The following is a 55,556-nucleotide window of genomic DNA, read 5'->3' as shown; positions in this document are numbered from 1 at the left end:
ACAGGAACGCCGAAGCCGACGAGATCCAGCGGGCCTACCGCAAGCTCGTGCGCGCCTATCACCCTGATGTCAACAAGGATCCCGGCGCCGAGGACAAGTTCAAGGAGATCTCGGAGGCGTACTCCGTGCTCTCCGATCCCGAGACGCGCCGCCGCTACGACGCGTTCGGGCACGATTTCCGCCAGGTGCCGCCCGATGTGGACCCCGCCGAGTGGGCCCGCGCCCGTGCGGGCGCCGGCGCGCGGGCCGGCGCGGGCGGCCAGTGGCGCCAGGCCCGGCCCGGGGACTTCGGCTTCGGCGAGGGAGTCGACCTGGAGGACCTGCTCGGCGGCATGTTCGGCGGCCGGGGCAGACGGCACTGGGGCCCCGTGCCCGGTGCCGACCAGGAGGCGGAGCTGACGCTTTCCGTTGAGGAGGCCTACCACGGCGGGCGGCGCACCATCACGCTACCCGGCGGGAGGCGACTGGAGGTCAACATCCCGCCCGGGGTCACCAACGGTCAGCGGATCAGGCTGGCCGGCCAGGGCGGGCATGGAAGCGACGGAGCGCCGGCCGGCGACCTCCTCCTGATCACGCGAATCGCCCCCCATCCCCGCTACCGCGTGGAGGGCCGCGACATCCACGCCTCGCTGCCTCTCGCTCCGTGGGAGGCGGCGCTGGGCGCCACGGTCGCGGTGGACACCCCGGGCGGCGAGGCGAAGGTGAAGGTGCCGCCGGGCACGTCCTCGGGCCGCCGCCTGCGGTTGAAGGGCCGCGGTATGCCAAATCCGCGCGGAGCGCCCGGCGACTTCTTCGCCGAGGTCCGGATCATGGTGCCGGCCAGGCTCACGGACGAGGAGCGGCGCCTGTTCGAGCAGCTCGCCGCCGTCTCTCACTTCGACCCGAGGGGGCGTTCATGACGTACGCGATCGTCCGCCCGATCCGGCTCGACCTGGACTCCTACGCGCGGGCCACGGGCCTGCACCCGCAGGCCGTGCGCCGGCTGGTGACGCTCGGCCTGCTGGAGCCGACCAGGAACGCCAGGGGGGAGTTGTGCTTCGCCCCCTCCCAGGTGGCAACCGCGGCCCGGATCCAGCGGCTGCACGAGGGACTGTCCATCAACTACGCCGCGATCGGCGTGGTGATCGATCTCCTCGACCGGATCGAGGAGCTGGAGGCCGCCCTGCGCGGCCTCTCACGACGCTAGGGGGCTGGAGTGGACCCGAACAGGATGACGCAGAAGTCGCAGGAAGCCCTGCACGACGCCCAGACCAAGGCCCTGCGCTTCGGCCACACCGAGGTCGACGGCGAGCATCTCCTGATGGCCCTGCTCGACCAGCCGGAAGGTCTGGCACCCAAGCTGGTGGAGCAGGCCGGAGCCGATCCGCGGCGCCTGCACGCCGACCTGGAGGCCGAGTTGTCGCGGCGGCCCAAGGTCAGCGGGCCGGGCGCGGCGCCGGGCCAGGTGTTCGTCACCCAGCGCCTGTCGCGGCTGCTCGACGCCGCCGACCGGGAGGCGAGCCGGCTGAAGGACGAGTACATCTCTGTCGAGCACCTGCTGCTGGCCCTGATCGAGGAAGGACCCACGACCGTGTCCGGTCGGCTGCTGCACGAGCAGGGGCTGACCAGGGACCGGTTCCTGGAGGCGCTCACCTCCGTACGCGGTCACCAGCGCGTCACCTCGGCCATGCCCGAGGTCGCGTACGAGGCGCTGGAGAAGTACGGACGCGACCTGGTCGCCGACGCTCGGGCGGACAAGCTCGACCCGGTGATCGGCCGCGACACGGAGATCCGGCGGGTGATCCAGATCCTCTCCCGCAAGACCAAGAACAACCCGGTGCTGATCGGCGACCCCGGCGTCGGCAAGACGGCCGTCGTCGAAGGGCTCGCCCAGCGCATCGCCAACGGCGACGTCCCCGAGGGGCTGCACGACAAGACCGTCTTCAACCTGGACATGGGCGCGCTCGTGGCGGGCGCCAAGTACCGCGGGGAGTTCGAGGAACGCCTCAAGGCCGTGCTGAACGAGGTGAAGGCGGCGGAGGGCCGAATCCTGCTGTTCGTGGACGAGATGCACACGGTGGTGGGAGCCGGGGCGACCGAGGGAGCCATGGACGCGGGCAACATGCTCAAGCCGATGCTGGCCCGCGGCGAGCTGCACATGATCGGCGCGACCACGGTCGAGGAGTATCGCCTGCACATCGAGAAGGACGCCGCCCTGGAGCGCAGGTTCCAGCCGGTGCTGATCGACGAGCCCTCGGTCGAGGACACCATCTCGATCCTGCGCGGCCTGCGCGAGCGGCTGGAGGTCTTCCACGGCGTGAAGATCCAGGACAGCGCTCTCGTCGCCGCGGTGACGCTGAGCCACCGTTACATCTCCGACCGGTTCCTGCCCGACAAGGCGATCGACCTGGTCGACGAGGCGTGCGCGATGATCAGGACCGAGATCGACTCCATGCCGGCCGAGCTGGACGCCCTGACCAGGCGGGTGCGGCGGCTGGAGATCGAGGAGGCCGCCCTGGAGAAGGAGGAGGACCCGGCCAGCCGGGCCAGGCTCGCCGAGTTGCGCACGGAGCTCTCCGCCCTGCGTTCCGAGGCCGACGCGATGCGGGCGCAGTGGGAGGCCGAGCGCTCGGCCCTGCGCAAGGTCCAGAGCCTGCGGCAGGAGATCGAGCACGTACGGCGGGAGGCCGAGCAGGCCGAACGCGACTACGACCTCAACCGTGCCGCCGAGCTTCGCCACGGCAAGCTACCCGAGCTGGAGCGCCGGCTGCGCGCCGAGGAGGAGCGGCTGAGCAGCCGGCAGCACGGGCAGCGGCTGCTGCGCGAGGTGGTGACCGAGAACGAGATCGCGGACATCGTCTCGCGCTGGACCGGCATTCCCGTGTCCCGGCTGCAGGAGGCCGAGCGGGACAAGCTGCTCAAGCTCGACCAGATCCTGCACGAGCGGGTCGTCGGGCAGGAGGAGGCCGTGCGACTGGTGGCCGACGCCATCATCCGCGCCCGCTCCGGCATCAAGGATCCCCGTCGCCCCATCGGGTCGTTCCTCTTCCTCGGGCCGACCGGGGTCGGCAAGACCGAGCTGGCCAGGTCACTCGCGGCGGCCCTGTTCGACACCGAGGACAACATGGTCCGCATCGACATGAGCGAGTACCAGGAACGCCACACGGTCAGCCGCCTCGTCGGCGCCCCTCCCGGCTACGTCGGCTACGAGGAGGGCGGGCAGCTCACGGAGGCGGTGCGGCGCAAGCCGTACTCGGTGGTGTTGTTCGACGAGATCGAGAAGGCCCACGCGGACGTCTTCAACACGCTGCTGCAGGTCCTCGACGACGGCCGGCTGACCGACGCGCAGGGCCGCACGGTCAACTTCCGCAACACCGTGATCATCATGACCTCGAACATCGGCTCGCACCACCTGCTCGACGGGATCACCCCCGACGGCGAGATCAAGCCCGAGGCCCACGACGGGGTGATGGCGGAACTGCGCCGGCACTTCCGCCCCGAGTTCCTCAACAGGATCGACGACGTCGTGCTGTTCAAGCCGCTGACCGAGGCGGAGATCGAGCGGATCGTCGAGCTGATGTTCAACGACATCAGGGAGCGCCTGGCCGAGCGGCGGCTCACGCTGGAGGTCACCGAGGACGCGCGCAAGCTCATCGCCAACCAGGGGTACGACCCCGTCTACGGCGCCAGGCCGCTGCGCCGCTTCATCGCCCGCGAGGTCGAGACCAGGATCGGCCGCGCCCTGCTGGCCGGCGACGTCCCCGACGGCTCGACCATCACGGTCGGCGCCGACAAGGGGGAACTCAACGTCACCTTCCACTCGCCGAGGAGCTGACATGCACACCGTCGTGACCTGCGTGAACTGCGGGAGGCAGAACAGGGTTCCGGCCGCGGCCGAGGGCCGGCCCCGCTGCGGGAACTGTCACCGGCCGCTGCCGTGGATCGCCGACGCCGGCGACGACACCTTCGCGGAGGTCGCGGAACGGGTGCACCTCCCCGTACTCGTCGACTTCTGGGCGCAGTGGTGCGCGCCGTGCCGGGCGGTCACGCCCGCGCTCGAACAACTCGCCCACGAGATGGCCGGACGGGTGAAGCTCGTCAAGGTCGATGTGGACCGGGCCCCGGCCCTCTCGCAGCGCTTCACGATCACGGCCGTCCCGACGCTCATGATGCTCAACGAAGGCCGCGTCGTGGCACAACGCGCGGGCGGGGCCCCGCCGGCCCAGCTCCGCGAATGGGTCGAGGGGACGTTGAGGACACCGTCATGATGGAGTCCGCGGCCTCCCTGTCCGAGACACCGGACCTGCATGGGGCCTATCCCCGTCTGGACGAGCGGCGCGTCGCCGAGCTGTCGAAATGCGGCGAGCGCAGAACCGTGTCGCCCGGCGACGTGCTCTACCGGGAGGGTGAGCCGGCCCGGGAGTTCATCGTTATCCTGCGGGGCAAGGTGGCCACGGTCGAGGGGTACGGCGGCGAGGAGGAGCGGACGATCGCCGTCCACGGCCCCGGACGCTTTCTCGGCGAGCTCGGCCTCCTCACCGGCCAGGCCGGATTCCTGACCGCCGTCGTGCGGGAGCCCGGCGAGATCCTGGCTGTTCCGGCCGACCAGGTGCGCACGATGGTGGCCGGTGACCCGGCGTTCGGAGACCTCGTCCTGCGGGCCTACCTGACCCGCCGCACCCTGCTGATCGGCATGGACGCCGGGTTCCGCATCATCGGCTCCCGCTACTCGCCCGACGCCCGCCGGCTGCGCGAGTTCGCCGCCCGCAACAGGCTCCCGCACCGGTGGATCGACCTGGAGGAGGACGAGGAGGCGGAGGCGCTGCTGCGCCAGCTCGGCATCTCCCCGCAGGACACGCCGATCGTGATCTGGCGCGGAGACCAGGTGCTGCGCAACCCGACCGCCGCCACGCTGGCCAAGACCATCGGCCTGCCCGCCCCGCGGCCCGGCGACGGCGTGTGCGACCTGATCGTCGTGGGCGCGGGCCCCGCCGGCCTGGCCGCGAGCGTGTACGGAGCCTCGGAGGGCCTGACCACGGTCGTGCTCGACGCGGTCGCCGCGGGCGGCCAGGCGAGCACCTCCTCCCGCATCGACAACTACCTCGGCTTCCCGTCGGGCATCTCGGGCGCCGAGCTCGCCGAACGCGCCGTCATCCAGGCGGCCAAGTTCGGAGCCCGGCTGACCGTACCGGCCGAGGCGAGCGGGCTGGAGGCCGACGACGGCCACTACAGCGTGCTCGTCGAGGGCGGGCCCGCCGTGCAGGGCCACGCCGTGCTCATCGCCACCGGCGCCCGCTACCGCAAACTCGACGTTCCCGACCTGGAGAAGTACGAAGGGTGCGGCGTCTACTACGCGGCGACGCCGTTCGAGCTGCGCATGTGCCGGCAGGCGCCGGTGGTCATCGTCGGCGGCGGCAACTCCGCGGGCCAGGCGGCACTGTACCTGTCCAGGAACGCCTCGTCGGTGCGCATGCTCGTCCGCGGCGGCGACCTCAGCGAGAGCATGTCCCGCTACCTCACCGACGCGATCGGCCGGACGCCTGGCATCGAAATCATGTTCCGTACCGAGGTACGCGAACTCCTCGGCGACGGCTCCCTGCGGGCCGTCCGCGCCCAGAACAACCAGACGGGGCAGTTCATCGAGATCGAGACCAACGCGATGTTCGTGTTCATCGGCGCGGATCCGCACACCGGCTGGCTGGCGGGCGCCGTCCCGCTGGACGACCGGGGCTTCGTCATCACGGGAAACGGCTCGTCGCACTGGGAGGCCCTTCCGCTGGAGGCCGGGCGGCCGGGCGTGTTCGCCGTAGGGGACGTTCGCAGCGGGTCGGTCAAACGGGTCGCGTCCGCGGTGGGGGAGGGTGCGATGGCCGTACGCCTGCTGCACGAAAGGTTCACCATGACAGGGCATCGACAGCAAGGACGGTGATCCAGATGCCAGTGATCGCGGTTTCCAGGTTCGAGCACTTCTTCCGCGCCGCCGCGGGACTAGACGTGGACAAATCCGATCTCAAGCGCTACAGCGACTTCATCAACCGGAAGCTGTACGACATGCTCGTCGTCGCCGAGGCCGCGGCGAAGTCGAACAGGCGCGACATCATCGAGTTCTGGGATCTGCCCATCACCAAGGGACTGCAGGAGAGCATGCACGACTTCCGGGACCTGGACGAGGAACTGGACCTGGCATCGATCCTGGCGGACCTCGCGGCGCTGCCTCCGCTGGATCTGTCGCTCAGCGAAGAAGCCGAGGCCCGGCTACCGGCTGTGGCGGGTGGGCTCTCCGTGGCCCTCGCCAGGGCGATCAGAACCATAGAGCCTGACCGCAAGAACCCGGCGAGCAAGGAGTGGACACGCACAATCCGTGTCTTCGACCTACTGCTATGACGAGATTCGGCGCGTTGCTGGTGCCTCTGCTCGCAGGGAGGATGAACGAACGCGAGCTGCGCGCGGTCCTCGGGCACGAACTGTCGCACGTCTACAACCGCGACATTCTGATCTCCTCCGTGGCGGGGCCCTGGCCACGATGGTCACACCTGGCCGGGTTCTTCGGCGGGGGAGACGATGACGAGGGTCCCGGCTTCCTCGGGGCCCTCCTGATGATGATCCTCGGGCCGGTGGCGGCCGCGATGACCGGCCGGCTCTCCTCGACCTCGCACCTCGTGATCGCCAACCCGTTCCGTGGCGGGGGCATCGGGAGGCTCTTCTCCACCCACCCACCCATCGCCGGCCGGATCGCACGGCTGGAGGCCATGGCCGGTTACCGCCGCTGATCTGGGGTCGGGGCCGGCGGGTAATTCCTCAGGGTGAGGACAAGGTCGGCGACAGCGAGCGTGCGCTGGACCCGTACGTCGAGGGGGCGGGTTTCGCCGGGCTGGCCGCAGTGCGAACGCTGGCCAAGGCGGGCGCGCTGGTCACGCTGATCGACCACAACCCGTACTCGACCTTTCAACCCCTGCTCTACCAGGTGGCTACGGCCGGGATGAGCAAAGACCTACGCCGCTAAGTAGGGGGTGCTGCCCCAACGGGCACAACGTGCCGGGCGCGCCGAAGAACGCACAGCCGCTTTATTCGCTCGACGACGCGGCAGCGTTGCGGCGGCGGCCGCTGTGTCGTCGAAGGGCCTGCTTAGGGCAAAATGCTGCTCGAGAACGGAGCGCCCGCTACCCAACGCGGGCAGCTTCACGGTAAGAGGTGAAAGACGACCGGAAGCCGCCAGGCGGGGCACCACGTCTGGGGGTGCGGTGATGGCATTGCCCGCCGCGAGGCGATGGCTGGACAGGTGGGGTGACCGAGTCCCCGGCTCAGGTCAATGGGGGCGGCGTGGGCTACGCCGCTGGGTGCGGCGTGAGAGGCAGTTGCTGATGCCGACGGTGACGGTCATCGTCGGGTGCCTGGTGGCATGGTGGATCTCCACCGAACTGATCGGCTCATCTCAGCCGGTGCTCGCTCCCACCGGCGTGCTGCTTTCGGTGACGGCGACCGCCTACAGCACCGTGGTTCATGCCATCCAGCAGACCGTCGCGGTGCTGGTCGGACTGGCGGCTGCTATCGGCTTCGTACAGGTGTTCGGCACCAGCGCCGCCACCATGGCCGTCCTGGTCACGGTCGCGCTGGTGGTCAGCAGAACAGTCGGCATACCGTGGCAGAACACACAGGCGCCCATCACCGCTCTACTCGTGTTCGCCCTGGGCCGCGAGTACGGCATGGCGCGGCTGCTCGACATCGTCATCGGCGCGTTCGTCGGAGCCACGCTCACACTGATGATCCCGCCCCGTCACGTGGGCCGGGCCGCCAAGGACCTGGCCGACCTCGCCGATGATCTCGCCGACCTTTGCTCCGACCTGGCGGAAGGCGTCAGGCAGTCCTGGACCGCGCACCAGGCGCAGAAATGGCTGGCCCGCGCCAGACGTATGTCCGTCAGGCTGCGTTCGGCCCACGAGAGCGCTGAACGAGCCACCGAGTCCCTGCGTTTCACCCTGCGTCGGGCGCGAACCCGCCAGCGCCTACGCCGCATCATGCAGGCTGTCCTATGCCTGGAGCACGCCTGTCTTCAACTGCGCGGCGTCGCCCGTGCCCTCGCCGACCTGGCTGCCGGGGTTCGCGGCCTGCCAGGACAGCGCGAGACCGGCAGCTTTCCCCGGGTCTTCGCCGACCTGCTGGATGCGATCGGGAAGGCCTACGCCTGTTTCGAGCACCTGCTGGTCGCCCCTGGCAGCGGCGAGGACCTGATCCGCCTGCGCGCCGCCGTAGCGGAAGGCGAGCGCCTCGAACGCGCCGCCCGCAAGCAGATGGCGAAGATCGATCCGCATTCACCCCTCTGGACGTTGTACGGCGCGCTGCTCGACGACTGCGTCCAACTGCGACATGAGGTCGATCCCGACGACGGGCCACATCGCAAGGCCATCCCCCCACGCGCCCGTGACCAAGCGGCCCGGCTCTCGTCACGTCGGCGACACTGACCTTCCGCAGTCCAGCAGGTTCACCGGGGGTGTTGTCGGTCTGTACGCCGCGGCGCTTGACCTGAGGAATGGATCAAGTGTGACACCTTGGCATGCGCAGCGCGGCCTCGCGTGACTGCTGCCACGACCAAACCTCTTCCGGTTCGGTCTCCACGCTAAGAGGGGAAGCCCAAGGTGTAGCGAGCCGGGCTGAGGGCACATGATGCCTGACAGCGCTTTGACTGCGTGTTTGTCGATCCGGGTCGGATGGTGACGCCCAGAAGGGGAATTCCCGTCCCGGGAGTGTGTTGCCGATGTTGCACCGTCGCCGACCTGACTCGACCCGCGCTACGCGATTTCGGCCCCTCCGGCCCCTGCCACCGATCCCGGCATGCCCGCGGCAGCCCGTAGGCGGCGCGGTGATGACGTTGAGAAGCGGCCATTTCCCGGGAGCCACGCTGATCACGGTGATCGGCGAGGTGGATGCGAGCAACTCCATCGAGCTGAACGCCTACCTCGATCACGAGCGCCGGCGCCTGGACGAGCACCTGATCATCGACGTCAGCGGGCTGTCGTTCCTGGGTTGTTCCGGCCTGGCCGCTCTGATCAACGCCTCCGTCCTCGCGCGCGCCCACAACGCGGAGCTGCACCTGGCCGGAATACAGCCCTCGGTGGCCCGGCTGCTGACCATGACCGACACTTGGCAGGCGGTCACCGTCCATGACCATATCGAGCAGGCGATCGCCGCCATGCGGGCACGCGGGTCTAACGAGCCCCCCGAGACGGCATAGTCAGGGTCGCCCTGGTCGGGGGCCAGGACGACCTATCGTGGACGGAGTGGCTGGGCGCGCCCTGCTCCCACCGCTCGCGGTGTGGCCGGTTAGCTCCTCAACAGCGGCTTGATCGCGGTCGGATGCATCTTCGGGCCAACGCTCGAGCACCTGCGCATCACCCGCAAGACCCTGCTTCAGTAGAGAACGTCCCGCCAACTTCCGCGCGCCCCGGCCAGCCATCGCGCCTACTAGCATATTCTGGACACCGTCGCCGACCTCGACTGCTCTCCTTACGGGCTCGGGATGGGAGCGAGGTGCTGGGTCTGCTCATCGTTTCGAGAAGCACCGAGAGGCTCTCCGTCAAGCTCGAACGCCTGGTCGGCCAGGGCGTCCTCGCGCGGGCCGAACCGGCCACGAGAGTCCGGCAGGCAGGGGCCGACCCGGCGCTTTGTCGTTCGAGGTGGACGACAGCTGGGTGACGCTCCGGTCCGTGCGGTATCGCTGGTGTCCGTCCGTGATGCGTCGAGCGTCACTGGGGTGGGGCAGGAACGGGATGGCGGCCGGCGCTTCTGCGACCGCGACCAGATGACCTACCCACGTCGGCGCGGCGACGATGAGGATCTGTGACTCCAGCAGGCTGCGGTGGATCCGGGGCCAACCGTCCCCCTCCCCATGTCGGACTGGACGCCCGAGTGGGTGTGATTGTGATGATCGGGCTCGATCATGCGCTTCATCGGTCGCCCGCCATGGGCGGCGTATCGAGGCTGTGAGACGAATCGGCGCTCAGGAGGCGAAGCAGACACCCGACGGGATGAGGTGCGCGGACATGTTGAGTTCCATCATCCGTAGGGCTGCTTGACCGAGGTCCTCGTGAATGGTGGCAACGCAGTCCGGCGGCACGGTCAGCTTGTAGTGCCGCACGTACGCGTCCAACGCGCTGTACAGCACGCACTGTTCCGTCACTTGCCCGGCCAGCACGACCGTTTCCACCTGCTGGTGAGCCAACAGGTATTCCAAGGAGGTGCCGAAGAACGCGCTGTGGCGCACCTTCGGCAGGAACGCGCACCCGGGCGGCGGCAGGATCGGCTCTACCAGGTCCGCCCGCTTGCCGTTCAGCGCCTTCGCCACGATCCCGCGCCGGTCGGCGGCGAAGTCACCGTAATTGTCGTTGACATACACCAGTTCGACATCGTCACGCTCATTGGCGCGCGCTACCAGATCCGCCAGCGGTTCGATGATCGTCGCGACCTGCCGGGCAAGCTGCGCGGCGTCCTGGTGTTCGTACGGGTTGAGCATGTCGATGACGACCAGCGCTGACCTTGCCATAGCTCCTGTCATCTCCAGCCGCTACCGGTTCATCCCAGCACAGCCGCACCATGGCCCTATTGGAGGGCCAACGAGGCCAATCGCAGGGCAGATCATGACGTCCGCTCGATCTATCACCTGGCCCGAGGCGGTTTCGCCGCTACTTCCCTTTCCGATGGGCCCTCTATGACTAGGCTCCCGATATCAGGGCACGGGTGAGTCTTCTTGCGATCACCGAAAAGAGGCGTTCTCTCATGGCAGGTCAGGCCAACTCCAGAGACGTGGTGCAACGCCCTGATGGCAGCTGGGCGGTCACGAAGCCGGGCGGTCAGCGCGCATTGTTCACGGCGGACACCCAGGCGGCGGCAGTGCAGCGGGCCGGCGAACTGCTCCGGCGCGACGGCGGCGGCGAGTTGCGCATCCACGGTATTGACGGGCAGGTACGCGACCAGCGCACCATCGAGCCCGGTAACGATCCCCATCCGCCGACGGGCTGACCCGACAACTCATGCAACGGGCATGCCGCCTGCCCTGGGGACGTCTGGCCTTTCGATGATCTCGCCAGAGCGGTCAGCGGCCGCTGACAGGCGCCGTTTGTTGACGTGCCAGTGAGCATGCCGCATGCCCGAACGCAGCCCATCAGGGGAAAGGGGGCGCCATCCGCAGCGCGGTCGCCCCGCCGCTGCCAGCTGCATTCGTACGAAGCGCCGGGTCGTTTCGTCGGTTTCGTCGGGGTAGTGGACGAGGGATTCCGATGCTTCTCCTGAGGAGGAAGACGTATGCCTCGCGGATCGAGCCGTAAGCGGGAACGGCAGTACCAACACATCAAGGACAGTGCCAAGCGGCGGGGCGAAAGCACCAAGCGCGCGACCGAGATCGCCGCCCGCACCGTGAACAAGGAACGGGCCAGGGCGGGCGAGTCGAAGACCGCGAGCCGTACCTCCACCGAGGACATCTCCTCGAGCCGGCGGGGCGGGCTGCGCTCGAACTCCGGCGCGGGCGGCCGTACCAGGGATCAGCTGTACGCCGAGGCCAAGCGCCGCAACGTCAAGGGCCGCTCGAAGATGAGCAAGGCACAGCTGGAAAAGGCCCTCGGCTGAGCCGGGGCTCCGGAAGGATCAAGGCCCGGGGGTCGCCGGGCTGCCCCTTCTTCCCCGATATCGCCGTAACGCGCGGGACTGTCCCGTCTCGCTCACCCCAGAATATGCCGGCCATGCAAGGGCGATCATTCGCTCGGGAAGGATCGTGGACATGTCTGATCGCGTCGCCCATCCCTGGGGTCCCCGGATGCCGTACGGCCCGGGAGAGGAGTGGCCGGTCCGCGTGGACACCCAGCTCGAAGGCGATCTGGCGGAGGCGGAGGTCGAGTCGTGGGCGCAGTCGGCCTCCATCCTGCACTCCAACGGCGACGCGATGGACATCGCTGTCAAAGGCGGCCGCATCGTGGGTGTGCGCGGGCGCGCCGGTGATCGGGTCAATCGCGGGCGGCTCGACCCGAAGGATCTGTACGGCTGGCAGGCCAACAACAGCATCGACCGGCTGACCCGTCCCCTGGTGCGCGACGGGGGCCGGCTGGTTGAGTCGGACTGGGACTCCGCGATGGGCCGCATCGTGGCCCGCTCGCGCGAGTTGCTCGAAGGGCCGGGCGGGTGGGGCCGGGTCGGCTTCTACACCAGTGGCCAGCTGTTCCTGGAGGAGTACTACACGCTGGCGGTGATCGGGAAGGCGGGCATCGGCACTCCGCACATGGATGGCAACACCCGCCTGTGCACGGCGACGGCCGCCGCGTCGCTGAAGGCGAGCTTCGGTACGGACGGGCAGCCGGGTTCGTACGCCGATGTCGACCACTGCGACACGATCGCGCTGTGGGGGCACAACGTGGCCGAGACCCAGGTGGTCCTGTGGGAGCGGATGCTGGATCGCCGCCGAGGGCCGCGCGCGCCCGCGCTGATCGCCGTCGATCCGCGTGAGACGCCGGTGGCGCGCGAGGCCGACGTGCACCTGGCCGTCCGCTCCGGCACCAACCTGGCACTGATGAACGCGCTGATCCACCGGATCGTCGAGCGCGGCTGGCACGACCCTCGGTACGTGTCCGAGCACACCGTCGGATTCGAGGAGCTGTGCCGTGTCGTCTCCGGCTGCCCTCCGGAGCGGGCCGCGCGGATCTGCGACGTGCCGGTCGCCAGGATCGAGCAGGCAGCGGAGCTCCTCGGCGGGTGCGAGCGGCTGCTGTCGACCGTGTTGCAGGGCTTCTACCAGTCCAATCAGGCCACCGCCGCCGCCTGCCAGGTCAACAACCTCCATCTGCTGCGTGGCATGCTGGGCCGGCCGGGAGCGGGCGTGCTGCAGATGAACGGGCAGCCCACCGCGCAGAACACCCGCGAGACCGGCGCCGACGGAGACCTACCGGGGTTTCGCAACTGGGACAACCCCGCGCACATCAACGAGCTCGCCGAGTTGTGGAACGTCGAGCCGTCCGTCATCCCGCACTGGGCGCCGCCGACGCACGCCATGCAGATCTTCCGCTACGCCGAGCAAGGCTCGATCCGGCTGCTGTGGATCTCGGCTACCAATCCGGCGGTGTCGCTGCCCGATCTGGCGCGGATCCGGCGCATCTTGTCCCGCGAGGAGTTGTTCGTGGTGGTGCAGGACCTCTACCTCACTGAGACGGCCGAGCTGGCGGATGTGGTGTTGCCGGCGGCGACCTGGGGCGAGAAGCTGGGGACGTTCACCAACGCCGACCGTACCGTGCACCTGTCGGAGAAGGCCGTAGAGCCGCCGGGACAAGCCCGGCCCGATCTGGACATCTTCCTGGACTACGCGCGGCGCATGCACTTCCGCGACCGCGACGGCAAACCGCTCATCACCTGGCACGATCCAGAGTCGGCGTTCGAGGCGTGGAAGGCCTGCTCGGCCGGCCGTCCCTGCGACTACACCGGCCTGTCCTACGACCGGTTGCGCGGCGGCAGCGGCATTCAATGGCCGTGCACGCCGTCGGCTCCCGGCGGGACCGAGCGGCTCTACACCGATGGACGGTTCCCTACCGACCCTGGCTACTGCGAGACCTACGGCCAGGACCTGACGACCGGAGCGGAATACGGCCGCGAACACTATGTGGGCCGGCAGCCGGGCGGTCGTGCCTTCCTGCACGCCGAGCCGTACCATGCCTCGCCCGAGGCGCCCACGAACGCGTACCCGATGCTGCTGACCACCGGGCGGACCGTGCACCATTTCCACACCCGCACCAAGACCGGCCGAGCCCCGCAGCTCGAAGGCGCCGCTCCCGACTCGTGGGTGGAGATCAACCCGCAGGACGCCGACGAAATGGGCATTGCCGAAGGTGGCATGATCCGCATCGAGTCGCCGCGCGGCACCCTACAGGCCCGTGCACGACTGCGCGCGGTACGGCGGGGCGTGGTGTTCGTCCCATTCCACTACGGCTACTGGGACTTGGCCGAGGGCGCACCACCGCGCGCCGCCAACGAGGTCACGGCCACCGGCTGGGACCCGGTCTCCAAACAACCCCTCTACAAGGTCACCGCGGTCCGGCTGACCAGGATCGGAGGCTGAGCGTGTTCCTCGCCCACTACCTCGGGCTCCTGCACCGATCGGAGCGGGAACTGGCCGGCGCCCTTCGCGACGTGGCGGACGGGCACCAGGACGAGGCGGACGTCTTCCGCCTGTGCCATCGCCTGGCCGAACAGTGCGACGACCATGAGACCGAGCTGGCGCCGTTCGTCGAACGTTACGCCGAGCACGCCCCCGACGAACCTCAGCGGCTGCACTCGGCCCTGTTCACCGGCACCCGTGAGGGCGGCCTCGGCCTGCTGCGCGACCTGCACGACCTGTACCTGATGGCGGCCGAATGCGACGTGGCGTGGACCCTGATCGGGCAGGCGGCGCAAGGGGCGCGCGACGAGCAGCTGGTACGGGCCGTCGCGCGATGTGAGGCCGAGACCGCCACCCAGCTCCTGTGGTTGCGCACCCGCATGAAACAGGCCGCACCCCAGGCCCTCGTCGTGGCCGGCTAGGTCACAGCTTCGACGCGACGGTAGCGGGACCGCGTTGTGGGCAGGTGAGGCGGATGAGGGAAGTGGTGACCGTGACTCCGTGCGCGGACGGCCCGCTGCTGCTACGAGGTCCGTTCGAGCTGGTCACGCAGGACGGCGAGCACATCGACGCCGGCCGGGCGACGGTCGCGCTGTGCCCGATGCCTTCCTGCACTGAGCCCCGGGCGTGTCTGGCATAGGTGGGCGTTGGCCCGTCAGCTAGCCCTTCGGGTCTGCTCCTCCACTGCAGCACGGAACGCCGCACCGAACTGGTCCGGTGCCTCCAGCCACGGATGGTGCCCCGCATCCGGGACGATGATGACCTCGCAGTTGAGGCGTGTCCCGAGGCGTCGTAGGGCATCAGCGGGGCGGCTGTCGCCAGCTCCGCCGATGATCAACGCGCCGGACGGCAGGCGCTCGCGAAGTTCGTCCACGTGTGATTCGAGAGGATCAGCCTTCTTGGCCGCGTTGAGCTGGGCGTTCATCGCGTAGTTGATAGGCCGTAGCGTGCGGGCTGATGCCAGCGCCCATTCCCAGGCCCGAGTTCGGTCGGCGTGGTCAGTAGACCACGCCAGCGTGAGGTATTCGATCTCCTCGGCTTCTGTGCGCGATTGGCGCGCATCCAGTTCATCGAGCCTGATCTGCTGGTCATCAGTGCGTCGTGCTCGCTGTGCTGCTCGGTCGGCTTCCCGCCAAGGATCCAGAAACGGCCCGGCAATCTGAATCAGTCCGGCCACGCGCTCGGGATGGGCCAGCAAGAAATAGCCGACCAGATTGGTTCCGAACGAATGCCCCGTAGCTGCGTACCCTCACCCAATTCGATCAAGGCCACGGTCATGGACGTGAGTGTAAGGCAGCCGAGATCCAAGTACTGGCGTCAAAACTCATCGACACTTTCAGGCCGCTGATCTTCAAATGGCGCCCAAACTCGCCGACATCTGGCTCCCTTGCTCATCGACAGAATCACACGAGCACGACGAGCAGCGGCAGCGGCAGCGCGATCTTCCTGGTCAGCGCGGCTGCGGCGAACAGCAGGCCCGCTCCGGCGGCGGCGCGCACGGATAGCTGGGGCGACCACATCAGCCTGGCCACGACCAGGGAGATGAATGGCGTGCCGGACAGGACAGCCTGCTCCAGGCGATAACGATCGGCAGCAGGATGTCCGGCCGAGAGCGTGGTGGTGGCGTCGGGGCCCGGCCGGCCTCCGGCAGGCCCTGGGACCTAACCGAAGCAGTAGTTGGTGGTGCCTTGCTTGAGATCGTCGGTGTCCGACGCTCATGAGGGGACACCGTTTGGCTTTAGAAGACGAAGTTGCCGTCGTCTTGGATGCTCGCGTGCCCGCCGGAGGCTGGCTTGAGCTTGCCGATGGTGCACACGTCGTTGCCGGCGGCGTTCTTGAGCCGGATGAACCCGGTGTTGGTCCACACCAGCCGGACCACGCCCCGGTCTCGGGTGCCTGACGCCCACAGCGCTTTCCCGGTGCTCCGATGGACCAGGACGAGGTTCCCGTTCTGCTGGAAGGCCAGCGCGACGGTGGCGGAGCGGGTGCTCTGCCCGGGCCGCCAGTCCGGCTGCGCCGTGGTGAACCGGGCGGCGACGCTGTCGGCGGACGCGGGCCAGACCAGCGCGGGTAAGCCCGCCAGCAGGCAGCCAGACAGAAGCGCCCCGGCGACCGCGGCGCCGGCGCGGATTCCTTTCCTGGTCGCCATCGCCGAACGGGATGCGAAGATCTCGATGCTCGCTCTAAGTATTGCTTTATTTACTAAATGTGCAATGGAGGTGATGTGGCAGCAGGGCCCTCTCGGCGACCGACCTGGGCGCAAGACGTCAAGCAGCGGGCCCACTGCCGGGTTCAAATGCCCCGAAGGTCGACAGGCCAGGTGGCTGTCACCATGCCGCCAGTGATGCAGTCACGACTCAGCATGATTACTTAGCGCGAGTGATCGCTTACTTAGAGCGATTGATCGATACTGGAGGATCACGCTCGTGGCTGGACGCCCCATTTTGGCAACAACCGGCAGCGCGATCTTGGCAGTGGCCGCGGCCATCGCTGCCGGTTCGGCTCCGGCCGCTGCTGGGTCACATGTCGAACACGCCGGGCCACCACTGCTCCGGAACGCCGTCGCCGAACTGCCGGTCGCCGCCGAAAGCCCGGAAGGCTACACGAGGACCTCGTTCAAGCATCGGGCCGACGTCGATGCCGACGGTTACAGCGCCCGCTTCGAGGTGCTTCCGCAGAAGGCGATCGAGGCGCCGCGGATGGGCCCGAGCCGCACACTGTCCGGCTGCCGCCGGCCCTCCCCTGACGACGACACCTTCGTGCACCAGGCTGCGGCGCTCCCCAGCGTGAACATGGAAGCCACTGTCAAGGCAGCCCAGATCGACCCGCGGCGACCTGACGACACGCTGACCCCAGGCGCGAAGGCCGGCGTGCTCCTCGTCGAGCGGGCGCTGCGTGACCGGCAACTGCTCGACGCGAAATGGGTGGACGGCTACTTCGGCACCGCGACAGTCGCCGCCTACGCGAAGTTCCAGAAGTCGCTCGGCTACACCGGTCTCGATGCCAACGGCCTGCCGGGTAAGGCGTCGCTCCCCAGGCTCGGAGCCGGCCGCTTCACACTCACCCACATCGTCGACCCCGGCGGCCGGGTGTCCAGCGGCCGTTTCGTCCTCAACACCCGCACGCGGAGCATGCTGGGCGAGGCGAAGCGGCTGCTCGGCCGCGAACTCGTGCTCGAGCAGGGGTCGTACAACCCTGGCGGCGACCCCACGTCCGCGGGCACCCACGACGGCGGCGGCGTCGTGGACATCTCGGTCAAACAAATGAGCTCCGCCACCCGCACCGCGATCGTCCGCGCGCTGCGTCAGGTCGGCTTCGCGGCATGGGTGCGCAGCCCCGATCAAGGCAACTGGCCGTGGCACATCCATGCAGCCGCCATCAGCGACACCGACCTTTCCAGCCAGGCGCAGCACCAGATCGGTGACTACTACCTCGGCCTGAACGGGCTCGCCAACCGCGGCCCCGACGACGGCCCGAAGGTCACCATCCGCACCTGGGAGGAGTACCAGCGCCGCTGACTCCCCTGCACAACCCGCGATCCGCAAGCAGAAAGAGAAACCATGAGAACGCTCAGCAGGACCCTCACCACCGCGACCGTCACGATGGCGCTCGGCGGCACAGTCCTCGCCACCGCGCCGCCCCTCGCGGCCGCCGGCCGTGACGGCGTGTGCGACAGCGGCGAATTCTGCTACTACTTCAACAGCGGCAACCAAGGATCCATCTCGGACTTCACCGGATCCGTCGCCGACTACGGCACCAAGCAGCCGTCCTGTTACGACTTCAAGGGACCTGGCAACGGCCAAGGCCAATGCGTCAAGAATGCCGCTGCCTCCGCCTGGAACCGCACCGGCACCACCGTCCGCGTCTACTACAACAGCAACCACGCTGGCGAATATCAGGACTTCCCGCCAGGCGCCAAAGGCAACCTCAACTCCACTCTCAAGAATCAGAACGCCTCACACCAGTTCAGCCCGTCGACCCCAGCCCGCGTGGACATGTCGTACGCGCTGTATCAGGCCAGAGGCCGGCTCGTCGTCGGCTTCGACGGCTACAAACACATCTCCGGCCGGCACGAGGGCATCGACTTCGCTCGCGGCCTGGGCGCGCAAGTCCACTCCCTGGTGAGCGGCAAGGTCATCAATGTCGTGCGCGGGACGACCGGCGGCCGGGGGCTTTCCACGATCGCCATTTACAACGCCGCGCTGGACAAGACGGTGATCTACCTGCACACCGCTCCGTCGTCCTCCTTGAGCCAGGGCCAGCAGATCAGCCGTGGCCAGGTCATCGCCACCGAATCGTGGCGCGGGGTGTCGTCCGGTTCGAACGCCCACACACACGTCGAGATGCGCCTTGGTCAGCGGACGCTCGCGGCCAAGAGCGTCAACGACCCGAGGCTGGAAAACCCGAACCCGACCTCGTTCTGGACTTCCCAGGGCTACAACATCCGATAGCGCACTGCAGTCTCTCGAATGTCAGGATGTCCGCCAGAACTGCACGACTGCACGCGCGGCTCACCATCGCGATTGCGCTCGGCAGCATAGCCCTCGCCACCGCACTGCCCGTCGCGGCCACCGGCCGCGACGGTTGGCCGTCATGATGGCCCCGACGAGTTTCTGCGGTCATGAGAATCGGCAGTGTGTCGCGGACAGTTGCTCGACGGCCGCTCCGAGGCGGGCCGGTTGGGGTAGCCGGATTGATGGCATCGGTCAACAGATGCACCCCGGGGGGCCCGAGCGCCAGGGTTATCAGTGGTGGCTCGAAGTCAGCATCCAGCCCGCCGGGTGTCAGCGACACGATTGCCCGCAATGGCTGTCCGGTCAGCTGGGTGTCGATGGCCTGCATCATCACCGCGAGCCTCGGTCGTCGCCCAGGCCCGGGCCGATCGCCGAGGCCATCGATCCCTTCGCCGTTGAACCGGTGTAACCGTCGGCGCACCGTTTCCGGGTGACAGCCCAGTCTGGCCGCGATTGTCGGCACTCGCAGCCCGTTCCAGCTGGCCAACCGTGATCAAAAACGAGATCAGAGGCCGATGGGAACCGAGAAACCCCAGGTCGGACGCGGTATTGAAGAGTAGGGCGAGTGGGGCTTGAACCCATGACCCACGGATTATGAGTCGGCTCGATTGGTGCCGCTCAGTGCCGCCGAGGGTTGTTTTGTATTGCTGTGGCCGGGATTCTTTCCGGTGTTGTGTCGGCCTGTGCTCATGCGTGCCGGGCCGTATTGCGTACACGCGAGCAACCACCGAGCAACCATGCGTTCTTGACTAACGGCATCATGTGTCGATTGATCCCTTTCCACGGCGCGGCTGCGTCGATCCGGCTTCGGTGGAGAGGCTCGAGGTTCACAGCCGATCGAACCCATACGAGCAGCCGTCGAGCAGCCGTTGTGCACAGCGAGGTTACGTTCACGAAGCGGTATGTGCGGTGCTGATGATTCGCTTGCAGATGGCGTTCATGCCTGGAGCATCCGAATCGGCGCGCAGATTGCCCGCCTATGGGTGTGGGCCTGCTCCAGGTCGCCGCGTACTTGGAGCAGGCCATGCCATGGGAGCAACCTCCGACGACAGTGCTCATATGGCGCTATATCCGAGGTCGGCATGCTCTCTGGGTGCTACAGCAGTCGTTCGCTTCGGGCCGCTGCTTCTTCTCGGGTCGCGGTGAGGAATGTTTGGCGGAGTTGTTGGTTGCCGTGAATTGTCGACGTTTGCGGGGGCGGGGCGTTGGGGGTCGGTGTGGTGCTGGTAGAGGCGCCAGCAGGTGTGGATGCCGTGGAGCAGGTTGTCGAGGAGGTCGGGGGCGGGCCGGGCGGGGTCGAGCGAGGTGAGGGGCAGGTGGATGGTGTCGGGGCTGAGGTCGAGTTCGGGGTGGTCGGCCTGGGCCTTGCTGATGAGGTGCTGGGCGGCGGTGATGCGGTGTTGGACTTCGAGGATGCCGCGCAGGTGGCCGTCGGCGATGTGGAGGGCGTTGCGGATGAGGGGCATGGCCACGTGCCGGGTTCGGGTGCCGGCGTTCATGGCTGTGGTGATGTCGGTGAGGCTTTCGAGGGCGAGGGGTTTGTCGTGCTGCTCGGCGCTGGCGACCACCTGGATCGGGTGCATGCCGGTGTGCTGGGCGGTGATGGTGACGGCGGCGTAGAACCAGTGGGCGGCGGCGATGGCGGCCGCGGTGGGATCTACCTGCGTGAACAGGTCCTGGCTGCCGAAGGGGTTGTCGTGCAGCAGGCGGTCGGCTTGGGAGATCTGCAGGGGTGAGGCGTCTTCGCGGCTGAGGGCGACGGCTTGCTGGGCGCGGTCGGACAGGTCGCCGCGTTCGGCTTGTTCGATGGCGGCCAGTTCGGCGGCGATGTCGGTGGTGACGTGCGTGGTGAGCTGAGAGGTGCCGAGCACGCGCAGGGCACGGGCGACGGCGTGAGCGGCTCGCTCGACCTTGGTGCCGATCGGCTGGTCGGTGGGTCGCGTGGTGGCGGTCAGGGTGGGGAGGATCGTGGTGAAGGCGTCCCGTTCCTGTTGCCGGTGCCAGCCGAGACTGTGAGGGCTGTGCCGGTCGGCGGAGCTGGCGGGGTGCGTGTACGAGCGCCAGCAGAGGTGCGACAGGCGGGTCAGCTCGGCGGCGAGTCGGCGGGTGTTCTGGTGGAGCTGGTCGTGGGTCAGCCGGGCCACGACGATGGCGGTGTCGCCGATGCCGGTGCTCCACTGCGCGAGAAGCGTGTTGTGGGCACGCTCGATGGCATACCGAGTCACGAAGATCTCTTCAAGGAAGGGGGAGGACCAGAGAAGGAGAGCTCTGCTCGGGGCAGTTTCTGGCCATGCCCGGGATGCTGGATCTGCCGCTCACGTGACGCCTTTTTGACGTTGTTGCGAGTGCCTGATCAGCGCTTTTGGTCCGAGACGCGGCATAATTCCTTTCCCTGTGCCGGTGACGACGGGGCGTGGCACGGCACCGTCGGCTCCTGGCACCGCGATGGCATACCGCTTCGCGAGGACGGGTGCACCCCTGCTTCGGAGGTCATCGCGGGGCGCTGGACCTGCAGGGTGTGGGGCCTGATGCGGCGGACGTGCCGACGATCCGGCGGCACGACCTATGCCACGGAGGAGTCACGAAAGCGTTGGCGTCGCGTACCGAGTTCAAGGTGGTGCAGCGCACGCTGAGGCATGCCGGCATCGTGCTGACCGCCGACACCTATGTCTCGCTGTTGCCGCACCTGTATCACGACAGTGCCCGGATGCTCGTGCGGCTGGTGCTGAAGGCGGTGCGGGCGACCAACCGGAAGGTCGGCAAGATACGGGCGGGGGCGTGAATCACCTGTGGCTCACCGTGACTCACGATCAGACGACGTGGCTACAGCCTCGTGTGATGCCGCGGGTTGGCGCGGTAGGGCAGGAGGGACGGCCGTTACCACTCCGCCGATCGGAGCGACGGCGAGTCCTATGGGCACCTGGCCACCGAGGGACTTGTGGCTGCGGGCCGTCCGGAATGTCCCTGGGCCGGCGCGGGTTGAAGCACGTGTGAAAAAGATCGGGTTTCTGAGCTTCGGGCACTGGTCGTCCTCGCCGTACTCGAAGGCGCGCAGCGCGTCCGACACCCTGCTGCAGTCGATCGAGTTGGCCGTGGCCGCCGAGGAGCTCGGTGCCGACGGCGCCTACTTCCGGGTCCACCACTTCGCCCAGCAGCTCGGGAGCCCGTTCCCCCTGCTGGCGGCAGTTGGCGCGAGAACGAGCCGGATCGAGATCGGCACGGGCGTCATTGACATGCGGTACGAGAACCCCCTCTATATGGCCGAGGACGCCGGCGCGGCCGATCTCATCGCGGGAGGCCGGCTGCAGCTCGGCATCAGCCGCGGGTCACCCGAGCAGGTGATCGACGGCTGGCGCTACTTCGGCTACGAGCCGGCCGAGGGCGAGACCGACGCGGACATGGCGCGCAGGCACGCCGAGGTCTTCCTCAAGGTGCTGGACGGCGAGGGATTCGCCAAGCCGAACCCGCGGCCGATGTTTCCCAACCCGCCCGGCCTCCTGCGCGTCGAGCCGCACTCGGAAGGGCTGCGCGAGCGGATCTGGTGGGGTTCCGGCTCGAACGCGACCGCGAAGTGGGCCGCCGGGCTGGGCATGCACCTGATGAGCTCCACCCTCAAGGACGACGAGAACGGCAAGCCGTTCCACGTCCAGCAGGCCGAGCAGATTGCGGCCTACCGGCAGGCATGGAAGGAGGCCGGTCACGAGGGTGAGCCGCGGGTCTCGGTGAGCCGCTCGATCATGCCGATCGTCACCGACACCGACCGCGCCTACTTCGGTCACGAGAGCGGCGGCTCCGACCAGGTCGGCTTCATCGACGCCACCACCAGGGCCATCTTCGGCCGCACGTACGCCGCCGAGCCCGACGTCCTTGTCAAGGAACTGGCCGCCGACGAGGCGATCGCCGCGGCCGACACGCTGCTGCTGACGGTGCCCAGCCAGCTCGGCGTGGACTACAACGCCCATCTCCTCGAATCGGTCCTGACCCACGTCGCCCCCGCGATCGGCTGGCGTTGACCTTCAGCCATTTGACGCTGACGGCGGACAACCTTCCGTGCGACACCAGCTGGGCCTTCCGTTACGTCACCGAGGAGGACGTTTTCCTAGTAGGCATGTCCGACTGGCACCGCGGCCGGGGCGTCTCCCTTGGGGTCACAACTGGATCGGCGAGGTCGAGACGAACTGGGCGGGCAGGTGCGGGGGAGCAGATGCCACCCACAGGGACGCCAGCCGGGCGAGACCGGCAAAGTCGTCGCGGCGTACGGCGCACCGCCACACGTGCAGCCACAGCCCGTTGGCACGGCCGAGCACGCCGCCAGGTCACCGGCGCCCACGGCGTGCTCGATGTCGCTCGCCGGGACGGCGCCATCCTCGAGGCCTAGTCAGTCCCTAGCCGCCAAAGTCCTGAAATAAGGGCTGATCCAGTGGTTTACGCAGAGTTTGGCTGTTCGTCAGCTCCGGGTAAATCACGATCTTTAGATTGCCCGGGTTGGGGAATCAAGCAAAGGGGACCGACATGGCGGCGATTCCCCCCGCGGTCCGGGCACGCGGGATCATCAAGACCTTCGGCGAAGTGCTGGCCCTTGACCATGTCGACCTCTTCGTGATGGGCGGGCAGATCCACGGGCTCGTCGGGCCCAACGGCGCGGGGAAGACCACGCTCCTTGGCCTGCTGCTCGGCCTGACGGTCGCCGACGGCGGCAGACTGGAGATCCTCGGTGCGCCGGTGGGGCGGACGCTGGCCGTACCCGATGGTGTTGCGGGTTTCGTCGACGGGCCTGGGCTGTATCCCTCGCTCACGGCTCGCCAGAACCTGACGGCGCTGGCCTCGCTGCGGGAGAGCGCCGTCGACGCGAGTGAGGCGCTGGAGCAGGTCGGGCTCACCGACGTCGCCGACGACCGGGTCCGTGGCTTCTCGCTGGGCATGCGTCAGCGGCTGGGGCTGGCCGCCGCGCTGCTCACCCGGCCGCGGCTGCTCGTCCTGGACGAACCGGCCAACGGCCTCGATCCCGCCGGCAAGCGGCACGTTCACCGGGTCATCAGCGCGCTGGCCGCCGACGGAACCGCGGTGGTCCTGTCCAGCCATCGGATGGACGACCTGGCCGCGCTGTGTTCGGAGGTGACCATCCTCGCCACCGGGCGGGCCGTGTTCTCCGGTCCGGTAAGCAAGTTGGCCGCGGAGAGCGGCGACCTGGACTATCGGCTGGTCACCACCGACCCCGATGCCGCCAGGGAGCACGCGGCGCAGACGCCCGGGCTCCGCCTCGTGCCGGGCCAGAACACCGACGTCGTCGTGCACGGATCGACGTCCTCCCTGGACGAGTTGATCGCCCGCCTGGTGACAGCCGGGGTCGCGCTCAGGGAGCTGGGACCGGTGGTGCCACCGCTCGAGGCCGCCTTCCTGAGGCTCACGGAAACGGACCCTTCATGACAGCGACTGTCGCAGAACCCCGAGCCGCCAGCCCCGCTCCCTTACGGAACGGTTACCGGTTCGAGCTGGTCAAGCTGCTCTCCCAATGGCGGATCCGGCTGCTGCTCCTGGTCTGCTGGCTCGGCCCCGCGGCGTTCGTGGCCGTGGTGAGCCTGCAGAGCTCACTCCCCACCGACACGGTCTTCGGCCGCTGGATGAACGCCACCGGCTGGGCGGGATCACTGGTCGTCCTGGACTTCGCCTGCACGTGGGCGCTCCCGCTGCTGACCTCGCTGGTCGCCGGCGACGTGTTCGCCGTGGAGGACCGGCTCGGCACCTGGCGCCACCTGCTGGTGGCCGTACGGTCCCCGCGCCGCATCTTCGTGGCCAAGAGCTTGGCCAGCCTCACCGTCATCCTGCTCCTGGTGATCGGGCTGACCGCCTCCGGCATCGCGGGCGGTCTGGCCGCCGTCGGCAACGGGCAGCTCGTCGGCCTGGACGGCCGCATCATCGCCCCGGGGGACGCGGCAAGCACGGTCCTGCTCGCCTGGGCCTGCGCGCTGGCGCCCACGCTCGCGTTCGCCGCGGTCGGTCTCCTCGGCTCGATCGTCCTCGGCCGCTCTCCCATGGGCCTGCTGATGCCCGCACTGCTTGCCCTGGTGCTCCAGCTCGCGCAGTTGCTCCCGCTGCCCGCGGCGGTACGGCTGGCGCTGCCGAGCGAGGGCTTCCTGGCCTGGCGCGGACTCTTCACCGCCCCTGTGCAGACCGGCCCCCTCCTCATCGGCCTGGCGGTGAGCCTGGCCTGGGCGGTTGTCGCCACCGCCCTGGCGTACCGGCTGTTCCTGCGCCGGGACTTCACCGACCTGAACTACGACGGGTCGGCCAGGAACATCCTGTCCGGGGTCCTGCCGCTGACCGCGCTGACCGTCCTGGCCTACGGCGTGATCGTCGTGGCGACCCCGGCCACCGGCTCGGGTATTGAGCAGGCCACGGTGCAGGACTCGCTCGGCACGGCCTTCGCCCACCTCTACCGGCTGCAAACCCGCGAGCTCGGCCGCCCCGACGTCACCGAGGCACAGCTCCAGGCATCTGCCTCCTGCGACAAGGGCGGCTCGCGGGTCGCGGACGAAGGGCCGGGCAACGACTGGCGGTGCGTCGTGTCCTGGCACCTGCCGGGCGCCACAGCCCTCGGCAACGCCATCTACCAGCTCGACATCACCTCGGACGGCCGCTTCATCGCAGACGGTGACGGCCCCAAAGAGGTCAACGGCTATTTCCAGGTCCGCACTCCCATCGGGGACGCTCCCAACCCCCTGTGGCAGTTCGACGTGAACATCGATCTGCTCACAAGCACCGTGAAGGGCTGATGAACCATGCACGTCACACGTCAGCGCATCACCAAGAGCCACCGCCGGCTCTTGGCGTGGCGTTCCAGCCGCCGGGCCCGCGTCGCAGTCGCGGGCTCCGTGGCCATCGCCGTCACCGGCGGCGGCATGGCCTACGCCTCCACCGAGGGGTTCGACTCCAACCTGGTCGGCACCACGTACAAGGACGGCCTGCAGCTCGCCAGTGACCAGATCGTGAAGTCGATCGGCCGCCGCCTGCTCGTGGACAACGGCAAACTGCTGGCCTCGACCATCAGTCCGGACGGCCGCTTCCTCGCCGCCCTCACCAACGACCGCTCGATCGCGCTGACCATCGTCGACCTGCGGGCGTACAAGGTGCTGCAGCAGGCGGGCACCGCCACGACCGCCGGGGTGCGCATCTCCGGCAACGACGTCGGCCAGGAAGGTCCCGCGTACTCTCCCGACGGTAAGACCCTGTGGTTGCCGCAGATCAACGGCTTCAACCGCTTCCCTGTCAACGCCGATGGAACCCTGGGCCAACCGACGTTCATCACCATCGCCGCGCAGGGCGCCATGAAGGCGCTGCCCGCACAGGCGGTCTTCTCCACCGACGGCACGACCGTGTACGTCGCCGTCAACGGCCAGAACCGCGTCGTGGCCATGGACGCGGCCACCGGCGCGATCCAGCGGAGCTGGACAGTGGGCACGGCGCCACGTGGCCTGGCCATGGTCGGCGGCAAGCTGTACGTCAGCAACGAGGGGGGCCGCCCGGCCAAGCCCGGCGAGGCGACGATGAACTCCTACGGCACCCAGCTGCCTGCCAACCTCGTCACCGGCGCGACCACCACCGGCACCGTCAGCGTGATCAACATCGCCGATCCCGCGGCCGTGGTCACCTCCATCGACGTGGGACTGCACCCGACCGCGCTGCACGCCGCCGGCGGCGCCCTGTTCGTCACCAACACCTTCGACGACACGGTCTCGGTCATCGACACCGCCCGCGACCGGGTCGTCCAGACGATCGCCACCCAGCCGTGGCCGCAGTCGCAGGTCGGCTACGCCCCCAGCGGGGTGACCCTGACCAGGGACGGTCACCTGCTCGTCACTCTCGGCCGGGCCAACGCGGTCGCCGTCTACCGCTACACTCGCCCGCAGGAGCCCGTCAGGTACGTCGGCCTGCTCCCGATGGATTACTACCCGGCGGAGGTGACCACCGTCGGCGACGAGGTGATCGTCACCAACATGCGCGGCATCGGCGAGCGCGGTCCGACCCGCACCATCGACAAGGGGCCGGGCACCGTTCCGGCGACCGGCCACAACACCCACGACTCCACCGGCACGCTGCTCCGCTTCAGGCTGCCCGACGACCGGGCGATCGCCAGGTCCACGGCCACGGTTTTCGCCCAGAACGGCTGGGGCAAGGACGATGTCAGGCAGGCCGTGGCGAACAAGCAGCATCCCGTCCCCGTCCCCAAGCGCCTGGGCGACCCCTCGACGATCAAGTACGTCTGGCTGATCGTCAAGGAGAACCGGACCTACGACCAGCTGTTCGGCGACGATCCGCGCGGCAACGGCGACCCGTCGCTGGCGCAGTTCGGCGAGAAGGTCACGCCGAACCAGCACGCCATGGTCCGCCAGTTCGGCCTCTACGACAACACCTACTCCATCGGCACCAACTCCGCCGACGGCCACAACTGGCTCATGCAGGCGGACAACCCCGAGTACACCGAGTCCAGCGCCGGGCTGTACCAGCGCAGCTACGACACCGAGGACGACGCGCTCGGCCACCAGCGGTCCGGCTTCCTATGGACCGGCGCCCAGGCCGCAGGCAAGACGGTGCGCAACTTCGGCGAGTTCACCATGTTCGAGACAGTTCCTCCGGGCGCGACGTGGCAGGGTTTCTACTGCGACGCCAAGAACATGGCGGCCACCGGCCAGGACACCACCATGAAGACCGACACCCAGTCGCCGATCCCGTCGCTCAACGCGGTCACGGTGCACGAGTATCCGAAGTACGACCTGAACATCCCCGACGTCTACCGGTACGAGATCTGGAAGCGCGACTTCCAGACCAACGGCCCCGCCAACCTCAACATGATGTGGCTGTCCAGCGACCACACCGGCGGACCGCCGAACTCGGTGGCCTCGGTCGCCGACAGCGACCTGGCCACCGGAAGGATCGTCGACACCATCTCGCACAGCCCGTACTGGCAGGAGTCCGCGATCTTCGTGATCGAGGACGACACGCAGAACGGCGTCGACCACGTCGACGGCGCTCGCGGACCCGTGCAGATCATCAGCCCCTGGGCGCAGCACGGCAAGGTGGACAGCACCTACTACACGCAGATCACCGTGATCCGCACCATCGAGCAGATCCTCGGGATCCAGCCGATGAACCAGAAGGACAGCGCCGCCACCCCGATGAGCCGGGCCTTCACCAAGAAGGCCAACTACACCCCGTTCAACGTCGTGCCCAACCAGGTGCCGCTCACCGACGGCCTGGCGACCCCACCGGCCTGCGGCAACGACAGTGGGACCCCCACCGCGGCGACTGCTGTGTCCTCCGACAAGCAGGACGCCATCGACAAGTGGACTGCCTGGCAGAAGGACCAGCACTTCACCGGGCCGAAGGCGATCCCCGACTACGCCAGTCCCGCGCTCATGGACCACTTCACCTGGTACCAGGCACACAACTGGGACACCCCCTACCCGGGCGAGACCAGAATCCTCACCCCGGTCGAGGTACCAGGCGGCTTCCTGCCATCACCCGAACGCGACGGTTGACCTACGCCGAACGGCGACAGCCTTGCCACCCGCAGCGGCGGGTACGGCTTCGGCCCCAAGGACAAGCAGGGCTGTCGCCAGGTCTCCCAGGAGCGTCAGCGTACTGATAGACGGCGGTCTTGCGGGCGAGCAGGCGGTTGCCCGCGAGGGTCGGGCAGGTCCAGCCGCGGTCGGTGGCGATGGCCGCCCATGCCAGGGAAGGCGAGCCGTGGGCGCCGGCCGGATACCTTGCCGACACCCGCTTCGCGGCCCGGCCGAAGGCGGTGCGCAGGGAACTGCCCGGCTCCTGCGGCAGTGTGTCCGTTCCGTTGGAGGGTGCCCAGGTGGCGGGCACCCTCTGCTGCGCGGTGAGCAGTCGTGAGGTGGGCACGCGGCGCAGGCAGGGCATCGTCCGCGTCGCGTCCGTGCATGCGACCGGCTCGGCGACAGGTGCGGCGACAGGTGCGGCGATGCGCTCGCCGGCCTGCCGGGACGGCCAGATCGTGTCTCCTCCGGCGGGGTCGATGCCCAGCTGGCGCATCGAGCAGCCACCGCTCTGGGTGATCGCCTTGTCGAACAACCCTGTCGCTGCGGGTGAGGTCAGCTGGGCGCAGGTGCTGAAGGCACCGGCGGACTCGCCGAACAGCGTGACGTTGTGCGGGTCACCGCCGAAGGCCGCGGCGTTGTGCCGTACCCAGCGCAGTGCGGCCTGCTGGTCGAGCAGGCCGAACGCGCCCGAGCCGGCCAGCCCCGGGTGGCCGAGGAAGCCGAAGACGCCCAGCCGGTAGTTCACGGTCACGACGACCGCGCCCGGGCGGGCCAGCCGCCGGGCGTCGTTGTCGCCGCCGGACCCCTGGGTGAAGCCGCCGCCGTGCAGCCAGACCATGACCGGCAGCCGTCTGCCGGACGCGGTCCGGGGAGCGGTGACGTTCAGGTAGAGGCAGTCCTCGGCGGTGCCGACTGGATTGGAGTCGGCGGGGTTGCCGTTCTGCGGGCAGCGCGGGGCCGCGCGGCTGCCGTCCTTGACGTCTTTCCAGGCCGACGGGGGCTGCGGCGGCTGCCGACGCAGGGCCCCGGTCGGTGGTGCGGCATAGGGAATGTACCTGACTGAAGACGAGAATAACCACGTCAAGAAGACCGCCTCCGAACAAACCCAGAATTATGAGGTGGATGAGACGGTGGCCATCGCAGTCGCCTACGCTGCTCTGGGCGCTATAGGCCTGTTCGCGACGCAGTCGATTCTTGCGGAAAGCAACGACGAGAATTGCAACGCGCTGAGACTGGCATGGGACGCCACACGGTCAGCGTAGAGGAAGTATCTCGGGTCGTGGTGGCAGTGCGTGGGATATCCCGGCCACTACGGCCGCCACTTCGCCTACAGCATAGTTGAGTGGTCTGACGGCGAGCCCGCACTGTGGCCGCCACCAGGACGGCCTGACGGCCTCACGGCGCGGTGCGCACCGGTGAAAGGGGCAGTGTCCCCTGGTCGACCCGGAACTCCAAGAGCTGCAGCGAGCCGCCACTCCTGGTGAGTTCAGTGCCCCATCAGGGCAGCGCCACGCGGTTGGATCCGCTGCTGCTCGGTGTTGATGAGCGGGCGGTCGGGCGTCCCGCAGCCAGCGCGAGCGGGCCGCGCGGCAGGTAGTGGCTCTGAGGCTGTGCGGGCCAGCTATGCCATGTTGGTGAGGTTGGGAGCCACCTCGGTGGTCGCGGTGGGAGTATCGGTGCGCCACTCCAAGCGAGGGAGCGCCGGTGACGCGGGCGATGTCCAGGGCCAAGCTCTACACGGAGATTCGCCATGCGTCCCGAGCCGGGGTTGCCGGGTCGTGAGATCGCGGCGAAGTTCAAGGTGAGCCGCAACACCGTCGCCAGACCGCTGGCGGGCCGATGGCCCGTGCAGGCGCTGCTCGTCGGTGACGTCCACCGCACGATGCCCTTTTCGTCTGTCATGGCCCCTGGGCATCGTGCTCGCGATCGACTTGGTGGTCTCCTTGAACCACCCCATCGTTCCTCGCGGTCAGCGGACGACGCGGTAGGAGAGGTGGGTCGCCGCCGGGGTCGCCATCACCTGGGTGCGTTCGAGGGTGATCGAGGAGTCGAGCGTGCCGAACAACGGCGTACCGCCGCCGACCAGGACCGGTACCACATGGACGCGGATTTCGTCGACCAGCCCGAGCGGGAGCGCCTGCTGCATGACGGTCGCGCCGTGCAGCCCGACGACCTTGTCTCCCGCCGCTTTCCTGGCCTGCTCGATCGCGCTGGCCACTCCGTCGGTGACGAAGGTGAACACAGGCGGGTACGACCTGGTCGGCTTGTGGTGAGTGACCACAAAGCACGGGACATCACCCATCGGGCCACCCGCGCCCCAGCCGCCCTCCCCCTCGTTCTTCTCAAACGACTTGCGGCCCATCACCACGGCACCCCAGTCTTCGATCACCTGCTCCAGGATGGCCCGATCCTCGTCGGTCGCCTGGGCGGACATCCACTTGTGCAGCATCCAGGCACCGTCGCCGAACGGGTTCTCACGGCTGTCGTTCGGGCCGGTGACGTACCCGTCGAGCGAGATGGACATGTCACAGATCACCCGTGCCATAAGCCACGCCCTCTCTCTGTCGCATCCGGAAACACGGTCGCGGTTGTGCATCGTGACCTCCTTGTTCGACCGTGTGCCGCCAGTCTGGCGGACGGCACGCATCTGGACATCCGTGCTGAGCACTGAGCCGCTACTGAGCCGCAACGGAACGGTCACTGACGTACGCCATTCTGGTAGGCGTGGATCCGGTGGCCGAGCTGGCGTGTCCGGGTGCCTTGCACACCTCCAGGTCCTCGGGTCGGGGAATGTGGAGCCGCGACACGGCGGCCCGCCGGGTCGCGGCCGGGCGGCGGTCGTAGCGGGCGGTTGTCGTCGGGCTCGCGTGTCCAATCGTTATCTTGGGTTCTTAGCCCTTTCTCGCAGGCCAGAGCGATATGATCTTGTCAGGCGTGTAAGGCACGGTGCTGAACCGGGCAGCCGCCGGCCGGTCAAGGCACTGATCGTGCGGAATGGCGCGGGAGAATCCGACCTGGGGGCATCGGCGGATCCAAGGCGAGTTGGCCCGCCTGGGCTACAGGATCGCGGCCTCCACGGTGTGTGTGGGAGATTCTGCACGCCGGCGGGAACAGCCCCGTCCGGGGCTGTTCCCGCGTACGATGTCTCGCCGGGGCCCGATGAGGCACGGACGTCGGCAGGGAGGCCCTGCCGGCTCAGCCGGTGCGCCAGCCGTGCTTGATCAAGAGGTTGCGCGCGTCGTCGGCGATGGCCACGTCGGCCACGACAGCGTAGCGGGCGGCTACCAGCGACTGGTTGGTCAACAGGTCGCCTCGGCCGCGCGCGGCCCAGCACGCGGTCACGCCGAAGGCGGCGCCGAGCAGCGCGCCGAAGGCCATCCCCGCCAGCAGCGCCGCCCACGGGCCCGCGACCAGTAGGACCATCAGGCTGGAAGGCAGGCCGAACCAGGCGCCGAGCGCAGCGCCCATGCCCGCCGCACGGGGAGTGGTCATCCGGCCCAGAACGTTCTCCATCAGGCGCAGGTTCTCCCCGACGATGCCCACTCGGTGCGCCGGAATACCGTTGTCGGCCAGGAAGGCGACCGCCTCACGGGCCTGTTCGCAGGTGTTGTAGGAGCCGACCACCGGCCGGTCGCCGCCCGCGGCCGCAGATGCGATCGCCGGAGCGGTCTCGATCATGGCAGGGTGCCTCCTTTCTAGGTGAGTCGTTTCAGGGCCGCACGCAGTTCGCGGACTTCCTGCTCCAGTTCGAGGATGCGGCGGATGGCGTTGAGCGTCATTCCCTGGCCGGTCATCGTGGTGACGTGCTGCAGCAGCCCGATGTCGTGGCGGGAGTAGCGGCGCTGCCCGCCGGATGAGCGGTGCGGGCTGACCACGTCGTGCTGGTCGAGCCGGCGCAGGAAGGCCTGCTGCACCTGCAGCATCTCCGCGACCTGACCCAGGGAGTACAGCGGGGCGTGCTCATCGTCGAACGGCATGCCGGCCATCCGGACCTCCTCTCGAATGGCAAGGGCGGGCCCGTCGGCACCCGCCCTTGCCATGGACGTGCGTATCAGGCCCGGATGGCCTTGGCGCCGCCCTGCTGGATCTCGACCTTGCGGGGCTTGGCCCGCTCGAGCACGGGGATGCGGACCTTCAGTACGCCGTTGGCGTACCCAGCGTCGATCTTGTCGCTGTCGAGGTACTCCGACAGGTAGACGCGGCGGGTGAAGGTGCCCATGGGGCGTTCGCGGACGAAGACCCGCTCGCCCTCGGGGATCTCCTCCTCGCGGCGAGCGCTGACGCTCAGCACTCCGCGGTCGACGGTGACCTCGATGGACTCGGGGTCGATGCCGGGCAGGTCGAACGTCAGTAGCACGTCGTCGTCGCGGCGCAGGCCGTCCATCGGCATGAGGGTGCCGGTGCCGAAGGTCCGGCGGGCCAGCTGGTCGAACTGGCGCTCGAACTCCTGGATGAACGGGTCGAGGGACGTGAGCAGCATGTCCAGCTCCCTTCGCGAGCTCTCCGAGAAGAAACCTCCAACTTGGTTTGCATGTTAACTCCACCTATGAATGGATGCAAGCTGCCGAACGACGTTGAGATGCCTCGGATGGACCGGGCGAGAAGAAGGGTTTGACACGAGCACCAGGCCCCGGCCATCGGAGAACTATCGGTCATGGAGATCAAGGATCGCCAATCCGGCGCGATCAAGCCGACGAAGATCGAGGCCGCCCAGGAGTCGCGCCCCGTCGTGGTCCTGGTCGTGCTCGCCCGTCGCCATCGCCTCACCCCCGGCTCTGCCTGCATTCACATCGATCATGTGGCATGGCGGCGGGTTCTTGCCTCAAAAGTGAAAGAAAATCTGTAGTCGCCACGGTAGACATTCGCGCTGTGGGCGGCTAGAGTTCCTGACATCGCAAGGGATGGATCCACGAGGGCAGCGCGAGCACCACGATGGGGCTGCCCGGACGGACGTGGACAGCAGTACAGAAAACAGCAGTACAGAACGAGGTAGAGGGCAGAAGGTCGGACTGCCGCGGCCAGTGTGGTTGAGCAAGAGGGCCGGGGCGGTGGACGCGCTGCCGCTTGCAGGAAGTCGGCGCCAGCGGTCGGGGTGCCGAGGTACGGATAACTGGAAGGGAGTGTTGAACGCCATCAGGATCGCCCGTCGCCGGCCGCATGTCGCCGCACGGGTACCGCAGCTCCACGAACAGGACGGTGGTCTACGGTCACGCTTACGCGATCCCCGCACCCCCGCATCGGGCGGCTGGTGCGGCATAAGTGACCCGCCCTTGCAGCACGCAGGCAGGGCCGGTCGATGGTGTTAGCCTCTGGGCCCCGGCGCATCATGGCGCCGGGGCCCCTGTTCGCATTCGGAAGGTTGAATGGATCAAACACCTCGGGCAACGGTCACCGCCTCCGGGCAGGAGCGGCCCCGCCCCACCGGCGCTCACCCAGCCGATCACCCGGTCCAGGCGGTCGAAGCGGCCGGCAGTCTCGGGCAGCGGCTCGATGACGAGGACTATCCCGCCTACAGCATGGGCCGGGCCGCCGAGATCCTCGGCGTCACCCCGGCGTTCCTGCGCAGCCTCGGCGCCGCCAAGCTGATCGAGCCGCTACGCAGCGAGGGCGGGCACCGCCGCTTCTCCCGTTACCAGCTGCGCCTGGCCGCCCGCGCCCGCGAACTCGTCGACGCCGGCACCCAGCTGGAAGCGGCCTGCCGCATCATCATCTTGGAAGACCAGCTCGCCGAGGCGCTGCGCATCAACGAAGAACTCCGCCAGCGCCACTGACCGCTTTCGGCCCCCGGCCACACCCGGGGGCATCAGGACCGGCCGCGCCCGAAGCGCCGGACAGCCCCATGACAGCGAGGCCCGCGCGGCGTCGGCCGTTGAAGCTGACCGCCCTTCTCCGAGAAAGACGTCCCGTGACCGAGGACCACGGTTCCCCCGAGCGCTTCACCGTCTCCATCGCCGTGCACGAGGACTACATCGTGGCGCGCGCGGCCGGCGAACTCGACTACCAATTCGCCGACCTGCTGCACCACCAGGTCAAAGACGCCTAGCAGTGCGTCTGCCGATAATTCCATCCGTGCGCTGGCACCGCGATCTCGTGAAACGGCGCCATGCCCGTGCCTGCGCGCCGAAACGGCGCGGGCGCCCGCCAACCGTCCGTTCCATCCGCACCCTCGTCCTGCGCCTGGTCCGGAAGAGCCCGTCCTGGGGCTACCGGCGGGTGCACCTGGCATGCGACTTCATCGAGACCGTCACCCTTGGTGGGCGGCGTCAGTACATCCTGGCCGTCATCGAGCACGCAACCAGACGCATCCGCGTACCTGGCACCACCGCGCACCCGACCGCGAACTGGGTCGCCCAGGCCGTTAAGAACCTGGTGATGGATCTGGAGGACGCCGGTTGCCGGCTCCGCTATCTGATCCGTGACCGGGACGGGAAAGTTCCCGGAGCTCATGGACGAGATCCTGGCCGAGGCCGGCATCCAGACCGTGCTCACCGGCATCCGGATGCCGCGGATGAACGCGATCATGGAGCGGTGGGTGCAATCGTGCCGCCACGAGCTTCTCGACCGCTGCCTGCTGTGGAACGAACGCCACCTGCAGCACGCCCTGCGCGAGTACGAACAGTTCTACAACCGGCACCGAGCCCACCAAGCCCTGGCCCAGGCCGCCCCGCTACGTCCCGTCCCGGATCCGATCACTGATCCAGAGCGAATCACGAGCTTGACCGTGCGCCGACGAGACAGGCTCGGCGGAGTCCTCCACGAGTACTCACATGCCGCTTGAACCGCATGGATGGAATTTTCGGCAGGCGCAGGGTCCTGTGCGGTGGCAGCTCGTTCGCGTCGCCGCTCACCGCGTACGTGGTGGTGCGCGGTGACGGTGGGCAGTGGTCGCCGCGCGTGCCGATCGCCTGGCGGTCCTGCGGACTGGTGTGATCAGAGGCGTAGGCCATCGAGCGTGATCAGCGAACACGGGTAGGCCATGGGCGGCCTCTCCTTCCGGCGGGCCGCCCAGCCGCCCTGATCCCCGCAGATCGCCCCCCCGGGGGCGGAGCGTATCGTTGACAAGTGAGACCTCCCCCCGCGAGGCCGCGGTTCTTGCCGTGCCGGAAACGAGGGGTTATGGCTCATGACACGACTCACCGGAGTCCCGCACCGACGATCGTGCGGGTCGCGGTGACCTTGACCGTAAACGGCGTCGATCATCGGCTCGACTTGGACTCCCGCGTGACCCTGCTGGACGCCTTGCGCGACGGGCTGGGGCTGACCGGCACCAAGAAGGGCTGCGACCAGGGCGCCTGCGGCGCGTGCACCGTGATGGCGGACGGCAAGCGGGTCCTGTCCTGCCTGACATTGGCCGCGCAGTGCGAGGGCCGGGCGATCACCACCGTCGAAGGCCTCGCGGCCGACGGCGTCCTGCATCCGGTGCAGGAGGCGTTCGTCCGTCACGACGCCTTCCAGTGCGGCTACTGCACCTCCGGGCAGATCATGTCGGCGGTGTGCCTGCTGGCGGAGGGGCGCGCGGGTTCGGATGCGGAGATCCGCGAGTTCATGAGCGGCAACCTGTGCCGGTGCGGCGCCTACCCCAACATCGTCAAGGCGATCCGCGAGGTCCGCGACCGGATGGGGGCGGGTGACCGCGATGCGTGAGTTCGAGTACGTCAGGGCGGGCGAGGTGGGCCAGGCCGTGGCGACGGTGACCGCCGATCCCGACGCGTCCTATCTGGCCGGCGGCACGACTCAGATCGACCTGATGAAGGACGGCGTCCTGGAGCCGGACCGGCTGGTCGACATCACCCGGTTGCCGCTCGCCGGCGTCGCGCGCGACGGCGACGTGCTGCGGGTGGGGGCGCTGACCACGATGGAGGAGCTGGCCGCCGACCCCACGGTGACCGTGCGCCTGCCGTTCCTGCGCGAGGCGCTGCTGCTGGGTGCGTCCGTCCAACTGCGGAACATGGCGACGATCGGCGGGAACCTGTTGCAGCGCACCCGCTGCCGCTACTTCCGCGACCCCACCGTCCCCGCGTGCAACAAGCGGCACCGTGGTTCCGGGTGCGCCGCGGTGCAGGGGGCCGCCAGGATGCACGCGATCCTGGGCGCGAGCGAGCACTGCATCGCGGTGCACGCCTCGGACATGACAGTGCCGCTCGTGGCGCTGCACGCGGTCGTGCACCTGCGCGGGACGGGCGGGGAGCGCTCGGTCCCGCTGACGGAGTTCTACCGCGTGCCGGGGGACACGCCCGACGTGGAGAATGTGCTCACCCACGGTGAGCTGATCACAGCTGTGGACATCCCGCTGCTCCCGCCGGACGCGCACTCCACGTACCTCAAGATCCGCGACCGGGTCTCGTACGAGTTCGCGCTCACCTCCGCCGCGGTGGCCCTGCGATTCGACGGCGGCGTGATCGGCGAGGCACACGTCGCCCTGGGCGGCGTCGGGACGATTCCCTGGCACGCGCCCGAGGCCGAGCAGGCCCTGCGGGGGCTGCCCCCGAGCCTGGAGGTCTTCACCGCGGCGGCCGAGGCCGCCGTCCGGGACCCGTTCACCGTCGAGGGCACCGCCTTCAAGGTCGAGCTGGCCAAGCGCACCCTGGTGCGCGCCCTGCGAACCGCCGCCGGAGGTGCGTCATGACGATCGTCGAGCAGATCGACCTGGTCGGTGAGGGAGTGGACAGGGTCGACGGTCCCTTGAAGGTCACCGGTGCCGCGCACTACCCCAACGACTTCAGCTTCCCCGACCTGGCGCACGCCGCGCTCGTGCGCAGCACCGTGGCCGCCGGGCGGATCAGCCGGCTCGACACGAGCGCCGCTCAGGCCTCGCCCGGCGTGCTGGCGGTCATCACCCACCAGAACGCGCCCTCGCTGGGGCGCGCGTCCGACACGGTGATCCTCTCGGCCCCGCCGCCGCCGTTGCAGGGGGACCGGATCCTGCACTACGGCCAGTACGTGGCCGTGGTCGTGGCGGGCACCGCCGAGGAGGCGACGGCCGCGGCCCGCCGGGTCGAGGCGGAGTACGAGGCGACCGAGCCGCGCCTCGACCTTCATGACCCCAGGGCGGAGGTGCTCACCGACCCGTTCGAGATGGACTCCAGTCGCGGCGACGTCGGGGCCGCCCTGGCCTCGGCCGAGGTGACGTTCGAGGCGACGTACACCACGGTCGACAACACCAACAACCCGCTGGGCCTCTTCACCACCGTGGCCGCCTGGGACGGCGAGGCCCTCACCGTCCACGACTCCACCCAGTGGCCCGACGCTCTGCGCACGGCGCTCGCGCAGGTGTTCGGCGTCCCGGAGAGCGGCGTGCGGGTGCTGGTCCCGTTCGTCGGCGGCGGCTTCGGGGCGGGGCTGCGCGTGTGGCCGCATGTCATGCTCGCGGCCCTGGCCGCGCGCACGGTGGGCCGGCCGGTCAAGCTTGTGCTGACCCGCCCGGAGATGTTCACCGGGATTGGCCACCGCACGGCCACGGAGCAGCGTATCAAGATCGGCGCCACCCGCGACGGACGGCTGGCCGCGATCGACCACGAGAGCACCATGACGCTGCAGATGGAGGGGGACAACTTCGAACCGTGCGCCTCCGGCACGGCATACGCCTACGCCTGCCCCAACGTCTCCACGCGTGACCGGCAGGTCCGGCTGAACGTCGCCTGGTGCAACTCGATGCGCGCCCCCGGCGAGGCACAGGGCAACTTCGCGCTGGAGTCGGCCATGGACGAGCTGGCCTACGAGCTCGGCATCGACCCGCTCGAGCTCCGGTTGCGCAACTACGCCGAGAGCCAACCGCAACTCGGCCTCCCGTGGTCGAGCAAGGCCCTGCGCGAGTGCTACGAGGTCGGTGCCGAACGGTTCGGCTGGTCGCGCCGCCTACCCGAGCCCCGCTCGATGCGCGACGGCGACTGGCTGATCGGGTACGGCCTGGCCGGCGTCTCGTTCTTCTGGTTCCAGAAGCCGTGCGAGGCGACCGCGACGCTGCGCAGGGACGGGACGGCTCTGGTGCGCAGCGCGGTAACCGACATCGGAACCGGCACCTACACCGTGATGGCCCAGCTGTCGGCCGAGCTGCTCGGGCTGGACCTGCCGCGCGTCACCTTCGAACTCGGCGACACCGACCTGCCGCCGGGGGCCGTGGAGGGCGGCTCGGGCCTGACGGCCAGCCTCGGCAGCGCGATCCACGCCGCCTGCCGCAATCTCGTGCAGGCCTTCCTGGACACCGTCCGCGACGATCCCACCTCTCCGCTGGCGGGGTGCGCCGTCGACGAGGTCAGCATCGGCCGCGGTCGCATCCACCGGACGGGATCGCCCGAGCGCGGCGAGACATATACCGACATCCTCGTCGCGCATGGGCTGACGGAGCTCAGCGCCCACGGCGCCAGCACCCCGGCGGACTCGCGGGAGCTGGGCCTGGCGCCCGCGGGACCCTTCGGCGCGAAGTTCGTGGAGGTGCGGGTCGACCCGGATCTCGGACTGCTGCGGGTGGCCAGGGTCGTCTCGGTGATCGACGCAGGCCGCATCCTGAACGAGAAGACAGCCACCAGCCAGATCATCGGCGGCACGGTCGGCGGCATCGGCATGGCCATGTTCGAGGAGACGGTCACCGATCCGGGATCCGGGCGCATCGCCAACGCCACCTTCGGCGACTATCTGATCCCCGTCAACGCCGACATCCCCGACATGCAGGTGAGCTTCGTCGGCCGGCCCGACAGGTTCAACCCCGTCGGGGTCAAAGGCGTCGGCGAGATCGGCCTCGTCGGTATGGGTGCCGCCATCGCCAACGCGGTCCACCACGCCACCGGTAGGCGCATCCGCTCGCTACCCATCACGATCGACAAGCTCTTCTGACAGGACGCCCTGACACTGAGCCCCTGCCGACCGGCGGCGCCCTGGCATGGTGTCCCGCTCGGAAGTGCGAGGCTGTGGCACGTCTGTTCAGGTCTCGTCTCGTGCGGCCGATCGGTGATCGAGGACGCCGATGACGGCCAGTACGACGACAATTGCGGCCATGGCGGCCCAGCCGGCGAAGGACGCCGCCAGCCCCAGCGGCACCACGCACACTGCCGCGACAAGACGGCCGGTGATCCGCCCGCTCTTCAGCAGGCCGCGGTAGATCGCGTGCCCGGCCAGGAAGATCGCCGTGCCGCTGCCCAGCCACCAGGAGTTCGTGTGTCCGCCGAAGTGGTGGATGGCGTCGGTGATGCCCGCCGCGACCAGGATGACTGCGCCTGCCGATAATTACATCCACCCAGGTCGTGGCGTGCGCGAGCTCCGACCATCAGGAGAAGAAGAACGTGCGGCATGATGATCAGTCGTGCTCCTTCGCCTGGCCTACTTGACCGTCACGAACGCCGTCGTCCTTTCTCGCCGCGCTCTTGACCTCGCTGCCCCACGATCTCCGGCGCCGGCTGCGGCTGCTCGTCCGACCAGAGACCATCCGCGCCCTCATTCTGCGCCTGGTCCGAGAGAACCCCGGCTGGGGCTACCGGCGGGTTCACGGTGAGCTCACCACGCTCGGTATCAAGATCGCACCGTCCACGGTGTGGGAGATCCTCAAGCAGGAAGGTCTTCATCCGGCGCCCGAGCGGGCGTTCACTACCTGGGCCGTCATCGAGCACGCCACCAGGCGCGTCCGCGTGCTGGGCACCACCGCTCACCCGACCGCCGACTGGGTCATTCAGGCGATGAGGAACCTGGTGATGGACCTGGACGATGCGGGATGCCGAGCGCGTTTCCTGCTCCGGGACAGGGACGGGAAGTTCCCCGCCCTCATGGACGAGATCCTCACCGAGGCTGGCATCAAGACAGTGCTCACAGGCATTCGGATGCCGCGGATGAACGCGATCGTGGAGCGGTGGGTGCAGTCATGCCGCCACGAACTCCTCGACCGCTGCCTCATATGGAACGAACGCTTCTACAACCAGCACCGAGCCCACCAAGCCCTGAACCAAGCAGCCCCGCTGCGTCCCGCTCCGGGCCCGATCACCGATCCCGGGCGAATCATCGACCTGAAGTACGCCGACGAGACCGGCTCGGCGGTGTCCTCCACGAATCCTCACATGCCGCTTGAACTGCATGGATGGAATTATCGGCAGGCGCATGAACGCGGTCATGGGGCGGTGGGTGAGGTCCTGCCGTCGTGAGCTTCTGGATCGATGCCTGCTCTGGAACGAACGCCATCCGCAGGACGCCCTGCATGAGTACGTATGCGCAAGATGAACAAGCATTTGTTATGTGGCCGAGGTGCAGCCTCAGGCCTCCAGGCCGGTGAGCACCCCGTCGGTGAGGACCTCGGCGATCTGCTCCGCGGTGAGCTCGCCGGTCGGGGAGAACCACTCCGTGGCCGAGTTGAGCATGCCGATGATGGCCAGCACCGTCACCCGCGCGCTCTTGACCGCCCTGAACTCGCCCGCCTCGATGCCCTCGTCGATGATCTGTGAGAAGAGGGCCTCGTACCGGCGGCGCAGCTTGACGACGCGGCGCCTGCCGGTGGAGGCGAGGTAGGTCCATTGGTGGAAGGCGACGCGGGTCTGTTCCAGGGATTCGGCGAGCACGCCCATGTGCGCGTTGATCGCGCCGCGCAGGCGCTCCGGCGCGGTCTGGTCCGACTCCACCACCGGCTCGATCGCGTCGAGGTAGCGCTGGATGCCGTTCTCCACGATGCGCTGGAGCAGGTCCTCCTTCTTGCTGATGTGGACGTAGAGGCTGCCCGGCAGGAGCCCGACGGCGTCACTGATGTCCCGCATGCCCACGACCGGGTAGGTCTTTTCGCTGAAGAGCTTGATCGCCGCTTCTTCGATGAGCTCCGGCGACACAGGTCCGCTTCGCTTGGCCTGTCTTTCCTTCCGCGTTGTCAACCGTCCTCCCACGTTCGGTTAACAACTGATTGTACGGCGGGTCGCGGCGCGCTCGCTCCCGCTGGTCAGCGGTTGAAACGCGCCGGCCTGCGTTCGAGGAAGGCGTCGACGCCCTCGGCCAGGTCGGGGCCGTTGTGCAGTGCCGCGACCGCCCAGTAGCTGTTGCTCATCGAGGTGGCGAGGTCGACCTGCCAGGTCGAGCGCAGGGCATGCTTCGTGGCCTCCAGAGCCCGCCACGGTTTGGCCGCGATGCGGGCTCCCAGCTCGACGGCGGCGGGGATCAGCTCCTCCGGCTCGACGACCCGGTTGACCAGGCCGATCTCCAAAGCTCGCCGCGCGTCGATGACATCGCCGGTCAGGGCCAGCTCGGCGGCCAGGCCGGAGCCGACGAGCCGGGGGAGGAACCACGACCCGCCGTTTCCCGGGGGCAGGCCCAGGTTGATGTATGTTTCGCCGAGTTTGGAGGCTGTGGAGCAGATGCGGATGTCGCAGGCGAGCGCGAAGTCCAGGCCGCCCGCGGTGGCACCCCCGTTGATGGCGGCGATGGCCGGCAGCCTGGACGCGACGAGGCGCTGAGTCACCGGGAACAGCACGCGCGCGTTGTAGGGCTCCTGAGTGATCGGGAAGGTCTCGTCGAGGTAGGCGCGCATGGCCTTGAGGTCGGCTCCCGCGGAGAACTGCCGTCCCGCTCCGGTGATCACCAGGCAGCGGACCGCGGTGTCGACTTCAAGGTCGGTGAGGGCGGTGAGCAGGTCCGCCGCCATCTCCGGGACGACCCCGTTGCCCCGGTCCGGTCGGTTCAGGGTCAGCAGTACGACCCCGTCGGCCGCCTGCTCGTAATGCAGCGTCTCCAGCTTGGTGGCCGCCATGACTCATCCTGCCTTCACGAGGATGGTCGCGACACACGCCGCGTACGCGCCCGCGAGCCAGCCGCCCGCGTTGACGGCCATGCCGACCCGGGCACCCTCGACCTGCCTGCGTCCAGCCCGGCCGGCGAGCTGATCGTAGATCTCCACCAGCTGCGCGCAGCCGGTGGCGCCGATCGGGTGGCCCCGGCTCATCAGCCCGCCGCTCACGTTGACCGGCAGCCTGCCGCCGAGCGCGGTGGCGCCCGAACGCACCAGCAGGTGTCCCTCGCCCGGAGCGCACAGCCCGACCTCGGCGTACTGGAGGATCTCGGCGGGCGCGGCCGCGTCGTGCAGTTCGAGCACGTCGATGTCGTCGATCCCCAGTCCCGCGTCCTCGAACGCGGCGGCCGCGGCCGCCGCGACCGGCTGGGACTCCTGGCCGCGCCCGGCGGCCAGGCGGGTCGCCCGGATCTCGCACCCGGCGATGCCGGAGCGGCGGGCGTAGTCCTCCGAGCACAGGACCAGCGCGGCGGCGCCGTCGGTGGTGGGTGAGCACATGGGCAGGGTCAGCGGGTCGACGACCATCCGGGCGTGCAGGACCTCCTCGATCGTCTGTGGCGTCCGGTACTGGGCGAGCGGGTTGAGCGCGGCGTGCCCGCGGTTCTTCACCGCGACGGCCGCGAAGTCCTCGATGCCGGCGTCGTACTCGGCGAGATAGCGTCTGGCCTCCTCCGCGTAGACATTCACGAACACCGAGTTCGAGGCCGGCTTGTCCGGCTCGGGGCGGTGGGACGCGTCGACGTCGGTGGCTCCCCGCAACGCGTCGAACGTTCGGGACTTGTCCTCGTGCGACAGCTTCTCGACACCGATGACGATCGCGAGGTCGCACCGTCCCGCGAGCACAGCCTCGAACGCCAGGGCCGCGGCCGAGCTGCTGGAGGCGCACGCGTTCTCCACGTTCACCAGTGGTACGCCGGCCAGACCTGTGGACTGCAACGCGACCTGGCCGCGGATCATCTCCTGCCCGGACACCAGCCCGGCCGCGGCGTTGGCCAGGAACACCCGTTGCACCTCGGCCGCGGTCACGCCGGCGTCCTTGAGCGCCAGCTCCGTGACGGCCTCGACCATCATCCGCTCGCTGCGCCGTACGTTCCGCCCGAAGGGGATCATGCCGACACCGGCGATCAGCACTTTGCTCACTGGTGCACCACCGCGAACCACGGCACCGGCCGCCGGGCGATCTCGTCCTGGGACGCCGGCCGGAAGCGCACCCGCGTGTCACAGCCGTAGGCGCTCCATCCGCCGGCCTCGTCAGGCCACAGTCGGGCCAGCAGCTGTACGCCCTCGGCGAGCTTGACGACCCCGAGCGCGTACGGGGTCTCCGACTCGAAGCCGGTCGGCGCTCCGAAGCGGGTCACCGCGAAGCTGTGCAGCACTCCCGTGCCGGATGCCCGGACCCATCCGAGATCGGCCTCATAGCAGAAGGGGCAGCGATGGCGTGGGTACATGTTGTCGCGGCCGCAGCCGTTGCAGTGCTGAATGACCAGCTCACCGCGACCGAGCGCGTCGTAGTAGGGACGGGTGAGCGGCTCCATGCCCGGGTCGCTCCCTGGAGCACTCCCTGGATCACTCCCTGGATCACTCATCGTGTCACCCCTTCCAGCAGGAGCACCTGGCTGTCCATGTAGGTCCCACCTGAGCCGCCGCAGACCGCACGCTCCGCGCCGGCGACCTGCCGCTCGGGCCCCGCTCTGCCCAGCAGCTGGCGAACGGCCTCGGCCAGCAACGCCGTGCCGCCGCCGACGCCGGTGTGGCCCGCGGAGAGCAGACCGCCGTTGGTGTTGACGGGCAGCCGGCCGCCGGGGGAGTAGTCGCCCGCGGCGAACGTCCGTGCCGCCTCGCCTGGCTTGGCCAGTCCGAGGCCCTCCAGCGCGATGGTGAGCACGGCGGGATAGGAGTCGTACACCTCGGCGAGGTCGGCGTCGTTCGGCCCCCAGCCCGCCTGCTCGTAGGCCTGCGCCGCGGCCTTCGGCCAGCCGAGTACGGCGAGGTCGCGCTCCTGACCGATGCTGTAGTGGGACACGCAGCCGCCGGATCCGGCGATCCGCACCCACCGGTCGTGCGTGCGCCGCGCCATGGCGGCGCTCGTCAGGACGAAGCCGACCGCGCCGTCGGCCAGCATCGGGCATTCCAGCGCGTGCAGCGGATCGGAGACCATCTTGGACGCGAGGACCTGCTCGACCGTCAGCGGCTTGTCCTTGTACATCGCGTTGGGGTTGAGCCTGGCCCACTCGCGCAGCACGACGCACACCGACGCCATCTGAGCGGCGGTGGAGCCGCTGGCGGCCATGTAGCGGTTGGTGATGAGCGCGCCGACCGCGTTGAACGACAGTCCGGATGGTTTCTCCCACTCGCGGGGTATGCCGTTCGCGGTCAGCATGTCGATCATCTCGTTGACCGGGGCCGAGCCCCACTTCTCGGCCTGCAGGACCAGGACGTTGCGGGCGTGCCCGCTCGCGATCAGACCGGCGGCGGTGCGCATCGTGTTGTCGCTCGTCGACCCGCCCGAGTGGATCATGTAGCTCGCCTTGGCGCGGCCGCCCAGCCCCAGCTCTTCGACCACGCGGGAGAACACCAGGTCGGCCTGGTCGGCTGGGGAGTGCAGGCAGGGGATGAGCAGGATGGTGTCGATGTCGGACATCGACATGCCCGCGTCCCGCACCGCCGCCACGGCGACGTCGACCAGCGAGCCCATGAACGGCCGCTTCGGATACCGGCCGGACGGCAGCTCGCCGACGCCGATGAACGCGGCCTCGTCAGCATCACTCACCAGGGTCTCCTTCCTGTTCGGGGCCGGGCTCTCTGCGTCGCGCGAGCAGCACCATGCGAAAGCGCATGACCTCCTCGTCCTTCTGGTTCAGGACCGTGTAGTCGAGTCGGAGCACGCCGTACCTGGGCTTGCCACCCTCGGCCCCGGCGACCTCGACCCGCACGCGGATGGTGTCGCCGGGGAACACCGGCGCCAGCGCACGCATGGTCTGGCATTCGAGGAACGCCACGATCGCGTCGCCGAGGAAACCCGACAGGGCGACCTGGCCCACGGCCAGGCTGAAGGTGAGCGGGCCGTGGGCGATCCGGCCGCCGAAGCGGGTGCCGCGGCCGTACTCCTCATCGACGTGGAGGGGGTAGTGATCCCCGGTGAGGCCGGCGAACGCGGAGATGTCCGAGATGTCGACAGTCCGGCCGGGGGAGAGCACCGTGTCGCCGACGGAGAAGTCCTCGAAGTGGTGCCGGAGCCGGTTGAAGGTGGCGGTCACAGGCTCAACGCCGCCAATGCCTCGTGCGCCAGCCCGTACCCGAGCTGGTCGTGGATGAGCCGCTTGATCTCGCGGGTGAGCACGGCGCGCGCGTACCGGCGGGCCAGGTCGGGTTTCGAGGCGATGTCGGCGGCGAGTTCGCGAGCCCGGGCGAGCGCCTGGCCTGCGGGGACGACCTCGTTCACCACGCCGTAGTCCAGAGCCTGCCGAGCGTCGAGCTCCTGGCCGGTCAGCAGGAAGTAGCGGCCGCGGGTCGAGCCGAGCACGTGCGTCCAGGCGAGGTGGGCGCCGTCGCCGGGCACGATGCCGGACGGGAAGTGCGGGCCGTCCTTGAATCTGACCGTGTCCGCAGCGACGATGATGTCGGACAGGATCGGGATCTCCGGGTGGATCAGCGCGGGCCCGTTGATCGCGGCCACGACCGGCACCTCGATGTTCATCAGGTTGGTGAGCAGCCGCTGGCCCTCGAACATGATGTGCGCCCAGTCGGCGGCGGTGCCGAGGTTGAAGCTGGAGAAGTCGATCTCCGCGCAGAACGCGTCGCCCGTGCCGGTCAGCAGCACGACCTTGTTCTCCGGGTCGCAGGCGATGTCGGTGAACGCGTACGCGAGCTCGTCGTGTGCCTGGCTGGTCCACACGAGACTGTCGCCGTCGGTGTGAACGGTTACCTGGAGAATGCCGTTCTCGCGTTCGAGACGGACGTTCTCGTACCTCTTGGAGTACTCGTCGAGCGACGGATTGATCCTGGCCATGTGGCACCCTCCGCCAAAAACAAACAGTTGTTTCAGGACACGGTAACAGCAAGGACGGCGTTCGCCAACACCGCGGGGACGAACGGCGTGAACCGCCGGACGCGCAGCCGCCAGCCCTCCGGCGTGGGCACGAACTCGTCGTCGTAGCGGCCGAAGGTCGCCAGCCGCAGGTCGGTGTCGCCCACGACAAGGGCGAGCGCGTACGCCTGCCCCAGGGCGCCTGCCTCGCTCGCCTCGACGAGGATGTTGCTGACGAGGTGCCGCATTCCAGGCGCGCGCTCGGCCGTCGCCCGGACGAGCGCGGCGAGGCCGTCCCTGCCGATGACGGGAGCGGCGCCCTCGCGCTCGAAGACGCCGTCCTCGGTGAACAGGGCCGCGAGCTCGTCGGCCCGGCCCTCGTCGAAGGCGTGGGAGTAACGCGCGTAGAGGTCGATGATCTCCTGACGCTGGTCGCAGGTGAGCCGGGGCGTCGTCGATGTCATGTCCGCACCTGCCTGGGAGCCGATCGGAGGGCGAGCCGTCCGCGGAGGAAGTCGCGTGGCGCGTTGGCGGCGAAGACCCCGGTCAGCCGGTCGCCGTCGGTGTAGTGGACGACGAACCTGCCGCTGTCGAAGTCGCCGGACACGACCGTCGCCGTCGCCGTCGGGGAAGCGGCGCCGGCGAACTGGAGCCGCAGATCCGCCTGGTCGGACCAGAAGAACCCGTCCTCGTCGAGGCCGGCGGGCGGCACGCCGAGGAGTGCCGCGGCGACCTTGGCCGCACTGTCGGACGCGGCGGTCCAGTGGCCAATCGGCCGGCACTGGCCCGCCGTGTGCCGGCAGACGACGTCCCCCGCCCCGAAGACGTCCGCGGCGGAGGTGCGCCCGGTCTCGTCGCAGACGAGGCCGTGGTGCGTTTCGAGCCCGGCGTCGGCCAGCCAGGCGGTGTCGCGGACGATTCCGACGCCGACGACCACGACGTCCGTCTCGACGACCGTGCCATCGCCGAGGAACAGGACCAGAGCGTCGGGCCGCTCCTCGCTCTCGTCGACCGTGGTGCCGCAGCGGAACTCAAGGCCGCGTTCGGAATGCCGGCGCCGTAGCCAGGCCGCCGGCCCGGCGCCGATGATCAGCGCCATCGGCTGTGCCGCGGCTTCCACGACGGTGACCCGGCAGCCCCGCATCCGTGCCGCGCAGGCCACCTCCAGGCCGACGAACCCGGCGCCGATCACGGCCACCCGCGCCCCGTCGGTGAGCGCGCCGGCCAGCCGCCGGGAGTCCGCGGCGGTCCGCAGGTAATGCACCCTGCCGGAGTCCGGCAGGGACGGCAGCCGGCGCGGCCGGGCACCGGTGGCTACGACCAGCCGGTCGTAGCCGATCTCGCCGCCGTCGGTGAGCGTCAGCGTCCGGGCACACAGGTTGAGGCCGACCGCCGCGCGGCCGAGCACGAGCCGGATGTCCTGGCGGGCGTACTCGTCCGGGGCGGCCAGGCGTATGTCGTCGGCGCCGCGCGTGCCGAGCAGGCACTCCTTGGACAGCGGCGGCCGGTCGTAGGGTTCGTCGGACTCCTCGGACACGAGGGTGACCCGGCCGCGGTGGCCAAGGTCGCGCAGGGCCTGGGCGGTCCGGACCGCGGCGAGGCCGCCCCCGGCGATGACGACGTGCGGGCCGCTCACGGGCGTGCCGCCGGGGCTCGGAGTTCGAGCACCGCGCGCTCGGCGAGCTGGAACTTCTGGACCCGTCCGGTGACCGTGGTCGGCAGTTCGTCCGCGTCGGCGAACAGGACCGAGGCCGGCACCTTGAAGCGCGCGAGCCGCTGCTTGCAGAAGGCGATGAGCTCCTCGGGATCGGGCGGTTCCGCGGTCGCCGCGACGATCCACGCGCAACCGACTTCGCCCATGCGCTCGTGAGGGATACCCACCACGTGCGCGGCGAGCACGGCAGGGTGCTCGGCGAGCACCGCCTCGACCTCTCCCGGGATGACGAGCTCGCCGCCACACCGGTAGGACTCCTTGCGGCGCCCGGTGAGCACCAGGTAGCCCTGCTCGTCGAACCGGCCGAGGTCGCCGGTGCGCAACCAGCCGTCGGCGGTGAACGCCGCGGCCGTCTCCTCCGGCATGTCGTAGTAGCCCTCGGTCACCAGCGGCCCCCGCGCCACCAGCTCACCGATCTCGCCGCGAGGCAGCTCGGCACCGGTGTCCGGGTCGATGACGCGGTAGACGCCGAGCGCGCCGCCGAGCTCCGGCTCGCCGGCCACGCCGGCCGGCTTGACGCACCCGTTCGTCCCGCGCAGCCGGTCGAGCGGGTCGCCGGGTTGCGTGCACAGGGTGGACGCGGTCGTCTCGGTCTGCCCGTAGGCGGTGAACAGCTCGTCGACGCCCAGCACGTCCAGCATCTCCTGCCACATCGCCGGGTGGTGGGCCGCGCCCGAGGAGAACATCGTGGTGAGCGAGGTCAGGTCGTAGCCGCCGGAGCGCGCCTTGTCCAGCACGACCGAGGTCATCGCGGGCACGCAGATCAGCTCGTCGATCCGGTGGGTCGGCACGTCCCGGAGCATCCGGTCGGCGTCGAACGCCGTGTGGGGGCAGATCGCGCCTCCGACGAACAACGCGGCGACGGTGGCCTCGACGTAGCCGAATACGTGGTAGATCGGCAGGGCGAACAGGATGCGTCGCCCGTCCTGGAAAGCGCGGGTGTACGCACTGGCGTAGGCGGTCCGCAGGACGGCGTCGTGCCGCAGCAGCACGCCCTTGGCCTTCCCGGTGGTGCCGGAGGTGTAGAGCAGGTCGGAGTCGGCGAACGGGTCGGCGGCTGCGGTCCGCCGCAGCACCGTCTCGTCCGGAATGGACGCGCCCAGGGTGACGAGGTCCGCCAGGGAGCTGCCGCGGGCCGGCGGCCCCTCCGTGCCCATGACGAAGACCGCCCGCAGGCGGGGCAGGGCCGCGCCGCCGCCGCCGCGTTCCCAGCCGGGCGCGATCCGGTCGAGCGCGTCGAGGTAGTCAAGGTCCCGGAACCGGTCCATCGTGATGAGCACGGTGGAGTCCGACTGGCTCAGCACGTAACGCAGCTCCTCGTGGCGGAGCAGGAAGTTGATCGAGACCGACACCGCTCCGACGCGGGCCACCGCGTACTTGAGGGCCACGACCTCCGGGAAGTTGGCCAGGTCGACGGCCACGTGGTCGCCGGGCTCCACACCGGCTGCGATCAGCCCGGCGGCCAGCCGGATCGTCCAGTCCCGCAGCTCGGCGTACGTGTAGCCGCGCTCGCCGAGGATCGCGGGCCGGTCGGGAAACGCGGCCGCGGTCACGTCGAGCTGCTGGGCGGTCGTGCGCGGCACCCACACCGGATGCCGGGCCTCGAGCGCCTCTCGCCGTGCTGCGGGGGAAACGCTGCTCATCCCTGTCGCGCCGTCCTTTCCATCACCTTTGGTGCAACGAGTCGGCCGATCTCGGCCTCGGAGAACCCCGCTTCGGCGAGGACCTCTTCGGTGTGCGCGCCCAGCGCCGGAGGCTGGCGCATCGCGCACCGAGTGTGCTCGTCGATGGGCAACCGGAGCTGCTTGAGCCCTGGTATCCGCCCGTCGAGGGCCTCCTGGACGATGCCTCGCTCGGCGGTCACGGGGTGGGCCAGCGCGGCGGCGAGGTCGTTGACCGGCCCCACCGGCACGCCCGCCGCCGTGATCCGCTCCAGCCAGTGCGCCGAATTCGCCGTACGAAGCCGGCCTTCGACGATCTCGCTCAGCGTGGACCGGTTCTCCACGCGGTCCGCCACCGTACGGAACCGGTCGTCGGTCACGAGGTGGCCGAGTTCGAGCGCGGCGCACAGTCGCGCGAACAACCGGTCGGTCGCGGCCGCGACCATGATCGAGCCGTCGGCCGTGCGGAACGCCTCGTACGGCGCGGTGCTCGGCGCGGCGGAGCCCAGCCGGCCGGGGAACGTGCCCGTGGCCAGGTAGCCCATGATCTGGTGAGACAGGAGGAAGAACCCGCTGTCCACCAGGCTCGCGCGCAGGTGCTGCGCGCGACCGTCGGCGCGCCGGGCGAGCGCGGCCTGGATCGAGATGGTGGCCCACAGCCCGGTCGAGATGTCCACGATCGAGGGCGCCGCTCTGGCCGGGCGCCCGCTCTCCTCGCCGGTCATCGCCATGATGCCGGTGAATGCCTGGATGAGTGCGTCGTAGCCGGGCCGGTCGTGACCGAGCGGACGCTCCCCGAAGGCGCTCACCGAACAGTGCACCACGTTCGGGCTCACCTGACGGAAGTGCTCGAAGCCGAGTCCCAGCCGGTCCGCCACGCCCGGGCGGAAGGACTCCATGACGACGTCGACGTCGCGGGCTATGCGCAGGACCGCCGCACGGCCCTCCGGTGTCCGGATGTCGAGGGCGACGCTGCGCTTGTTCCGGTTCATGGCGAGGAAGACGGTGCTCTCGCCATCCCACCGGGGTGGAAGGTCCCTGGTGGCCTCGCCGGTGCCCGGCCGCTCGACCTTGACCACGTCGGCACCGAGGTCGCCGAGGATCATGCAAGCCAGCGGGCCGGCGATGTTCTCGCTGAGATCCAGGACACGAAGGTCGGGGTAGGTGCGTTCCAGGCTCACGGTGCGGCTCCGGGACAGTGAGGTGACCGCCAGTGCTCGTGCCTCACCATAGACGATCGCCCGGTCAAAACAAACACTTGTTATGAGCGATGTCCGGGGCTAGCGTGGAGACCACGGCCCGCGTGCCGCGGGCATGACCGCGTGAGATGACCGAAGGGGCCGAGGATGGATTTCCGGTTCACCGAAGAACAGCAGTTGTGGAGCGATACGCTGCACACCTTCATGGAGCGCGAGGTAGGCCGGGAGTACATCCGCAAGCACGACGAGTCCCGCGAGTTCCCGGACGAGGCGTACCAGAAGATCGCCGACCGCGGCTGGCTCGGCCTGCTGATCCCCGAGCAGTACGGCGGTCTGGACGCCGACCCGGTCATGTACGCGATCTTCTGCGAGGCGATCGCGAAGTACAGTCTTGACTTCGCCGCGGCGGTGATGACCTCGATGTTCACCGCGACCAACATCGCCAACCACGGCACCGAGGAGCAGCGGGAGGCGTACCTGCCGGGGTTCCTGCAGGGCCGTACGAAGTTCAGCATCTCCATCACCGAGCCGGGCGCCGGATCGGACGCCGCGAGCCTGCAGACGAAGGCGGTCCTCGACGGCGACGCGTGGGTGCTCAACGGCAACAAGGTCTTCTGCTCCGGCGCCCACCTCCCGGACACGGTCATCACGGTGCTGGCCAGGACCGGCCCGGACAAGCACAAGGGGCTGAGCCTCATCCTGGTGCCGAACACGGCACCGGGCGTGGACATCCGGAAGCTGAACACGATCGTCCGACGCAGCCTCGGCACCACTGAGATCTTCCTGACCGACGTCCGCGTGCCGAGGGGGAACATCATCGGTGAGCCGGGCACCGGGTGGGCCTACATCGGTGAGCACCTGGAGTACGAGAGGCTGAGCCTGGCGGCGTCCTACGTCGGCAACGCGCGCACTGCGCTGGACGACACCATCCACTACACCAAGGACCGGACCCAGTTCGGCCGGCCGCTGTCCTCCTTCCAGGTGCTCAAGCATCGGATGGCGGAGAACGAGTGCGAGGTCGAGGCGGCTCGGCTGCTGGTCTACAACGCGGCGACCAAGATGGCCCGTGGCGAGCGCGCGCTCAAGGAGGTGTCGATGGCGAAGGTGTTCGCGGCCGACACCGCGTTCAAGACCTCGTTCAACGGCATGCAGGCCCTGGGGGGATACGCCCAGCTGCCCGAGTACGACATGGAGCGCTATTTCCGCGAGGCCAAGCACGCCATGGTCGGCGGCGGCGCCAACGAGATCCAGCGCAGCATCATCGCCAAGGAGATGGGCCTGTAGCCGGGGCGGGTGGACACCCGCCCGGCTATTCGACGAACGTGATGGAGTCGGTCGGGCAGTCGTAGGCTGCCCGCCGCAACCCGTCCAGCTCGCCCGGCTCGACGTCGTCGCGCTTGAGCACGACGAGCCCCTCCTCGTCGAGGTCGAAGACCGGCGCCAGCGCGAGCACGCAGTTGCCGTACCCCTGACAGGTCGAGCGGTCCACCTTGATCGTGGTCATCGTGGTGCTCCTTCTCCCAGCCGTTTCGCGATCTCCTCGTGGAAGGCCGTCAGCCTGCTCTCTGCCGTGTTGAACATGTTCCGGGTGAAGCCCAGCGAGCCGATCACGGTGGCGAAGTCGTCGATGACGACGGAGTCCTCCGCGAGCACTTCGAGGAACTGGTCCCAGTCTCGCTGGTTGTGGCGCTCCCACTTCTCCGCCGGCATGCCGTCCGGCGGCGGGCCGACCACCTCGTACGCGCAGAGCAGCGTCTCGCCGACCGAGATCGGCCACGCGCTCCACATCTGCAGGTGGGTGGGGAAGCAGCTGAAGATCGTGTTGGGAAACGCCAGGTAGTGGCACAGGTGCGAGGCACGGTGGTCGCCGTTGTGGAGCGCCTTGTCGGTGAACCCGCGAATCGGCAGGGTCATCCACGTGTGCGGTGGCGTGATCTTGAGAATGGCGTCCCGCCACATGACGAGCCCGGCGAGCGTGTCCCTGTGGGTGAAGGGCACGTGCCAGGTCTCGTTGAACGCGTCGACGACGATCTTCCAGTTGGCCTTGAGCCGCACGGATGTGCGGAATTTGGTGGTGAAGCCCTCCAGCCCGTAGCCGGCGAGTTCGTCGCCGATCTCGCCGAGGTATTCGCGCAGGGGTGGCACGTCGTCGGAGAAGCAGAGCCAGATCCACCCGCCCCACTCCTCGTTCCGGACCGCGGGCGCGCGCAGGCCGTCCAGTTCGGCCGCGTCGAAACTGCCGCGCAGCGGCACGCTGCCGACCACGCCGTCCAGTCCGTACACGAAGCCGTGCCACGGGCAGGTGAAGCGGGCGTTGCCGCAGTTGCCCGAGCCGTTCACCAGCCGGGCGCCACGGTGCTGGCACACGTTGTGCCAGGCGCTGACCGTGCCGTCGGGGAGCCTGGTGATCACGACCGACTGTCCGATCTGGTCCCAGACGACGTAGTCGCGCGGGCGGGCCACGTCCGACGAGGGATGCACGGGAAACCACGCGTGGTGGAAGATCTCGGTGAGCTCGCGCCGGTAGCGGTCAAGGTCGGTGTAGACGGACTTGTCGAGCAGGCTCGGCGGCAAGGGATACTGCTGTTCGGCTGGAGTCAGCTCGGTGCCCGATCTCGTCTGAGTCATAGGTGCCCAACTCCTCAGGCCTGATAACAAACAAGCATTTGTTTTAAGCTAGCCCTGGCCGTCCTGGGTGTCAATGAGCTCGTCGCGGAGCCGTCGCTTGAGCACCTTCCCGTAGGCGTTGCGGGGCAGCTCGTCCACCCACACGACCCGTTTGGGAACCCGATAGCCGGCCAGTCTCCTGCGGCAGTCCGCGATGATCTCCTGCTCGTCGCGCGGAGTGCCGTCGGCGACGAGTACGGCGGTCACCGCCTCACCCCAGATGCGGTGCGGCAGCCCGACGACGGCCGCCTCGCGCACGCCGGGCAGCGCGAGCAGGACCTCCTCGACCTCCCGCGCGTAGACGTTGGAGCCGCCGGTGACGATCATGTCCTTCTTGCGGTCCACCAGGAAGAGGTAGCCCTCTTCGTCCAGGTAGCCGACGTCGCCGGTGTGCAGCCAGCCGTCCCGCAGCGCCGCGGCCGTGTCCTCGGGCCGGTCCCAGTAGCCCGCCATCGTCTGCGGGGCCCGGGCCAGGATCTCCCCGGGCTCGCCGGCGGGCAGAGGCGTGCCGTCATCGTCGGTGACGCGGAGCTCGACGCCGGGCAGGACTCTGCCCGCCGAGCGCACCAGAGGCAGGCCGGGGTCGCCGAGCGCGCGGCGGTGGTCCTCCTGGTCGAGCACTGTGACGAACATGGGCGACTCCATCTGCGCGAACGACTGGACGACGCGCCCGCCGAACGCCGCGGTCGCCTCGCGCAACGTCAAGGGGTCGATGGGGGAGCCCGCGTAGTACAGGCGGCGGAAGGTCGGCGGGGCCGTGAAACCGGGGGGTACGGCGTCCAGCAGCATCCTGATCATCGACGGGACGACGAACATCCCGGTGACACCGTGACTGCCGAGCAGGACGGCGGTTCGAGCCGCGTCGAAGGAGCGGCAGAGCAGGTTGTGGCCGCCGGTCATCAGCGTCGGCAGGAAGAGGAAGCCCGCGCCGTGCGTCAGCGGCGCCACATGCAGGGTCACCTCTCCGTCGGCGAACCCGAGCACCTCGATGGCCGTGTCGGCGACGCTGCGCCAAGAGGCGTGCGTGAGTATGACCGCCTTCGGTGAGCCGGTCGTCCCCGACGTGTACATGAGGCTGGCGACCTCGCTCTCCTCGCCGGGCTCGGGCCCGGAAAGGGGGGCCGCGCCTGCCGCGAGATCGTGCGTCGAGGCGTCGGCGAGCACGACGGTGAGGTCGTGGACCTCCCCGTCGCGGGGGAGCCGCGCGCCGAACTCGGACGTGGTGACGAGCACCCGCGAGCCGGAGTCGGTCAGCATGTGCAGATAGTCCTCCCGGGTGAGCCGGACGTTGAGCGGGACGACGATCAGCCCGGCCGCGAGGGCACCCAGGAAGACGTCGACGTACGCCTGGCTGTTGTGCAGGAGGATGGCCACGCGGTCGCCGCGCCGCAGGCCGAGCGCGCGCAGCGCGCCCCCGGTGGCCGCCGCTCGGGCCGCCACGGCCTCGTAGCTGAAAGTCTCGTCGGCGTGCGCCGCGTCCAGATCGGTCACGCACGCCCGGTCCGCGAAGAGCTCGGCTCCTGCCCAGAGGATCTGCGCCGCGGTGGTCGCGCTCGCATGCTTCATTGGCGCTCACTCCCGTCCCATATTGACACCCGCGAAGTGACTATACAAACATTTGTTTGTGCACGAGATGGCGGAGCAGGAGTCCGACGGGTACGCGACGATCTTCCGGGAGGCGACGCGCCTGTTCGGCGAACGGGGCTACACCGGCACCTCCATGCGTGACATCGCCAGGGCCGTGGGGATGCTCCCGGGCAGCCTGTACGCGCACATCGTCAGCAAGGAGTCGTTGCTGTTCGCCATCATCGAGGGCGGCGTCGACCACTTCAACCAGGTGCTCGAAGAGGTGCGCGCGACCAGCGACGATCCCCGGGTCCTGCTGCGGGAGGCGATCAAGGCGCACGTCCGGGTCGTCGCGGAGAACCCCGAGCGGACGCTGATCGTGTTTCACCAGTGGCGCTTCCTGGGTGCCGAGAACCGGGCGCGACTGCTGGACAAGCGCGCCCGGTACGAGCGGTTCTTCACCGAGACGCTGCGGGCCGGTGTCCGTGCCGGGGTCTTCGCGCCCGGCCTCGACCCGCGGATGGTCGTGTTCGGGCTGCTCGGGGCCCTCAACTGGACGCCGGAGTGGTTCTCGCCCCACGGTCCCGCGACGGCGGACGAGATCGGCGAGAAGCTCGCGGACGCCCTGCTGAACGGGCCGTTGATCCGCGCCGACCCACAGGAGGATGGATGATCGACGACGGTGTCGTGGTGGACGCGGTGGTGCATCCGTACAACCTCGCGCCCGCCAACCAGGACCCGCTCGGCCGCGAGCAGTTGGAGTCGGTGTATGCCGCGCACCTGCTCGCCACCGG

General features: G+C 69.0%; 60 protein-coding genes and 1 pseudogene (2 of these 61 cut by a window edge). 34 read left to right on the top strand and 27 right to left on the bottom strand.

What is annotated here, in order from left to right:
- From ACWEPL_RS22275 to ACWEPL_RS22230, 10 genes are all read left to right on the top strand, one after another.
- Positions 1–899, top strand: partial view of a DnaJ C-terminal domain-containing protein gene (locus tag ACWEPL_RS22275; RefSeq protein ID WP_363969205.1) — the 3' portion only. Its footprint begins 40 nt before the window's first position; only the last 899 of its 939 coding nucleotides appear in the window; its start codon lies off the left edge, out of view; its stop codon occupies positions 897–899.
- Positions 896–1,186 (top strand): chaperone modulator CbpM, encoded by a 291-nt coding sequence (locus ACWEPL_RS22270; RefSeq protein ID WP_344985676.1) that lies wholly within the window; start codon positions 896–898, stop codon positions 1,184–1,186. The genes ACWEPL_RS22275 and ACWEPL_RS22270 overlap by 4 nt, the downstream gene beginning before the upstream one ends.
- Before the next feature lie 24 nt (positions 1,187–1,210).
- Positions 1,211–3,814: an ATP-dependent chaperone ClpB gene (gene clpB, locus ACWEPL_RS22265; protein ID WP_452437339.1), complete on the top strand. Its 2,604-nt coding sequence runs from the start codon at positions 1,211–1,213 to the stop codon at positions 3,812–3,814.
- 1 nt (position 3,815) lies between these two features.
- On the top strand, positions 3,816–4,247 hold the full coding sequence (gene trxA / locus ACWEPL_RS22260; protein WP_363969201.1) for a thioredoxin: 432 nt from the start codon (positions 3,816–3,818) through the stop codon (positions 4,245–4,247).
- Positions 4,244–5,908, top strand: a complete 1,665-nt coding sequence (locus tag ACWEPL_RS22255; protein WP_452437332.1) for an FAD-dependent oxidoreductase — start codon at positions 4,244–4,246, stop codon at positions 5,906–5,908. The genes trxA and ACWEPL_RS22255 overlap by 4 nt, the downstream gene beginning before the upstream one ends.
- A gap of 5 nt (positions 5,909–5,913) precedes the next feature.
- Complete coding sequence (locus ACWEPL_RS22250) at positions 5,914–6,363, top strand: DUF1931 family protein (RefSeq protein ID WP_363969197.1); 450 nt, start codon at positions 5,914–5,916, stop codon at positions 6,361–6,363.
- Positions 6,360–6,749 carry a M48 family metalloprotease gene (locus ACWEPL_RS22245; protein ID WP_452437331.1) on the top strand — a complete coding sequence of 130 codons (390 nt, stop codon included), beginning with the start codon at positions 6,360–6,362 and terminating at the stop codon, positions 6,747–6,749. Before ACWEPL_RS22250 ends, ACWEPL_RS22245 begins: the two co-directional genes overlap by 4 nt.
- Positions 6,750–6,859: 110 nt before the next feature.
- On the top strand, positions 6,860–6,982 hold the full coding sequence (locus ACWEPL_RS22240) for a hypothetical protein (protein ID WP_452437330.1): 123 nt from the start codon (positions 6,860–6,862) through the stop codon (positions 6,980–6,982).
- Positions 6,983–7,340: 358 nt separating this feature from the next.
- Positions 7,341–8,438 (top strand): FUSC family protein, encoded by a 1,098-nt coding sequence (locus ACWEPL_RS22235; RefSeq protein ID WP_363969191.1) that lies wholly within the window; start codon positions 7,341–7,343, stop codon positions 8,436–8,438.
- Positions 8,439–8,839: 401 nt separating this feature from the next.
- The gene (locus ACWEPL_RS22230; protein WP_363969189.1) at positions 8,840–9,208 is read left to right on the top strand and encodes an STAS domain-containing protein; all 369 of its coding nucleotides are present in this window, start codon (positions 8,840–8,842) and stop codon (positions 9,206–9,208) included.
- Between the two features lie 765 nt (positions 9,209–9,973).
- Here the strand turns inward: ACWEPL_RS22230 and ACWEPL_RS22225 are convergent.
- Positions 9,974–10,516: a cysteine hydrolase family protein gene (locus tag ACWEPL_RS22225; RefSeq protein ID WP_452437329.1), complete on the bottom strand. Its 543-nt coding sequence runs from the start codon at positions 10,514–10,516 to the stop codon at positions 9,974–9,976.
- 194 nt (positions 10,517–10,710) lie between these two features.
- Here ACWEPL_RS22225 and ACWEPL_RS22220 point away from each other — a divergent pair, with 194 nt between their 5' ends.
- The 5 genes from ACWEPL_RS22220 (at position 10,711) to ACWEPL_RS22200 (ending at position 14,744) form a co-directional block, all read left to right on the top strand.
- Positions 10,711–10,992 carry a DUF2188 domain-containing protein gene (locus tag ACWEPL_RS22220; RefSeq protein WP_452437328.1) on the top strand — a complete coding sequence of 94 codons (282 nt, stop codon included), beginning with the start codon at positions 10,711–10,713 and terminating at the stop codon, positions 10,990–10,992.
- Positions 10,993–11,274: 282 nt separating this feature from the next.
- Positions 11,275–11,595 carry a hypothetical protein gene (locus tag ACWEPL_RS22215; protein ID WP_452437327.1) on the top strand — a complete coding sequence of 107 codons (321 nt, stop codon included), beginning with the start codon at positions 11,275–11,277 and terminating at the stop codon, positions 11,593–11,595.
- Between the two features lie 151 nt (positions 11,596–11,746).
- Complete coding sequence (locus ACWEPL_RS22210) at positions 11,747–14,065, top strand: molybdopterin oxidoreductase family protein (protein WP_452437326.1); 2,319 nt, start codon at positions 11,747–11,749, stop codon at positions 14,063–14,065.
- Between the two features lie 2 nt (positions 14,066–14,067).
- Positions 14,068–14,526 carry a hypothetical protein gene (locus ACWEPL_RS22205; protein WP_363969179.1) on the top strand — a complete coding sequence of 153 codons (459 nt, stop codon included), beginning with the start codon at positions 14,068–14,070 and terminating at the stop codon, positions 14,524–14,526.
- 53 nt (positions 14,527–14,579) lie between these two features.
- Positions 14,580–14,744, top strand: a complete 165-nt coding sequence (locus ACWEPL_RS22200; protein WP_452437325.1) for a hypothetical protein — start codon at positions 14,580–14,582, stop codon at positions 14,742–14,744.
- 15 nt (positions 14,745–14,759) lie between these two features.
- Here ACWEPL_RS22200 and ACWEPL_RS22195 read toward each other — a convergent pair.
- The 3 genes and pseudogenes from ACWEPL_RS22195 to ACWEPL_RS22185 form a co-directional block, all read right to left on the bottom strand.
- Positions 14,760–15,329, bottom strand: a pseudogene (locus ACWEPL_RS22195) (alpha/beta fold hydrolase); the annotation flags it as partial.
- Between the two features lie 178 nt (positions 15,330–15,507).
- Positions 15,508–15,636, bottom strand: a complete 129-nt coding sequence (locus ACWEPL_RS22190; protein WP_452437324.1) for a hypothetical protein — start codon at positions 15,634–15,636, stop codon at positions 15,508–15,510.
- Positions 15,637–15,842: 206 nt separating this feature from the next.
- Positions 15,843–16,253 carry a hypothetical protein gene (locus ACWEPL_RS22185; RefSeq protein WP_452437323.1) on the bottom strand — a complete coding sequence of 137 codons (411 nt, stop codon included), beginning with the start codon at positions 16,251–16,253 and terminating at the stop codon, positions 15,843–15,845.
- Positions 16,254–16,530: 277 nt separating this feature from the next.
- On the opposite strand from ACWEPL_RS22185, the gene ACWEPL_RS22180 reads away from it, so the two are divergent.
- Entirely contained in the window at positions 16,531–17,622 is a 1,092-nt protein-coding gene (locus ACWEPL_RS22180; protein WP_452437322.1) for a peptidoglycan-binding domain-containing protein, read from the top strand.
- A 42-nt stretch (positions 17,623–17,664) separates the two neighbouring features.
- Entirely contained in the window at positions 17,665–18,555 is an 891-nt protein-coding gene (locus ACWEPL_RS22175; RefSeq protein ID WP_452437321.1) for a peptidase inhibitor family I36 protein, read from the top strand.
- On the opposite strand, the gene ACWEPL_RS22170 is transcribed toward ACWEPL_RS22175, so the two are convergent.
- Both ACWEPL_RS22170 and ACWEPL_RS22165 read right to left on the bottom strand, forming a co-directional pair.
- Positions 18,485–19,105 (bottom strand): helix-turn-helix domain-containing protein, encoded by a 621-nt coding sequence (locus ACWEPL_RS22170; RefSeq protein ID WP_452437320.1) that lies wholly within the window; start codon positions 19,103–19,105, stop codon positions 18,485–18,487. The two genes, ACWEPL_RS22175 and ACWEPL_RS22170, sit on opposite strands and share 71 nt — an antisense overlap.
- Before the next feature lie 568 nt (positions 19,106–19,673).
- Positions 19,674–20,843, bottom strand: coding sequence for a hypothetical protein (locus tag ACWEPL_RS22165; protein WP_452437319.1), 1,170 nt, complete (start codon positions 20,841–20,843; stop codon positions 19,674–19,676).
- 365 nt (positions 20,844–21,208) lie between these two features.
- On the opposite strand from ACWEPL_RS22165, the gene ACWEPL_RS22160 reads away from it, so the two are divergent.
- Both ACWEPL_RS22160 and ACWEPL_RS22155 read left to right on the top strand, forming a co-directional pair.
- Positions 21,209–21,400, top strand: a complete 192-nt coding sequence (locus tag ACWEPL_RS22160; RefSeq protein ID WP_452437318.1) for a hypothetical protein — start codon at positions 21,209–21,211, stop codon at positions 21,398–21,400.
- Between the two features lie 208 nt (positions 21,401–21,608).
- Entirely contained in the window at positions 21,609–22,631 is a 1,023-nt protein-coding gene (locus ACWEPL_RS22155; RefSeq protein WP_452437317.1) for an LLM class flavin-dependent oxidoreductase, read from the top strand.
- Between the two features lie 135 nt (positions 22,632–22,766).
- On the opposite strand, the gene ACWEPL_RS22150 is transcribed toward ACWEPL_RS22155, so the two are convergent.
- The gene (locus ACWEPL_RS22150; RefSeq protein ID WP_452437316.1) at positions 22,767–22,925 is read right to left on the bottom strand and encodes a hypothetical protein; all 159 of its coding nucleotides are present in this window, start codon (positions 22,923–22,925) and stop codon (positions 22,767–22,769) included.
- Positions 22,926–23,130: 205 nt separating this feature from the next.
- Between ACWEPL_RS22150 and ACWEPL_RS22145 the strand changes: the two genes are divergently transcribed.
- Genes ACWEPL_RS22145 through ACWEPL_RS22135 form a run of 3 tightly spaced genes read left to right on the top strand, consistent with a single transcriptional unit; the run spans position 23,131 to position 28,154 of the window.
- Positions 23,131–24,045 carry an ABC transporter ATP-binding protein gene (locus tag ACWEPL_RS22145; RefSeq protein ID WP_355208400.1) on the top strand — a complete coding sequence of 305 codons (915 nt, stop codon included), beginning with the start codon at positions 23,131–23,133 and terminating at the stop codon, positions 24,043–24,045.
- Positions 24,042–25,391, top strand: coding sequence for a hypothetical protein (locus ACWEPL_RS22140; RefSeq protein WP_452437315.1), 1,350 nt, complete (start codon positions 24,042–24,044; stop codon positions 25,389–25,391). The genes ACWEPL_RS22145 and ACWEPL_RS22140 overlap by 4 nt, the downstream gene beginning before the upstream one ends.
- A gap of 6 nt (positions 25,392–25,397) precedes the next feature.
- Positions 25,398–28,154, top strand: a complete 2,757-nt coding sequence (locus tag ACWEPL_RS22135; protein ID WP_452437314.1) for a bifunctional YncE family protein/alkaline phosphatase family protein — start codon at positions 25,398–25,400, stop codon at positions 28,152–28,154.
- A 1-nt stretch (position 28,155) separates the two neighbouring features.
- Here ACWEPL_RS22135 and ACWEPL_RS22130 read toward each other — a convergent pair whose 3' ends face one another.
- From ACWEPL_RS22130 to ACWEPL_RS22110, 5 genes are all read right to left on the bottom strand, one after another.
- Entirely contained in the window at positions 28,156–29,265 is a 1,110-nt protein-coding gene (locus ACWEPL_RS22130) for a carboxylesterase family protein (protein ID WP_452437313.1), read from the bottom strand.
- A gap of 885 nt (positions 29,266–30,150) precedes the next feature.
- The gene (locus ACWEPL_RS22125; RefSeq protein WP_452437312.1) at positions 30,151–30,777 is read right to left on the bottom strand and encodes a dihydrofolate reductase family protein; all 627 of its coding nucleotides are present in this window, start codon (positions 30,775–30,777) and stop codon (positions 30,151–30,153) included.
- 599 nt (positions 30,778–31,376) lie between these two features.
- Complete coding sequence (locus tag ACWEPL_RS22120; protein WP_452437311.1) at positions 31,377–31,859, bottom strand: general stress protein; 483 nt, start codon at positions 31,857–31,859, stop codon at positions 31,377–31,379.
- A gap of 17 nt (positions 31,860–31,876) precedes the next feature.
- Positions 31,877–32,167 carry a MerR family transcriptional regulator gene (locus ACWEPL_RS22115; protein ID WP_363969154.1) on the bottom strand — a complete coding sequence of 97 codons (291 nt, stop codon included), beginning with the start codon at positions 32,165–32,167 and terminating at the stop codon, positions 31,877–31,879.
- 65 nt (positions 32,168–32,232) lie between these two features.
- Positions 32,233–32,661: an Hsp20/alpha crystallin family protein gene (locus tag ACWEPL_RS22110; RefSeq protein ID WP_363969152.1), complete on the bottom strand. Its 429-nt coding sequence runs from the start codon at positions 32,659–32,661 to the stop codon at positions 32,233–32,235.
- 174 nt (positions 32,662–32,835) lie between these two features.
- Between ACWEPL_RS22110 and ACWEPL_RS22105 the strand changes: the two genes are divergently transcribed.
- The 8 genes from ACWEPL_RS22105 (at position 32,836) to ACWEPL_RS22070 (ending at position 39,011) form a co-directional block, all read left to right on the top strand.
- Positions 32,836–33,027: a hypothetical protein gene (locus ACWEPL_RS22105; protein WP_452437310.1), complete on the top strand. Its 192-nt coding sequence runs from the start codon at positions 32,836–32,838 to the stop codon at positions 33,025–33,027.
- 670 nt (positions 33,028–33,697) lie between these two features.
- Positions 33,698–33,952 (top strand): MerR family transcriptional regulator, encoded by a 255-nt coding sequence (locus ACWEPL_RS22100; protein ID WP_225966405.1) that lies wholly within the window; start codon positions 33,698–33,700, stop codon positions 33,950–33,952.
- Positions 33,953–34,086: 134 nt separating this feature from the next.
- Positions 34,087–34,224, top strand: a complete 138-nt coding sequence (locus tag ACWEPL_RS22095; protein ID WP_452437309.1) for a hypothetical protein — start codon at positions 34,087–34,089, stop codon at positions 34,222–34,224.
- Between the two features lie 372 nt (positions 34,225–34,596).
- Positions 34,597–34,959, top strand: coding sequence for an integrase core domain-containing protein (locus ACWEPL_RS22090; protein WP_452437308.1), 363 nt, complete (start codon positions 34,597–34,599; stop codon positions 34,957–34,959).
- A 5-nt stretch (positions 34,960–34,964) separates the two neighbouring features.
- Positions 34,965–35,111, top strand: a complete 147-nt coding sequence (locus ACWEPL_RS22085; protein ID WP_452437307.1) for a hypothetical protein — start codon at positions 34,965–34,967, stop codon at positions 35,109–35,111.
- 186 nt (positions 35,112–35,297) lie between these two features.
- A complete protein-coding gene (locus ACWEPL_RS22080; RefSeq protein ID WP_452437306.1) occupies positions 35,298–35,825 on the top strand; it encodes a (2Fe-2S)-binding protein in 528 nt (175 codons plus the stop codon).
- A complete protein-coding gene (locus ACWEPL_RS22075) occupies positions 35,818–36,807 on the top strand; it encodes an FAD binding domain-containing protein (protein WP_452437305.1) in 990 nt (329 codons plus the stop codon). Before ACWEPL_RS22080 ends, ACWEPL_RS22075 begins: the two co-directional genes overlap by 8 nt.
- Positions 36,804–39,011, top strand: a complete 2,208-nt coding sequence (locus tag ACWEPL_RS22070; protein WP_452437304.1) for a xanthine dehydrogenase family protein molybdopterin-binding subunit — start codon at positions 36,804–36,806, stop codon at positions 39,009–39,011. Before ACWEPL_RS22075 ends, ACWEPL_RS22070 begins: the two co-directional genes overlap by 4 nt.
- An 87-nt stretch (positions 39,012–39,098) precedes the next feature.
- Here the strand turns inward: ACWEPL_RS22070 and ACWEPL_RS22065 are convergent, their stop codons facing one another.
- Positions 39,099–39,224: a hypothetical protein gene (locus ACWEPL_RS22065; protein ID WP_452437303.1), complete on the bottom strand. Its 126-nt coding sequence runs from the start codon at positions 39,222–39,224 to the stop codon at positions 39,099–39,101.
- 314 nt (positions 39,225–39,538) lie between these two features.
- On the opposite strand from ACWEPL_RS22065, the gene ACWEPL_RS22060 reads away from it, so the two are divergent.
- Positions 39,539–40,306, top strand: a complete 768-nt coding sequence (locus tag ACWEPL_RS22060) for a hypothetical protein (protein WP_452437302.1) — start codon at positions 39,539–39,541, stop codon at positions 40,304–40,306.
- Positions 40,307–40,414: 108 nt separating this feature from the next.
- On the opposite strand, the gene ACWEPL_RS22055 is transcribed toward ACWEPL_RS22060, so the two are convergent.
- The 11 genes from ACWEPL_RS22055 to ACWEPL_RS22005 all read right to left on the bottom strand — a co-directional run bounded on the left by ACWEPL_RS22055 (position 40,415) and on the right by ACWEPL_RS22005 (position 50,511).
- Positions 40,415–40,978, bottom strand: coding sequence for a TetR/AcrR family transcriptional regulator (locus tag ACWEPL_RS22055; protein ID WP_363969137.1), 564 nt, complete (start codon positions 40,976–40,978; stop codon positions 40,415–40,417).
- A 107-nt stretch (positions 40,979–41,085) separates the two neighbouring features.
- Positions 41,086–41,889: an enoyl-CoA hydratase/isomerase family protein gene (locus ACWEPL_RS22050; protein WP_452437301.1), complete on the bottom strand. Its 804-nt coding sequence runs from the start codon at positions 41,887–41,889 to the stop codon at positions 41,086–41,088.
- Between the two features lie 3 nt (positions 41,890–41,892).
- Positions 41,893–43,068: a thiolase family protein gene (locus ACWEPL_RS22045; protein ID WP_452437300.1), complete on the bottom strand. Its 1,176-nt coding sequence runs from the start codon at positions 43,066–43,068 to the stop codon at positions 41,893–41,895.
- Positions 43,065–43,463, bottom strand: coding sequence for a Zn-ribbon domain-containing OB-fold protein (locus ACWEPL_RS22040; protein WP_452437299.1), 399 nt, complete (start codon positions 43,461–43,463; stop codon positions 43,065–43,067). Before ACWEPL_RS22040 ends, ACWEPL_RS22045 begins: the two co-directional genes overlap by 4 nt.
- A 47-nt stretch (positions 43,464–43,510) precedes the next feature.
- Positions 43,511–44,698, bottom strand: a complete 1,188-nt coding sequence (locus tag ACWEPL_RS22035) for a thiolase family protein (protein WP_363969129.1) — start codon at positions 44,696–44,698, stop codon at positions 43,511–43,513.
- Positions 44,691–45,185: a MaoC family dehydratase gene (locus tag ACWEPL_RS22030; RefSeq protein ID WP_452437298.1), complete on the bottom strand. Its 495-nt coding sequence runs from the start codon at positions 45,183–45,185 to the stop codon at positions 44,691–44,693. The genes ACWEPL_RS22035 and ACWEPL_RS22030 overlap by 8 nt, the downstream gene beginning before the upstream one ends.
- Positions 45,182–45,937 (bottom strand): enoyl-CoA hydratase/isomerase family protein, encoded by a 756-nt coding sequence (locus tag ACWEPL_RS22025; RefSeq protein ID WP_452437297.1) that lies wholly within the window; start codon positions 45,935–45,937, stop codon positions 45,182–45,184. Before ACWEPL_RS22025 ends, ACWEPL_RS22030 begins: the two co-directional genes overlap by 4 nt.
- A 32-nt stretch (positions 45,938–45,969) precedes the next feature.
- Positions 45,970–46,419 carry a nuclear transport factor 2 family protein gene (locus tag ACWEPL_RS22020; protein WP_363969123.1) on the bottom strand — a complete coding sequence of 150 codons (450 nt, stop codon included), beginning with the start codon at positions 46,417–46,419 and terminating at the stop codon, positions 45,970–45,972.
- Positions 46,416–47,591 carry an NAD(P)/FAD-dependent oxidoreductase gene (locus ACWEPL_RS22015; protein ID WP_452437296.1) on the bottom strand — a complete coding sequence of 392 codons (1,176 nt, stop codon included), beginning with the start codon at positions 47,589–47,591 and terminating at the stop codon, positions 46,416–46,418. Before ACWEPL_RS22015 ends, ACWEPL_RS22020 begins: the two co-directional genes overlap by 4 nt.
- A complete protein-coding gene (locus ACWEPL_RS22010) occupies positions 47,588–49,312 on the bottom strand; it encodes an AMP-binding protein (RefSeq protein WP_452437295.1) in 1,725 nt (574 codons plus the stop codon). Before ACWEPL_RS22010 ends, ACWEPL_RS22015 begins: the two co-directional genes overlap by 4 nt.
- Complete coding sequence (locus ACWEPL_RS22005) at positions 49,309–50,511, bottom strand: CaiB/BaiF CoA transferase family protein (protein ID WP_452437294.1); 1,203 nt, start codon at positions 50,509–50,511, stop codon at positions 49,309–49,311. The genes ACWEPL_RS22010 and ACWEPL_RS22005 overlap by 4 nt, the downstream gene beginning before the upstream one ends.
- A gap of 165 nt (positions 50,512–50,676) precedes the next feature.
- Between ACWEPL_RS22005 and ACWEPL_RS22000 the strand changes: the two genes are divergently transcribed.
- Positions 50,677–51,813 (top strand): acyl-CoA dehydrogenase family protein, encoded by a 1,137-nt coding sequence (locus ACWEPL_RS22000; protein WP_363969115.1) that lies wholly within the window; start codon positions 50,677–50,679, stop codon positions 51,811–51,813.
- Between the two features lie 25 nt (positions 51,814–51,838).
- Here ACWEPL_RS22000 and ACWEPL_RS21995 read toward each other — a convergent pair whose 3' ends face one another.
- Genes ACWEPL_RS21995 through ACWEPL_RS21985 form a run of 3 tightly spaced genes read right to left on the bottom strand, consistent with a single transcriptional unit; the run spans position 51,839 to position 54,762 of the window.
- On the bottom strand, positions 51,839–52,033 hold the full coding sequence (locus ACWEPL_RS21995; RefSeq protein WP_355205587.1) for a ferredoxin: 195 nt from the start codon (positions 52,031–52,033) through the stop codon (positions 51,839–51,841).
- Entirely contained in the window at positions 52,030–53,157 is a 1,128-nt protein-coding gene (locus ACWEPL_RS21990; protein ID WP_452437293.1) for an aromatic ring-hydroxylating oxygenase subunit alpha, read from the bottom strand. The genes ACWEPL_RS21995 and ACWEPL_RS21990 overlap by 4 nt, the downstream gene beginning before the upstream one ends.
- A gap of 48 nt (positions 53,158–53,205) precedes the next feature.
- On the bottom strand, positions 53,206–54,762 hold the full coding sequence (locus ACWEPL_RS21985) for a class I adenylate-forming enzyme family protein (protein ID WP_363969109.1): 1,557 nt from the start codon (positions 54,760–54,762) through the stop codon (positions 53,206–53,208).
- 67 nt (positions 54,763–54,829) lie between these two features.
- On the opposite strand from ACWEPL_RS21985, the gene ACWEPL_RS21980 reads away from it, so the two are divergent.
- Positions 54,830–55,435 (top strand): TetR/AcrR family transcriptional regulator, encoded by a 606-nt coding sequence (locus ACWEPL_RS21980; RefSeq protein ID WP_363970114.1) that lies wholly within the window; start codon positions 54,830–54,832, stop codon positions 55,433–55,435.
- A protein-coding gene (locus ACWEPL_RS21975) for an amidohydrolase family protein (RefSeq protein ID WP_452437292.1) crosses the window boundary here: on the top strand, positions 55,432–55,556 show its beginning. Its footprint extends 946 nt past the window's final position; the window shows 125 of its 1,071 coding nt (coding positions 1–125); its start codon is at positions 55,432–55,434; its stop codon lies off the right edge, out of view. The genes ACWEPL_RS21980 and ACWEPL_RS21975 overlap by 4 nt, the downstream gene beginning before the upstream one ends.

This window comes from Nonomuraea sp. NPDC004186 (assembly GCF_053603495.1).
The sequence above is the reverse complement of the archived record's forward strand: the minus strand, read 5'-3'. Positions and strand labels throughout refer to the sequence as shown.

Coding starts and splice junctions, on each gene's coding strand:
- ACWEPL_RS22125 (WP_452437312.1), bottom strand. CDS start 30,777: ATGCACAACCGCGACCGTGTTTCCGGATGCGACAGAGAGAGGGCGTGG.
- ACWEPL_RS22040 (WP_452437299.1), bottom strand. CDS start 43,463: ATGGAGCCGCTCACCCGTCCCTACTACGACGCGCTCGGTCGCGGTGAG.
- ACWEPL_RS22230 (WP_363969189.1), top strand. CDS start 8,840: ATGACGTTGAGAAGCGGCCATTTCCCGGGAGCCACGCTGATCACGGTG.
- ACWEPL_RS21990 (WP_452437293.1), bottom strand. CDS start 53,157: ATGACTCAGACGAGATCGGGCACCGAGCTGACTCCAGCCGAACAGCAG.
- ACWEPL_RS22120 (WP_452437311.1), bottom strand. CDS start 31,859: ATGATCGAGACCGCTCCGGCGATCGCATCTGCGGCCGCGGGCGGCGAC.
- ACWEPL_RS22145 (WP_355208400.1), top strand. CDS start 23,131: ATGGCGGCGATTCCCCCCGCGGTCCGGGCACGCGGGATCATCAAGACC.
- ACWEPL_RS22075 (WP_452437305.1), top strand. CDS start 35,818: ATGCGTGAGTTCGAGTACGTCAGGGCGGGCGAGGTGGGCCAGGCCGTG.
- ACWEPL_RS21995 (WP_355205587.1), bottom strand. CDS start 52,033: ATGACCACGATCAAGGTGGACCGCTCGACCTGTCAGGGGTACGGCAAC.
- ACWEPL_RS22085 (WP_452437307.1), top strand. CDS start 34,965: ATGGATGGAATTTTCGGCAGGCGCAGGGTCCTGTGCGGTGGCAGCTCG.
- ACWEPL_RS22025 (WP_452437297.1), bottom strand. CDS start 45,937: ATGGCCAGGATCAATCCGTCGCTCGACGAGTACTCCAAGAGGTACGAG.
- ACWEPL_RS22010 (WP_452437295.1), bottom strand. CDS start 49,312: ATGAGCAGCGTTTCCCCCGCAGCACGGCGAGAGGCGCTCGAGGCCCGG.
- ACWEPL_RS22175 (WP_452437321.1), top strand. CDS start 17,665: ATGAGAACGCTCAGCAGGACCCTCACCACCGCGACCGTCACGATGGCG.
- ACWEPL_RS22250 (WP_363969197.1), top strand. CDS start 5,914: ATGCCAGTGATCGCGGTTTCCAGGTTCGAGCACTTCTTCCGCGCCGCC.
- ACWEPL_RS22140 (WP_452437315.1), top strand. CDS start 24,042: ATGACAGCGACTGTCGCAGAACCCCGAGCCGCCAGCCCCGCTCCCTTA.
- ACWEPL_RS22215 (WP_452437327.1), top strand. CDS start 11,275: ATGCCTCGCGGATCGAGCCGTAAGCGGGAACGGCAGTACCAACACATC.
- ACWEPL_RS22105 (WP_452437310.1), top strand. CDS start 32,836: ATGGAGATCAAGGATCGCCAATCCGGCGCGATCAAGCCGACGAAGATC.
- ACWEPL_RS22200 (WP_452437325.1), top strand. CDS start 14,580: ATGAGGGAAGTGGTGACCGTGACTCCGTGCGCGGACGGCCCGCTGCTG.
- ACWEPL_RS22080 (WP_452437306.1), top strand. CDS start 35,298: ATGGCTCATGACACGACTCACCGGAGTCCCGCACCGACGATCGTGCGG.
- ACWEPL_RS22245 (WP_452437331.1), top strand. CDS start 6,360: ATGACGAGATTCGGCGCGTTGCTGGTGCCTCTGCTCGCAGGGAGGATG.
- ACWEPL_RS22050 (WP_452437301.1), bottom strand. CDS start 41,889: ATGGCGGCCACCAAGCTGGAGACGCTGCATTACGAGCAGGCGGCCGAC.
- clpB (WP_452437339.1), top strand. CDS start 1,211: ATGACGCAGAAGTCGCAGGAAGCCCTGCACGACGCCCAGACCAAGGCC.
- ACWEPL_RS22270 (WP_344985676.1), top strand. CDS start 896: ATGACGTACGCGATCGTCCGCCCGATCCGGCTCGACCTGGACTCCTAC.
- ACWEPL_RS22225 (WP_452437329.1), bottom strand. CDS start 10,516: ATGGCAAGGTCAGCGCTGGTCGTCATCGACATGCTCAACCCGTACGAA.
- ACWEPL_RS22110 (WP_363969152.1), bottom strand. CDS start 32,661: ATGCTGCTCACGTCCCTCGACCCGTTCATCCAGGAGTTCGAGCGCCAG.
- ACWEPL_RS21980 (WP_363970114.1), top strand. CDS start 54,830: ATGGCGGAGCAGGAGTCCGACGGGTACGCGACGATCTTCCGGGAGGCG.
- ACWEPL_RS22020 (WP_363969123.1), bottom strand. CDS start 46,419: ATGACATCGACGACGCCCCGGCTCACCTGCGACCAGCGTCAGGAGATC.
- ACWEPL_RS22070 (WP_452437304.1), top strand. CDS start 36,804: ATGACGATCGTCGAGCAGATCGACCTGGTCGGTGAGGGAGTGGACAGG.
- trxA (WP_363969201.1), top strand. CDS start 3,816: ATGCACACCGTCGTGACCTGCGTGAACTGCGGGAGGCAGAACAGGGTT.
- ACWEPL_RS22255 (WP_452437332.1), top strand. CDS start 4,244: ATGATGGAGTCCGCGGCCTCCCTGTCCGAGACACCGGACCTGCATGGG.
- ACWEPL_RS22115 (WP_363969154.1), bottom strand. CDS start 32,167: ATGGCCGGCATGCCGTTCGACGATGAGCACGCCCCGCTGTACTCCCTG.
- ACWEPL_RS22210 (WP_452437326.1), top strand. CDS start 11,747: ATGTCTGATCGCGTCGCCCATCCCTGGGGTCCCCGGATGCCGTACGGC.
- ACWEPL_RS22185 (WP_452437323.1), bottom strand. CDS start 16,253: ATGGCGACCAGGAAAGGAATCCGCGCCGGCGCCGCGGTCGCCGGGGCG.
- ACWEPL_RS22135 (WP_452437314.1), top strand. CDS start 25,398: ATGCACGTCACACGTCAGCGCATCACCAAGAGCCACCGCCGGCTCTTG.
- ACWEPL_RS22000 (WP_363969115.1), top strand. CDS start 50,677: ATGGATTTCCGGTTCACCGAAGAACAGCAGTTGTGGAGCGATACGCTG.
- ACWEPL_RS22100 (WP_225966405.1), top strand. CDS start 33,698: ATGGGCCGGGCCGCCGAGATCCTCGGCGTCACCCCGGCGTTCCTGCGC.
- ACWEPL_RS22235 (WP_363969191.1), top strand. CDS start 7,341: ATGCCGACGGTGACGGTCATCGTCGGGTGCCTGGTGGCATGGTGGATC.
- ACWEPL_RS21985 (WP_363969109.1), bottom strand. CDS start 54,762: ATGAAGCATGCGAGCGCGACCACCGCGGCGCAGATCCTCTGGGCAGGA.